Source organism: Denitrificimonas caeni (genome assembly GCF_905120345.1).
Classification (GTDB): domain Bacteria; phylum Pseudomonadota; class Gammaproteobacteria; order Pseudomonadales; family Pseudomonadaceae; genus Denitrificimonas; species Denitrificimonas caeni_A.
In genome coordinates this window covers 1-55601 of the sequence record NZ_CAJHOA010000011.1, presented here as the reverse complement: position 1 = coordinate 55601, position 55601 = coordinate 1, and the positions used below count along the sequence as shown (strand labels likewise).

At 47.7% G+C, this 55601-nt stretch carries 47 protein-coding genes; 5 read left to right on the top strand and 42 right to left on the bottom strand.

All coding sequences use genetic code 11. From position 1 onward, the window contains the following. Positions 1–211 precede the first annotated feature (211 nt). From JYJ62_RS15415 to cysM, 21 genes are all read right to left on the bottom strand, one after another. Entirely contained in the window at positions 212–901 is a 690-nt protein-coding gene (locus JYJ62_RS15415) for an MgtC/SapB family protein (protein WP_205343131.1), read from the bottom strand. A 296-nt stretch (positions 902–1197) separates the two neighbouring features. Then, positions 1198–2817 carry a mechanosensitive ion channel family protein gene (locus JYJ62_RS15410; protein WP_205343130.1) on the bottom strand — a complete coding sequence of 540 codons (1620 nt, stop codon included), beginning with the start codon at positions 2815–2817 and terminating at the stop codon, positions 1198–1200. 617 nt (positions 2818–3434) lie between these two features. After that, a complete protein-coding gene (locus JYJ62_RS15405) occupies positions 3435–3983 on the bottom strand; it encodes a hypothetical protein (protein ID WP_205343129.1) in 549 nt (182 codons plus the stop codon). A 99-nt stretch (positions 3984–4082) separates the two neighbouring features. Further along, on the bottom strand, positions 4083–4469 hold the full coding sequence (locus JYJ62_RS15400) for a hypothetical protein (protein ID WP_205343128.1): 387 nt from the start codon (positions 4467–4469) through the stop codon (positions 4083–4085). A 75-nt stretch (positions 4470–4544) separates the two neighbouring features. Then, a complete protein-coding gene (locus tag JYJ62_RS15395; RefSeq protein WP_205343127.1) occupies positions 4545–5357 on the bottom strand; it encodes a hypothetical protein in 813 nt (270 codons plus the stop codon). Between the two features lie 105 nt (positions 5358–5462). Further along, positions 5463–5753, bottom strand: a complete 291-nt coding sequence (locus tag JYJ62_RS15390; RefSeq protein ID WP_205343126.1) for a type II toxin-antitoxin system RelE/ParE family toxin — start codon at positions 5751–5753, stop codon at positions 5463–5465. Further along, positions 5750–6013, bottom strand: coding sequence for a ribbon-helix-helix protein, CopG family (locus JYJ62_RS15385; protein ID WP_205343125.1), 264 nt, complete (start codon positions 6011–6013; stop codon positions 5750–5752). Before JYJ62_RS15385 ends, JYJ62_RS15390 begins: the two co-directional genes overlap by 4 nt. A gap of 123 nt (positions 6014–6136) precedes the next feature. Further along, a complete protein-coding gene (locus JYJ62_RS15380) occupies positions 6137–7342 on the bottom strand; it encodes an IS91 family transposase (protein ID WP_205343124.1) in 1206 nt (401 codons plus the stop codon). A 142-nt stretch (positions 7343–7484) separates the two neighbouring features. Beyond that, positions 7485–9317: a DUF4209 domain-containing protein gene (locus JYJ62_RS15375; protein ID WP_205343123.1), complete on the bottom strand. Its 1833-nt coding sequence runs from the start codon at positions 9315–9317 to the stop codon at positions 7485–7487. 112 nt (positions 9318–9429) lie between these two features. Beyond that, a complete protein-coding gene (locus tag JYJ62_RS15370) occupies positions 9430–10188 on the bottom strand; it encodes a DUF2971 domain-containing protein (protein WP_205343122.1) in 759 nt (252 codons plus the stop codon). A gap of 133 nt (positions 10189–10321) precedes the next feature. After that, on the bottom strand, positions 10322–10894 hold the full coding sequence (locus JYJ62_RS15365) for a DUF6037 family protein (protein WP_205343121.1): 573 nt from the start codon (positions 10892–10894) through the stop codon (positions 10322–10324). 85 nt (positions 10895–10979) lie between these two features. Continuing rightward, complete coding sequence (locus JYJ62_RS15360; protein ID WP_332461641.1) at positions 10980–12113, bottom strand: DUF6575 domain-containing protein; 1134 nt, start codon at positions 12111–12113, stop codon at positions 10980–10982. Further along, entirely contained in the window at positions 12110–12481 is a 372-nt protein-coding gene (locus JYJ62_RS15355) for a hypothetical protein (RefSeq protein ID WP_205343119.1), read from the bottom strand. Before JYJ62_RS15355 ends, JYJ62_RS15360 begins: the two co-directional genes overlap by 4 nt. 63 nt (positions 12482–12544) lie before the next feature. Then, the gene (locus JYJ62_RS15350; protein ID WP_205343118.1) at positions 12545–13525 is read right to left on the bottom strand and encodes a hypothetical protein; all 981 of its coding nucleotides are present in this window, start codon (positions 13523–13525) and stop codon (positions 12545–12547) included. Between the two features lie 121 nt (positions 13526–13646). After that, positions 13647–14414 (bottom strand): DUF6650 family protein, encoded by a 768-nt coding sequence (locus JYJ62_RS15345; RefSeq protein WP_205343117.1) that lies wholly within the window; start codon positions 14412–14414, stop codon positions 13647–13649. 105 nt (positions 14415–14519) lie between these two features. After that, positions 14520–15074, bottom strand: coding sequence for a hypothetical protein (locus tag JYJ62_RS15340; RefSeq protein ID WP_205343116.1), 555 nt, complete (start codon positions 15072–15074; stop codon positions 14520–14522). Positions 15075–15436: 362 nt separating this feature from the next. Beyond that, the gene (locus JYJ62_RS15335; protein WP_205343115.1) at positions 15437–16654 is read right to left on the bottom strand and encodes an argininosuccinate synthase; all 1218 of its coding nucleotides are present in this window, start codon (positions 16652–16654) and stop codon (positions 15437–15439) included. 197 nt (positions 16655–16851) lie between these two features. Then, positions 16852–17193, bottom strand: a complete 342-nt coding sequence (locus JYJ62_RS15330; protein ID WP_205343114.1) for a zinc ribbon domain-containing protein YjdM — start codon at positions 17191–17193, stop codon at positions 16852–16854. Positions 17194–17343: 150 nt separating this feature from the next. After that, entirely contained in the window at positions 17344–19584 is a 2241-nt protein-coding gene (relA, locus tag JYJ62_RS15325) for a GTP diphosphokinase (RefSeq protein ID WP_205343113.1), read from the bottom strand. A 57-nt stretch (positions 19585–19641) separates the two neighbouring features. Continuing rightward, the gene (gene rlmD / locus JYJ62_RS15320) at positions 19642–20994 is read right to left on the bottom strand and encodes a 23S rRNA (uracil(1939)-C(5))-methyltransferase RlmD (protein ID WP_205343112.1); all 1353 of its coding nucleotides are present in this window, start codon (positions 20992–20994) and stop codon (positions 19642–19644) included. Further along, positions 20991–21887, bottom strand: a complete 897-nt coding sequence (gene cysM, locus JYJ62_RS15315) for a cysteine synthase CysM (RefSeq protein WP_205343111.1) — start codon at positions 21885–21887, stop codon at positions 20991–20993. The genes rlmD and cysM overlap by 4 nt, the downstream gene beginning before the upstream one ends. 150 nt (positions 21888–22037) lie before the next feature. On the opposite strand from cysM, the gene JYJ62_RS15310 reads away from it, so the two are divergent. Continuing rightward, positions 22038–24815: a response regulator gene (locus JYJ62_RS15310; protein WP_205343110.1), complete on the top strand. Its 2778-nt coding sequence runs from the start codon at positions 22038–22040 to the stop codon at positions 24813–24815. 11 nt (positions 24816–24826) lie between these two features. Here JYJ62_RS15310 and ung read toward each other — a convergent pair whose 3' ends face one another. From ung to JYJ62_RS15205, 21 genes are all read right to left on the bottom strand, one after another. Further along, positions 24827–25546: a uracil-DNA glycosylase gene (gene ung / locus JYJ62_RS15305; protein ID WP_205343109.1), complete on the bottom strand. Its 720-nt coding sequence runs from the start codon at positions 25544–25546 to the stop codon at positions 24827–24829. A 62-nt stretch (positions 25547–25608) separates the two neighbouring features. Beyond that, on the bottom strand, positions 25609–26439 hold the full coding sequence (gene queF, locus JYJ62_RS15300) for an NADPH-dependent 7-cyano-7-deazaguanine reductase QueF (protein ID WP_205343108.1): 831 nt from the start codon (positions 26437–26439) through the stop codon (positions 25609–25611). 83 nt (positions 26440–26522) lie between these two features. After that, positions 26523–27974: a sigma-54 dependent transcriptional regulator gene (locus tag JYJ62_RS15295; protein WP_205343107.1), complete on the bottom strand. Its 1452-nt coding sequence runs from the start codon at positions 27972–27974 to the stop codon at positions 26523–26525. 221 nt (positions 27975–28195) lie between these two features. Continuing rightward, positions 28196–28495, bottom strand: coding sequence for a flagellar protein FliT (locus JYJ62_RS15290; protein WP_205343106.1), 300 nt, complete (start codon positions 28493–28495; stop codon positions 28196–28198). Between the two features lie 25 nt (positions 28496–28520). Further along, positions 28521–28901, bottom strand: a complete 381-nt coding sequence (gene fliS / locus JYJ62_RS15285) for a flagellar export chaperone FliS (protein ID WP_205343105.1) — start codon at positions 28899–28901, stop codon at positions 28521–28523. A 70-nt stretch (positions 28902–28971) separates the two neighbouring features. Continuing rightward, positions 28972–29361: a flagellar export chaperone FliS gene (gene fliS / locus JYJ62_RS15280; protein ID WP_205343104.1), complete on the bottom strand. Its 390-nt coding sequence runs from the start codon at positions 29359–29361 to the stop codon at positions 28972–28974. A 46-nt stretch (positions 29362–29407) separates the two neighbouring features. Further along, a complete protein-coding gene (locus JYJ62_RS15275) occupies positions 29408–29758 on the bottom strand; it encodes a flagellar protein FlaG (RefSeq protein ID WP_205343132.1) in 351 nt (116 codons plus the stop codon). A gap of 145 nt (positions 29759–29903) precedes the next feature. Next, complete coding sequence (gene flgL, locus JYJ62_RS15270; RefSeq protein WP_205343103.1) at positions 29904–31202, bottom strand: flagellar hook-associated protein FlgL; 1299 nt, start codon at positions 31200–31202, stop codon at positions 29904–29906. Positions 31203–31247: 45 nt separating this feature from the next. Then, complete coding sequence (gene flgK / locus JYJ62_RS15265; protein WP_205343102.1) at positions 31248–33326, bottom strand: flagellar hook-associated protein FlgK; 2079 nt, start codon at positions 33324–33326, stop codon at positions 31248–31250. An 8-nt stretch (positions 33327–33334) separates the two neighbouring features. Further along, positions 33335–34507, bottom strand: a complete 1173-nt coding sequence (gene flgJ / locus JYJ62_RS15260; protein ID WP_205343101.1) for a flagellar assembly peptidoglycan hydrolase FlgJ — start codon at positions 34505–34507, stop codon at positions 33335–33337. Positions 34508–34517: 10 nt separating this feature from the next. Next, a complete protein-coding gene (locus JYJ62_RS15255; protein ID WP_205343100.1) occupies positions 34518–35618 on the bottom strand; it encodes a flagellar basal body P-ring protein FlgI in 1101 nt (366 codons plus the stop codon). A gap of 14 nt (positions 35619–35632) precedes the next feature. Further along, positions 35633–36352 (bottom strand): flagellar basal body L-ring protein FlgH, encoded by a 720-nt coding sequence (gene flgH, locus JYJ62_RS15250; protein WP_205343099.1) that lies wholly within the window; start codon positions 36350–36352, stop codon positions 35633–35635. A gap of 12 nt (positions 36353–36364) precedes the next feature. Beyond that, positions 36365–37150 (bottom strand): flagellar basal-body rod protein FlgG, encoded by a 786-nt coding sequence (gene flgG, locus JYJ62_RS15245; protein ID WP_205343098.1) that lies wholly within the window; start codon positions 37148–37150, stop codon positions 36365–36367. Positions 37151–37206: 56 nt separating this feature from the next. Beyond that, entirely contained in the window at positions 37207–37947 is a 741-nt protein-coding gene (locus JYJ62_RS15240) for a flagellar basal body rod protein FlgF (protein WP_205343097.1), read from the bottom strand. A 183-nt stretch (positions 37948–38130) separates the two neighbouring features. Continuing rightward, positions 38131–38445 carry a DMT family transporter gene (locus tag JYJ62_RS15235; protein WP_205343096.1) on the bottom strand — a complete coding sequence of 105 codons (315 nt, stop codon included), beginning with the start codon at positions 38443–38445 and terminating at the stop codon, positions 38131–38133. After that, positions 38442–38882, bottom strand: a complete 441-nt coding sequence (locus tag JYJ62_RS15230; RefSeq protein ID WP_205343095.1) for an SMR family transporter — start codon at positions 38880–38882, stop codon at positions 38442–38444. The genes JYJ62_RS15235 and JYJ62_RS15230 overlap by 4 nt, the downstream gene beginning before the upstream one ends. A gap of 378 nt (positions 38883–39260) precedes the next feature. Further along, entirely contained in the window at positions 39261–42941 is a 3681-nt protein-coding gene (locus tag JYJ62_RS15225) for a translocation/assembly module TamB domain-containing protein (protein WP_205343094.1), read from the bottom strand. Further along, the gene (locus JYJ62_RS15220) at positions 42938–44677 is read right to left on the bottom strand and encodes an autotransporter assembly complex protein TamA (protein WP_205343093.1); all 1740 of its coding nucleotides are present in this window, start codon (positions 44675–44677) and stop codon (positions 42938–42940) included. Before JYJ62_RS15220 ends, JYJ62_RS15225 begins: the two co-directional genes overlap by 4 nt. A gap of 59 nt (positions 44678–44736) precedes the next feature. Further along, positions 44737–46302, bottom strand: a complete 1566-nt coding sequence (locus tag JYJ62_RS15215) for a sensor domain-containing diguanylate cyclase (protein ID WP_205343092.1) — start codon at positions 46300–46302, stop codon at positions 44737–44739. Positions 46303–46555: 253 nt separating this feature from the next. Beyond that, on the bottom strand, positions 46556–48139 hold the full coding sequence (locus tag JYJ62_RS15210) for a sensor domain-containing diguanylate cyclase (protein ID WP_205343091.1): 1584 nt from the start codon (positions 48137–48139) through the stop codon (positions 46556–46558). Between the two features lie 377 nt (positions 48140–48516). Continuing rightward, complete coding sequence (locus tag JYJ62_RS15205; RefSeq protein ID WP_205343090.1) at positions 48517–49482, bottom strand: hypothetical protein; 966 nt, start codon at positions 49480–49482, stop codon at positions 48517–48519. 463 nt (positions 49483–49945) lie between these two features. Between JYJ62_RS15205 and JYJ62_RS15200 the strand changes: the two genes are divergently transcribed. From JYJ62_RS15200 to xthA, 4 genes are all read left to right on the top strand, one after another. Next, positions 49946–52519, top strand: coding sequence for a flagellin hook IN motif-containing protein (locus JYJ62_RS15200; protein WP_205343089.1), 2574 nt, complete (start codon positions 49946–49948; stop codon positions 52517–52519). 72 nt (positions 52520–52591) lie between these two features. Beyond that, the gene (locus JYJ62_RS15195; protein WP_205343088.1) at positions 52592–52954 is read left to right on the top strand and encodes a flagellar protein FlaG; all 363 of its coding nucleotides are present in this window, start codon (positions 52592–52594) and stop codon (positions 52952–52954) included. 150 nt (positions 52955–53104) lie between these two features. Next, on the top strand, positions 53105–54559 hold the full coding sequence (gene fliD, locus JYJ62_RS15190; protein ID WP_205343087.1) for a flagellar filament capping protein FliD: 1455 nt from the start codon (positions 53105–53107) through the stop codon (positions 54557–54559). 162 nt (positions 54560–54721) lie between these two features. Further along, positions 54722–55546 carry an exodeoxyribonuclease III gene (xthA, locus tag JYJ62_RS15185; RefSeq protein ID WP_205343086.1) on the top strand — a complete coding sequence of 275 codons (825 nt, stop codon included), beginning with the start codon at positions 54722–54724 and terminating at the stop codon, positions 55544–55546. Positions 55547–55601: the final 55 nt, after the last annotated feature.

Here is a 55601-nt window from a genome sequence, read left to right as displayed (position 1 = left end):
TTTTTTGTTCATCGTCTGTCTATCCTTCCCGTTAGGGGTCAATGATAAACAGTTACACAGATTTAATTACAGTCTCCCATGCTATCCGAGAAAACTCCGGCCAAATTAAAATGTTTGATGTTCCGCTACTCATATATTATTCATTTAAAACAGACTCTCAATATGACGAGACTATATTGCTTCTACATAAACGTCACTCTTTTTTCAACTGCTAAACTTTCGTAATTTCCACTTGATTAACGCCAGTAATTTTTCTAATTTTATCATATCGGGAATAAATGTTTCCCTTCTCATCATCAATAAAACAAAGCATATCAAGCCGGTGACCATTATCTATACCTTTTATTTTCACATTTTCAATACTGATCACGAGGGCTTCAATCTCTTTAACGACTGTATCAATCAGAACAGTAGAATCAAGGGAGGCGCTCAATGAAACCTTCTGCTCCTTTAACGAACTTGGACCTATTTTACGCATAACAAAAGGAAGAAAACTGACCGTAAGACTAATTAATGTAACACTAACCGCGACTTCGAGATAATAACCTAAACCAATCCCAATTCCAGATCCAGAGGCTGCCCAAACAATTGCAGCCGTTGTCAGTCCAGAAATAACGTTACTATCTCTGCGTAAAATAACACCCGCTCCAAGAAAACCAACACCAGTCACAATTTGTGATGCCAAGCGCATCGGATCCGCCCCAGTAAAAATAGTTCCTTCATATAAATTTAGTGTAAACTCAATTGAAACAATAGTAAGTAAACAGCTTGCAATCGCAATTACGACGCATGTTTTTAACCCTAATGCCTTATGCTTCGTCTCTCTCTCTAATCCCAAAATCAAACCTGCTACTGCCGCTAAAGATAGCTTTAAAATCAAAACTCCAATCTCAACTATCATAATTATCTCCCCTCTATTCCCTATGTGTCAGCGTAGTTATCGCCTAATTATTTCAACTATAAATAGACAGTCTGTATAACACTACCCAGTGAGTTACTTCTAAATATATTTCTAGCCATATATTTAGAAAGTTACGGCCAAATTGGGTTTTACCCTCTCCGGTATATACAGACTGCATAATGGCAATAAATAATAACCAATGTCATAAAAATAGTTAATCTGCGCTAACCCTTTTTAATTGACGTTTAATCATCTGACTTTGTATCTAAATGGGGCTTCACCGCCGTCAGCTGCGGCTAAATATGCGGGCCATCAAATCGCTCATAAGGCCACCAATCAGGATGATGGCTGCGTACATGATCCAGCATGGCTTCGCGCAGGCGCATCGCCGTTGCCCACGCGGTAGAAGGATCGGGAGACATGGCATAAAAAGATAACTCTTGGCCAGCACGAGAATGCTGGGTGACACTGGCGGCCAGCGTATGATAATCGATAACCCCCTCATCATTTTTTGCCAGCTCAATGAATACCTCACGCAGTTGGCGAATATCGGCACTGTGATCCAAAAACAGCACAATTGTATTCATGATCCGAGCATCTTTTACTGACCAGTTTTCAAAGGGCTGCGAAACGAAATACTTAACCGGCACGATAATGCGCCGCTCGTCCCATGTACGCAGGCGAATAAAAGTATAAAAAATACTCTCTACATAAGCCCAGTTACCTTCAAATAATACACTGTCGCCAATGCGCACCGGTTTAGCTAAGGCGATTTGCAAAGAGGCCATGATATTACCCAGCACCGCCTGCCCAGCTATCCCCAGTAACACCGTCACCACCCCAGCCGAAGCCAGCAATGACATGCCTAAGGATTCAAACAAGTTTAGCTGGATCAATAGCACTATTGCCGATATCGCCACCATCACCAGTACCACCACCCGGCGCAGTGCATAGATAGAAGTGTAAAGTTCGCGCTTTTTAATACTGCGCGTATCGTCGATATCACCTATCACCCGTAGCGTCACTCGATCAAGGATGACATCAATAATTTTAAGAGCCGCCATGCCTAACCCTGAGACGACGATAATAATTAAAAACGGTCGCACGATATTGGTGGCGGGGCCAGAAAATGACACCCCCATCTTAAAAAAGAGCTGTGCCGCAATAGCCATTGCCACCAAAGCCAGCGGCAGCCGTGTCTTCTCTGCAGCTTGGCGCAAGAGAGGACTGTTAGCCTTATAGCCTAGCCATCGCATCATGCGGTTAATCAGCCAGCCCAAGCCAAGCAGTGCACACAGCAGCAATGGCAGCGCTATCCATTCCCAAAGCCGTAAGCCACCCACTCGTTGTTTAAGGCTGCTAGGAATATAAGCCTCAAATATATGAGGCCCGTATGCTTCATACAAAATGGGAATATTTTCTACGGTCTGCGGTGTGAATAGCCACACCGGCTCTCTGCCTTTGTTCTTATAGCGAGCTAAGCGAATTTCATAGGTTTGGCTGTTGAGCTTCACCATTTTTAAGCCAATATCGCGCCGCGCTTTACCGGTAAGCGGATGATTAGCAGGACCTTGATCCTGCATAGCATCGGGCCGAGCCGACAAGCTGGACCAATCAATCCACAGCTGCCGGTCAATCACCAAACCTAATTGTCGGGCCAGCTCGGCGCCGTGTTTGGCGCGATCAGCTTGGGGCAAATCTCCTAAGTTTAAAAACTCAGCGGCCTTTTGGTATTCTTTCGTTTCGGTGAGAGTCACAAAATTGCGCACCGTCTCTCTGGGAGTGCGACGATTCAGCCCTTCAGCGTTTTCTTGTGCACCAATCGCCGCTAAGTCTGCTTCATACCATGAAGCGCTGCCTTCACTGGTGGCGGCAAATGCCATCGACGGCACTAGACTCACTATTGCGAGAGTCAAGAAAGCGCAGACCAAGGTTAACCAAGTGGCTTTTGGGGTAAGAGCAAGCGAGTGGATAATGGACTCCATCAATGTCAATTAAGCAATAAAACACCTTTCATTTGGCAAAGCCGTTTTAATAATCAGTACTGAGCATAAACGGGATAGCCGGCAATGTCTGCTGCTGTGCCATGTCATCATGCCTGTGCTTGTTTATAGCAGCATTTGCTGCTCATCATTCAGGTTATAAAAAACGGCGAAGGCTTAATAAACAACGTTGTTATGCCACTTCAATCTCTATGACAAAACGGCTATAACGCCCGTATTTGCGGCTGGTTTGAAGCGCAGCGGAAAATCAGTCCGACAACATGCGCTTGTTAGGCTTTGGTTGCGCTGCTGTTGTAGCAACACTAATATTTTCAGCTAGGTATTATAAACCATTGATAGTGCCTGATTTTCTTGGCTGACAAATTTTTGATAGTAGTCAGCGGAACGCGTAATTCACCCTTTCTTTACTGAGGTTTTCTAATAGATAATAACTAGCCCACTATAAATAAAAAGCATATCGACTCCATTTGTTAGAAAGTGCCTAAAACAAGAGTGAAACAGTAATTTCCTGATTACTCATACTGGCCTTTTTAGACATTTTTGGTACCCTGCCACCAGATGACTGCACCTATTAGCAATACAAAAGATGCTACGGGGTATAGCACATAATTAATCCAAGCTTGCTCAAATTGAGGCAACCAATAACCAATAAAAGCTACTGGGATTGAAACTACAGCCACACCAGCTGCTGCTTCACCCCCCGTCTTTTTTTTAAAAAGTAGAAGTAACATCATTAGTAATAACCACGGAAGCAATGCTGCCAATGTCTGTGTGACAGGAGGAGAAAGCACTATAGCGGCACTCTCAGAATTTAAAGCATTAAGGTTCTTATTGAGCCCCCTATATATACTCTGCAGTTCTTGGTTATCGATTATGGCTTTATTCGAGTTGAGGTTAACCAGTTTTTCTAAGAGCTCGACTTGTTTCTCCATTCTTTTAAGCTGGAACGAGTCTGTATATGATTCATACATCCACGCGAAAGAAGCCATGAGCGACAGAATGACTACGAGCAAAAGTAAGCGCCGCCATGAAAAATCATCAATTAACTTTTCAAAGAATCCTATTATCGGATCTAACACAATGAACCCCTAACGCCTCCAGTATGCTCACACTTAAAACAGTACTGAAGACGTAATATAATGAGCTTTTTCATACTTTGATTTGTTAATGTTTTATTACTAATTCGCATGCATGTGCGTTTTCCCAAGAATATACATTTCTGTTTTGTTTGCAGGCATATTATTGATCTCTTCGCACTCGTCCTTACCACCCTTAAAGACATAACCTTGACGGCCAAATTGGTTTAGAACTTTGATTTCGGAAATTTCATCGAGACTACTCGGGCTGAGAATCGTGCCCATGCATAGGCCATTGACGATCATCGCTCGATAAACCTGATCTGTAATTCTTCCCTCCTTGGAGATTATAGTGAGTGATTCACCATCTACTCGAATTTCAACCGGATCCCACATAAGAAGACTCTGTTTAGCGTAACCTTCAATTGGGTTCGCGGTTACCACTTGCGCCCAAAAGCTCAAAACAATGACAATACTAATTTTTTTCATAATTCTTCCTTAAAATGTATTGAAGTCGGAGCTGCATAGCAGTGAAGGTACAAGCTCATTTATCAGCGAATTAAATTAATTATTAGACGCTTTTTCATATGTAACCCCTAGCGCAAAGGCATTTACTCCGCTGCATTCTGGACATTTCCAATGCCTACCAACCTCTAGCTCATGTTGCCATACAACAATTTCATGATGGCATCCTGTACCGCCGCATTTGACCTTGAGCTGATGAGGTGCCTGTTTAAAATTTCCTGCTCCGTCATCTGTGACAATATAAGTAGCCATACAGTTATAGCACTTAGCTTCGAAAATTTTCTCTCCAACAGGAATTCGTTTACGGATTGAGTTCCCGCATTCAATACATTTAATGCTCATAAAGCGACCTAATGTGCAATTGAATACTGAGGAAGACAAAACTTTATTAATGAACTCAGTAATGTCCCCACAACGATTTCTGAATCGTTTGAAATCCAGTCCTTCTCCAGTCTTACTATGTTTTAAAGATTGAATATGTAGATAGCTACCTAAGGCATCATAGTGTTTCTTGAGCACCTTCATACTGAGCACTACTTCTGAGCCTAGCGATTTCATTTCTGGCGCGGGTTTCCCATACTCCTTCTCAACACCCACAGCCAATGAACTGTCTTTATCCGCAAAGGGATCAATTTCGAGGAGAACTAGCAAGACCTTCCGTGGCTGCCAAGTCTCATACTCTCGGGGAGGAAATTCATCTTTATATGCTAAAGCCCTATCGTATGTAAGAGCTTCCATAGCCATTCTTAGCTCCAAAGCAGCATGACGAAGGCGTTGATCTTTTTTTGAATCAAGTTCTTCTTTAGCATAACTTAGGTGTTCTCGAGCCAAATTACGGTAGTTTATGTCCATGCTGAATAATTCGCCTAACGCCCAGCTCACAGGCGGAGAAAATTGGCGCGTGTTTTTGCGTAAGCAAAAGGCGCGACAGTTTGCAGAGTCCAGTGCAGCTGCTTGTTATAAATTTTTCTCGTTTTCTTTGTTGTGCCAAACTCGCAAAATATAAACAGTGCCTTCAGTAATTAAATACCGCACGGTGTAATCACCAACATATAAATCTCGGATTCTTTCTGGATCAGGAGCTTTAAATACGGGTAAGCCAATTTCCGGAAATTGCTTTAATCTGGAAACACCCTCTTGAAGATCAATTACGATTCTTCGAGCGGCATATGGATTTTTAACTTCAATAAACTCGACAACTCGTTGAAGGTCTTCGAGCGATTCCGGGGAATACTTAACCTCAATCATTTAGGTGGCTCTTTACGCTCACCAGTGCCCCAGCTGTTTAACCAAGCATTCACATCCGCTTCAGCAACGGATTTGCCAGACTTAATAGACTCTAAGGCCTCAAGTGTGTCTGACCACCTAGAGTCCTCGAGAGATTGCCTTGCCAAAAACTCTTTAATTGCTTGATTTATAAGATAGTTTTTACTTCTATCTAGCTTGCTAGCTAAAGATTCAAGTGGCTTCTCTATATCATCGGCTAACCGGATACTTGTAATACTCATCGAAACACACCTCTGTATTCGTTTGTAATACATCTTAGTACATACTTACACTCAGGGCTAGCGTGATTTATAACGCTTAGATAACCGTCCTTGCCTAACCAAAAAAAAGACCCATTCGGAGCTTTAGGACGTATTGTAAAAAACACCCGCAAGGGGCGGTTCATCGACTTGTTGTACAGAACCGCTGACACCAATGCTCAGCGCTTCTTTATTAATGGAAATTCCTTTTGACCGACGTGCCCACCAGCGACGACTTAACTGCGCTGGCCCGCCACAGGTTTTGCAATAAACTACCATCGATAGCCGATCAACACTACTTGCATGCGGCATAGACTCGACCGTTCCGCATTGTTGCCGGCATTGCTCATACCGTAACGTACTCGCAGAAGCATACAGCCCGTAATAACGAATGGTGTGCAAACCCTTGGGTGGCACATGCTGAAGTAGCCGACTTATAAAATCCATCGGTTTGAGTCGTTGCTGTTTAATACGTTTATCACGATGATCCAAATAGCTCATTGTCACAACGTCAGCGGTCATCTGCTTTAATTGTCGCGGATCAACAGGGCCGCCTTTGCAATAACGCGCAAGATAAAGCACCACGCCTTTGCCATGCGCATAGCGCTCTTCAATACGCACACACCAATGCTTTTTGTACAGACTCCGATACATCGACCAAAACTGCGTGGCCGACATTGTTGGTGGCAAAATCAACTCTCCCGCATCAAACGCGGCTTTAATAAAAGACTGCAGCTTGCCACGATAGACCGAGCGAATCACCGCGCTGGGTACGAGGTAACTCCCTAGCGCCTTCCAGTCATTGTTTGAGTCAAGACCGCCCGCAGTCACCAAGCAATGTGTATGCGGGTGAAGTGTTAGTTGCCGTCCCCACGTATGCAGCGCTATTAGAATCCCAGGTGTGACACCGCCATGTCGCTGCTGCACGAGTAATTGCAGTAATGTTTCTTGGCTGGCTTTAAACAGAATCCGAGCAAATAGCGCTTCGTTATAACGCCACAGCGGTAAATACTCATGAGGCAAGGTGAAAATCACATGAAAGTGCGGCACGTCGAGCAAGCGCGCTTTTTGCTTTTCAATCCAGTCAAGGCGTTGCTTATGAGCGCAGACATAACAGCTGCGATGGCGACACGAGTGCAGTTGCTCTATCTCGGCATGGTTTAACTTGCAGCGGTAATAACTGGCACCCAATGCACGTGTACGGCAATGGGTTAGCGCATCAATTGCCTTGAGGTTTTTAAGCGGTTGCTTGGTATTCTTAAGTTGTTCAGAGTAACAAGCAAACAGATTTTGTATGGCTCGATTGGACATATCCTTTGTCCTCAGCTGTTATATACATAACTCCAACGTTAATACTCTGCCGCGTAGCGGCTATGTGCAACGCCCGCGTAATGGGCTGGTTTGGAGCGTAAGCGGAAAACCAGTCCCGATTCACGCGTTTGTTAGTGCTGATTTAATTATCAGCCTCATTGCTTTCTTCTGAAGATACTATTATTGAATGAATAACCGTCCTAAGAAGCATCCACCAAGCGTAAATAGGAGAAGCAGAGTAAGCCGCATTATCAGTTAAAAGGCCATGTGCCACTTCATTTCGTAAATTTGGACCTATGGAATTAGCAAATAAAGCTTTTAGTTCAAAAAGTTTATCTTGACCAAAAACTGCTACAGCTTCTTGCATATCCAGAAGAGTACTTAAGCCATTTTCATGCTCAATACCATTTTTGTCGATGTGAGTTGTATGGGCACCGTGTTTCTTTAATTGTTCTCTCACAATTTTTTCTATTTGGGGAGCTATTAAATGGATGGCTGTAGAGAAATCTAGCTCGAAACCCAACCAAATTGCATTCGCCACCAGATTTACATTGGATTTTGGAACCAGCGGGCTGAAATCACACATTTCAAAGACAAAATTCTTACTAAAAGTATGCTCACTCAAAATCTGTTGCAGTGCAGGAATAATAGATAATTGAACGTTCAACCCTACTTCGTGACTAAAAGCCCTAACCATTTTATCGCCTAGTGCAACATCAAATGAGTCTTGATCATCACTGAACCCTACCGATGGTGTTTTAGCGACGACCCGCCCATCAATTGAGTATTGAGTTGAGCCAAATAAAGAACTAAGAAAATACTGACTCATATTCTCTTTTTCTCTTTGTTTTAATGAAGCGTAATCTGGAATATTGCATACTCCAGAAAAATAGACGAGCGCCTCATATTCAGAGCTTTTACCTGACACATGACTCTTAGATGCAGCTACTACCTCATCAGCGCCTTCTAAGGGTGTACGAAAAGCCGCCATCTCATCTAGAGTATGTCTACCTGCTTCGTTTAGTTTATGCCGAAGCATTGAAATCTTTTGATCAATTGAATACTCCTCACGGAAATTCTTTGGGACTTTTCTGTAAGTATGAATAGCACTTTCAAAAAGACCACTTGATATTAGTTTCGCCCCTTTTCCTGAGTTGAAATTCTTCTCAGCATCTTGAGCATAACAATCCGCCACCTTGACTAAGTTATAAATGTATTTGGATTCATTTGACATCTTCTTGTACATTCTAGAACTAAGCTGAAAATGACGAGTTGCATTCTGAAAACTCTCAGAAGACATAAACTTAAGCCCCAAGGCTTCTAACCGTTCTGCTATATCTAAGGTAAAATCTTTTAAGGCACCAACCTCGACGACAAGGTCAGCTATTGAATGTGCAATATCAATAAATTCATCTGTATCAGTATTGAATGCATCAACTAGATATTTTTCAATTTTTTCCAAGCGCTCTGAATCTCTAAGCAACTTTATTAGTCGATAGGCTCGTTCGAATTCTTTTTTTCCATTATGCAACCATGTTGTAGGATTAATACCCGCCGAGATGTAACAATCTATAGCAGTTTTTGCATGCGCAGGACTTTTTGGTTTATTACAAACCCATAATAAATCACCTATTCTTGCTCTCAATGGCTTATGGTGAAGCATATCAATTATTTTTGACAAGGTACTAAGATCATCTAAAGAGAAGTCACAGGGTAATGCTGAACGTCTGCCATCTGCCATCTGTATGAGAGCTTTAAAAGGTTCATTATTGCTTCTTGGTGTTAACATCATAGATGTAACATCCTTAAGGAGACGCAATAATTTCCTGATTTCTTCTGGAAAATTATCTTTCTCACTCTCAGCTTCTCGACCGAATGCGCTTGAAAGGTGATTTAAACTTTTATCTCCCACCTCATTAATTATATTTCCTATAATTTCAATGTCATTGAATTCCATAGGTTTTTTATTTGTCATTATTTGGAACCCTTTCGATAGTTCGCAGCATAAAGAGCACTAACGCCCGCATTTTCGGCTAGTTTGAAGCATCGGAAAACTAGTCCGACAACATGCGCTTGTTATGTGCCGACTAAACATCCATTCCTAAGTTATAAACTATATTAACGTCGCTATTCGCGTCGTATGACTGAAATTTTAGCTTATAGCATGAGGGATGTGGCTTCGCATCTATAAGTTCGATATCATAGCTAGCAATCTTTTTATGGATATATTGTTTGTGCTCACTCTTCATTCTGCAACCCATGATAATTTTTTTAATATTTACAGGATCAATTTTATAGCCCCAAATAGTTTCAGGTTCTAGCGCTATTTCTGTAGCATTACCCATGGGCAATAATATTCTATGCTCTTTTTCATAAGACCAATCTATAGATTTTTTAAACCAATCATTTGTGTTGTTTACCAAATCACTCGGTAGAATAAATTGTGGCCTTTCTTCTGTGTATACTACTGGCTTTAGCTCACCAACATTCATTGAGTAGTTACAGCCATACATAGAGTTAAAAAAATCACACTCAGCGTCATATCCTATACACAGCCCAGTATGATTATCAGCATAATGAGACCACATTAGAATATTCTCGAATATCTCGCTAAAACAAAGAATTGCTAAAGATGCACGAGCACCTGCCTCAATATCTAAGTAAGTTTCAGAGTAGTAATCAAGTGTTTTGTAGTATTCCGGCATCATGTCGTAGAATTCTTCAGCCTCGCTCTCTGGCAAAGACATGCCGTACTCTCCAAGTACCAAATCAAACGGATCGTTAAACTCACCATATCTTGATATTTTAAGCATGAAATTATTAAAGTAGCTTTCACGAAATGGCATGTACTTATATATTAACATTGAAAATTATCTGCATAGTTTGATTACCTATAAAACACATAACGCCGCGCTCTGCGGTGAATTTGGAGCGCAGCGGAAAATTTATCCGACAGCAGCGCCTTGTTATGAGTAAACTTCACGGTAAAACAAAACCCTTCGCAGCTTTTTTATTATCAGTCCAGCAACTGCTAATATTCTTTTGTTTACACCTCTCAAAGGCTTTCTCCCCTAACAGCCTTCTCGTTTTCTCAAGGTTTAAGATGCCTACTTTTTCTCCACGCTTGGTATTGTCTCGCCAACCGAGAAAGTAAATCTTGTCAGCCTCTTCAGCAACTGAGCGATAATCTGCAACTTCGTGTGGTGCCGCTTTTTGTGCTGCAAGCGCATGATTTGGGATATTCGCATTGAATTCTTTAAAGAAGTTCCGAGGACTGAAAGGCCTATCTGGATCGTATTCTAGCCCCAGGACCCGGCAGAGCTCTTTGTAGGTGTTACGATCAAACTTCGGATCAACCTCGAAACCTCTCTCCACCACTATCTCGAAGCTAAAATTTTCGGATTTCACTCCAAAGAGAAGAACAAAGGGGCTTCCATCAACAAAAAAGAAAACATCAAACAGTGCTTTCCCTGACTTGTAGGAGAAACGATATCGGTCAATATCTTGAGATGTCATGCTGCGGTACAGATCGACTAATCCTTCTAGTTTCATTAACTGACTCCATACTTACTCGTAACACCTGAAGTTGCGGCAGAGACAGAGCGAAGCTGAGTGCCTGTCCTACAACCTGCAATTGTTATGTTGTTTTTTCAAGGCTAGTGAGCAATAATTTTTTTACTTCTTTCGACGTCCCTAAAACAACTTCGATTCTCTCTTCGCAAGTCAGCATATACTTCTGTTTCCGTATTATTATTCCATCCATAGTTATACTAGACTCAGGGTGGATAGCTCCGGAGTTATGTTCACCCTCATCATCGATAATTTTCCAAGTATTTGCATCGCTATTTGCAATGGTAAAGTAGCCTTTCAATACAACCTGTTCTGAAAACAAATCATCTCTCTGTCTGCATAATTTTACTAATTCACTAACATGACCAAGACTAGCACTTGCTGAATGCGACCCACCCATATATGGATTCGCCCAGCGATGTGATATTGGGCACGAGTTATCCACCATAAATTCAAGTAGTTTTATCAAAGACGACGCTGTATGGCCTTTTAAGCTCTGGAGATAATTGATAGCCGAATCAGGGTCGTTAGTGAGGGCTAGCAATTTATTTAATTTCTCAAACGCTCCAGCTAACAGCGCGTTATCTCCAAGTAAATCGCTCTCGTAAGAGCTTCTCATTTGGATAGTAAACGAGCCATATGAAAACCCAAACACATCAGTGCTGTATGGTGTTTCTCCCTTTGCTACAGTTTTATTTACTTCTTTTGCTGTCAACTTAGTCAGGTGTTTAATTGCATTTTGATAAATAATCAAAAACTCTGACAGTTTCGTTGTTCGGATTCGGGGTATGTCTTCAGACTCAGCAACTGAAAGAGATGCGTACGAAACTATAGAGTTAAGCTCTAGTGCTTTGCTAGAAACCTCATCGTACCCATCAAAATACAACCCCTCATCTGGTAGATATTCTTTTGGACATACGCCTTCGACGGGCGAAATCATTAGCTCGTTATTGTCATTCGAGGCTGTGCACTCGTAAAAACTAGATAACTCTGGATCAGAAAAAACTTCGCGCAGATCAATTTTTGCAGTGCAGAGTTTATCAATGCGGTTTCCTGAAGTTGGGGTGCAAAAATATATTGGTCCTTCTGCATTTTCAGATACAGCCATACACACATACCGAAGATCCACCGAATCTTTTCCGATAAAGACCTGGGGGAAGTCGTAATAGAGCAATATTATTGTCGGGATTATTTTTCTCATGACGTGATCACAGTACTTTGTGCTTGTGGCATAAAGGAATTGCTTCGCCACCAAGAATAATGGGTTTTGTCACGCCCAGTCTGCTTTGCAATGCCTGCATTGATATCTAGCGTAATTTCAGCGATTTCTTTGTACTTGTGCATTGAGAGTTTTCTGAGTTTGTCGCAATCCTCATAACACTCGTATATAGATAAAGATCTAGCACGGCATTCGTCGACATTAAAAGACTTATTAGGCCATATTTTTCTATGAGACCAAAAGTCCTCGCAGCCAGCAACAGCACCCGTCACAAGCCTATAAAAAGTCCCTTTAACTGGCTTCGCGCCAAAAGGCGGACACTGTTCTGGTAACGGCTCAAACCACATCATTTACACCAATCCTTTTGTTGGCCACTCAAAAAATAACGTTCCAATCAGCTGACTGCTAAAGCGTCAACTGATTGGAACGTTATGTGGAGTTTCATGTGGCAAAGATATAAGAACAGAAAGCCCCGTCCCCTCATTTATCCATTCGTTACATGAAACCGTTATTTCAATATCCGAAGACTGATCCACATGGAATTTAGCACCATGAATGAATGTATGGTGCGCTTTTATGATGAGACCGTCCTCACAACGGAGCATATGTCGAAATTTATCGGTTGGAATAAGTGCAGCAAAAGACAGCATCATCCAATGATCTGACCCGCATTCTTTCATGTCTATTTCAATGTCTAAGTGCGCGCAATTTTTTGCGTATTTAGATAAATCAATTGTCGCAAGCCTTGCTTTGCCAGCATCGATGGTGATCTCTTCATACTTGAGACCTTTGAACTCTTCTCTTACTCCATGCTGCGTGCTCACCACGACCCTGTTACATATGGAATTTTCTTCTCCAACCAAGAAGCCTACTTTAATATCACTGTATCCATCTTTTGTAGGATAAAGTCTATAGGATATTCTTGAGTCAACGTAGACCTTATGATTTTCAATATAAGCTCTGGCATTAATTGAGTAGTTGCTCCTTACGCACTTATTTGTAACATCCATTGTTTGAGTTATGTAAGTGTTAAGATATCCCTCTATATTAGAATACAAAAGCTTCTCTTCGGACGACGGTTTAATTAACGAGTTTAATGCCTCTCTTTTGCTGACTGAGTCAATGTTACCCAAGAAGTTTCTATTAATTACGATATCTTGTAAGAGGTTTTTTATTTTATCTATAAACTCTGATGTTCCGCTTGCATATGTGAAAATTGAAGCAACAAGGACGGCTACCCCCACAGCTTCTAAAAGCCGCATAAGAACTGATGCCCAAAACGGAAGATCTTGAAAATTTATATTAACAATTATAGATAAAAGAATAAATACAATGCCCAACCAAAAATAATTGGAAAATAACCTAAACAACCCGTACCCTTCTGTATTTTTCATTGTAATTCCTATTTACATAACGCCCAAATAACAGGCTAAAAATAGTGGGCTAAAATGGAGCAAAGCGAACAGCCCGCTGTTTTTAGTCCTTGTTGATTTGCTTGTTAGGCATTTGTTAATACTACCAATTTAAGTCGTAACTAGAGTCATCTGATAATACTTTCAAAATTATAACCATTGCTTTTCTAAACTTTAATAATTCATCACTAAATTTTAGCCATTTAGGGTCATTAGAATCACATCTCAATACTCTTAGATCTGTATCACTACCAATACTCGATAGAAATCCATTGATAGCTTCTTGAATTTGATTCAACACTATAGAAACTCTGTCGTTACCAAAAACTTGTGATCTAAGCTGTATCACTCTACTTCTCATCATTTCAATTGACTCAAGAACTCGAGGGGGGAACTCCATGTCTAATCCTTCGTACAAAACGCGGCGATCTTCCATAAATGACAAGAACTCTCTTACATCTTGATGATGGCGTTTTTCATTTCGTAACTCTAATAATGCAGCCTCGATATCTTTACCAACTAATCTTCGAAGTAACTCCAAATGATTTTTTTTCCAGTCCTTCAACATAGATTCAGGATAGTCAGTAGGATCATCATCAATTTTTTTATGACAAATGCTACATAGCCAAATTCCGTTTTCAGCCGAACGGAGAAAAGTACTAGGGTTTTTAGCATCAGCACGAGGGCCTTTTTTACCAGCCGCTAAAATATGTGCAGCTTGAGCAATAGAACGAACTTTACCCTCTTTAGTGTTATAGCTTGTAAAGCGGTAACAATAAGGACTTGAGCACACATACATTGCTTCCCTAGCAATCTCTGCCTTGGTTCCCTGTGAGAATTCTTCTCTTTCTTGTTCTTTATTTTTTTCCATTTATAGAATATCCCTGCTGAAATTTAATACTGATGCCTAACGATTAAGCTAAAGGGCAGGCTTTAGCAGGTCCCAGTGAGCGAAGCGAACGATTTCAGCACATTGTTATATGGCGCTAACGCCGCTTATTTTTGCGATGAACGATAGCAGTTTTCCATAGAGCGCTTTGTGTTCTATGAGCATTTCTTCATATGCTGTGGTTGTATCCAAATATTCGTAATTTACTTGGCTGGATATTTTTCTGCTCACCTGCTTATGGTGATTAATAGATGATAATAGCTCAGAGCTTACGAGTGAGCCGTATACGTTGAGCATGTAGTTGATTTTTTCATTAAGCTCGCTCCAAACATGATGCTTTGTCGCGACTTGCTCATCGTCGTAACTATAGCGATTTTGTATTTCGATTTCAGTAGCTTCCATCGCCTCAGATAGTGAATACGTTAGGTCAAGAAGTATGCTTTTGTTTATATCCCAGATTCGATCGATTCTTTGTTTTCTTTGCGAGTCAAAATGAATAGCTGTGGCGATCACTGTTGCCGCGGCAATAATGATATTAGTGATAACTGACATATCAATATTCACATCAAAAACTGTCAGTGTTGAAAAAATCATCATGGAGGAAAATAATCCAGTAATTGCTCCTAATAGAAATTTAAACACGCACTCTCCATTCTGTGTGACATATAACATTATATTAGTAAGCATGCCCACTTTGCAGCTCGGCTGCCACTTACTTTAATTAATATAAGCGCCTGTATATACAAGCTTTTTTCTTTAAAAAAGAAACACAAGCTAGCAACAATTCTTGCATGCCGCCTATCTTGCTTTGGCTATGCTCACTATCGCCCTTGTTCACTTCCCAAGCCACTGTTTTTAAATAATTTTATCTTAACCACAGCAGAGAAGCGTGCATAAATATAAAAGTTATAATTCAAATATTAAGTTTGTCTTATGCATGGCATAAAAAAAGCCACCCGAAGGTGGCCTTTTTAACAAGAAAGATAGAATTAACTATACCCTTCTTACAGCAGTTTGCGGCCTTTAGTGGCGGCGATGCGTAAGCGCAGTGCGTTGAGCTTGATGAAGCCTGCAGCGTCGGCCTGATCGTAGGCACCGGCATCGTCTTCAAAAGTTGCAATCGCGGCATCAAACAATGAATCGTCTGATTTACGGCCGATAACCACAACGTTACCTTTGTACAGTTTTAAGCGAACTACGCCGTTGACGTTCGCTTGTGATGCATCAATCATCTGTTGCAGCATCACGCGCTCTGGGCTCCACCAGTAGCCGTTGTAGATCATTGATGCGTACTTCGGCATCAACTCATCTTTCAGGTGAGCGACTTCACGGTCTAAGGTGATGGACTCAATCGCACGGTGTGCGCGCAGCATGATGGTGCCGCCTGGGGTTTCGTAGCAGCCACGGGCTTTCATACCCACGTAGCGGTTTTCGACGATATCGACACGGCCGATACCGTGCTCACCACCAATGCGGTTGAGCTCAGCCAAGACGGTAGCTGGCGTCATATCAACGCCATCAATCGCGGTGATGTCACCTTTGCGGTAGGTCAGTTCGATGTACTGAGGAGTTGCAGACGCTTCTTCAAGCGACTTGGTCCAACGCCACATGTCTTCTTCGTGCTCAGCCCAAGTATCTTCCAACACACCGCCTTCGTAGGAGATGTGCAGCAAGTTAGCATCCATTGAATAGGGCGATTTTTTGTTACCGTGACGCTCAATCTGGATATTGTGCTTAGCAGCGTAGTCCATCAGCTTTTCGCGCGACAATAAGTCCCACTCACGCCAAGGCGCAATCACTTTTACCCCAGGTTTCAGCGCATAAGCACCCAGTTCAAAACGAACTTGGTCATTACCTTTACCGGTCGCACCGTGTGAAATGGCATCTGCACCGGTTTCGTTAGCAATTTCAATCAAGCGCTTAGCAATCAAAGGACGCGCGATTGAAGTGCCGAGTAAGTACTCACCTTCGTAGATGGTGTTCGCACGGAACATCGGGAAGACAAAATCACGAACAAACTCTTCGCGCAGGTCGTCAATGTAGATTTCTTTAACACCTAGGGCTTGTGCTTTTGCACGTGCAGGCTCGACTTCTTCACCTTGACCGAGGTCGGCGGTAAAAGTAACAACTTCACAGTTGTACGTATCTTGCAGCCACTTAAGAATGACCGAAGTGTCCAAGCCACCGGAATAGGCGAGAACCACCTTCTTGACGTCTGACATGCCTTCAACTCCACGAAAATTATGCGATAAAGGATCTATTCTACTGCCGACTGCCAATAATTTATAGTGTCAACATGGGCCACAGGAGAATATTCGCCATGAAAATAACGCAGATCGACAGAAACTTAAAAACTCGTGTCATTGTAGATCTGCGCTGCATGCTTCAGCCATGACACAAGCGGCTGAATGCAGGTGTTTTAGGCTTTTTTCATAAACTCAGATTTGAGCATGATTTTTTGCCCATCAACACGACAGTCAAGGTCATGATCGCCATCAACAATTTTGATATTGGTGACACGAGTGCCCATTTTAATAACCGTTGAACTGCCTTTAACTTTTAAATCTTTAATTAAAACAACGGTATCGCCATCAGCTAAAGGTGTGCCATGCGCATCGCGGACAACTTTCTCATTACTCTCTTCCGTAACGTCTGAACCATCCATCGGCCACTCGTGGCCACAGGTCGCGCAGACATAGTTTTCACGGTCTGGGTAGGTGATTTCTTCGTTACAGGCTGGGCAAGGTGGAAACTCTGACATGCATTGGCATCCTTCTAAACAGTTACGGGGTGCTAAGAATAACCAACCCAGCCCATTAAGGCCAATCAGCCCTCTGTGACGCACCACACAAAAAACAATGTCGAGCCTCGATCAAACGCCGGTACAGCAGCTGATCGAGAGCATGAGCGATTAATGACGCTGGCGACGCACTTCGATAATGTTAGGCAACTGAGAAATACGCCCTAACAGACGGCCCAGCTCATCTAAGCCTGGCACTTCTACGGTTAAATTAATCACTGCCACATTATCTTCTTTAACTGCGCTGGTATTGAGTGCGACGATATTCATCTTCTCATTGAGCAGCACTTGTGAGATATCACTGAGTAAGCCTGGACGATCATAAGCACGCACCAAGACATCAACAGGATAAGTTTTCACCGGCTCAGTGCCCCAACCCACTTGAATCATGCGTTCTGGCTCGTTGCTACTCAAATGCAAGGCCGTTGAGCAATCTTGACGGTGAATGGTCACGCCACGTCCTACGGTGATATAGCCCACAATCGGCTCGCCGGGCACCGGCTGGCAGCAACCGGCCATTTGCGTCAGTAAATTACCGACACCATGAATACGTATTTCATCGCGGCTGGGTAAATGCTGACTGGGTTTGCGCGGAATTAAATCCAGCTGCTGTACGCCACGTTCATGCGGGTCAAGCAACTGCTGCGCCAGCCCGACCGCATGCGCTAGACGCACATCACCGGCACCTAAGGCGGCAAACAAATCTTCACTGGTTTTTAAATTACACTTTTCTGCCAGCCGCTCATAGTTGACCGGCCCGATAGCTAAGCGCGCCATTTCACGCTCGAGCATCTGCTTACCGGCGGCGACGTTTTGATCACGCGCTTGCAGCTTAAACCAATGCACTACTTTGGCACGGGCACGAGTGGTAGTGATATAGCCAAGATTAGTATTGAGCCAATCACGACTAGGCGAGCCGTTTTTCCCGGTAATCACCTCAACTTGCTCACCCGTTTTCAGGCTGTAATTGAGCGGCACAATACGGCCATTGATCTTTGCGCCGCGGCAGTTATGACCAATTTCGGTGTGCACACGGTAAGCAAAGTCCAGCGGCGTTGAGCCTTGTGGCAAATCAATGGCATGGCCATCTGGGGTAAACACATAGACTCGGTCCGGCTCAATATCAACCCGGATCTGATCCGCTAAGCCGCCAATATCACCCAGTTCTTCATGCCACTCCAGTACTTGTCTGAGCCAAGCAATTTTCTCTTCGTAGTGATCGGACTGCCCGTCAACATCGGTGCCTTTATAGCGCCAGTGCGCACAAACGCCCAACTCAGCTTCTTCATGCATGGCTTGGGTACGAATCTGGACTTCCAAGACCTTGCCTTGCGGGCCAATCACCGCGGTATGCAGCGAGCGGTAGCCGTTTTCTTTAGGGTTAGCAATATAGTCGTCAAATTCTTGAGCAATATGCCGCCACAGCGTATGTACAATGCCCAGCGCGGTATAACAATCACGCACTTCTGGCACCAAGATACGTACCGCACGCACATCGTAAATCTCGCTAAACTGCAGGCCTTTTTTCTGCATTTTGCGCCAGATCGAGTAGATATGCTTCACTCGGCCACTGACATCGGCCTCAATGTGCGCATCTTTCAGCTCTTCACGCAACTGTTGCTCGACCTGACGGATAAAGCGTTCACGATCAATCCGCCGCTCATGTAACAAGTCAGCGATATGCATGTACTGGTCTGGTTCAAGGTAGCGAAAAGATAAATCTTCCAACTCCCACTTGATATGACCAATGCCTAAGCGGTGCGCCAGCGGTGCATAAATATCAAACACTTCACGGGCGACGCGGTAGCGCTTGTGCTCTGGTGCGTTTTTGACCGCACGAATAGCGCAGGTGCGTTCTGCTAACTTAATCAGCGCGACACGCACATCATCGACCATCGCCACCAACATGCGCCGCAGATTTTCCACCTGTGCTTGTGCATTAAGCACCACGCTTTGCCGTGGATTGATACTGGCACTGATCGCGGCCATTCTCAGCACACCATCGATCAGCTTGCTGACAACCGGACCAAACAAGCGCTCAATATCACTTAAGGGCGCTTTACCTTCACGCACCGTACGGTACAAAATCGCCGCGACTAAGGTTTCTTGATCCAGTTTTAAATCGACTAAAATTTGTGCAATCTCTAAACCGATTTGCAAACTTGAGGCGCCTTCTGCCCAAATATTATCGGCAGCTTTCGCCTTTTGCTCAGCATCGCGAGCAAACTCACACGCACGCAGTAATCCCTCTGCATCCAGCAATGGATCAACCGCGATAATTTGTTCAACCCAACTGGGCAAATCAATACTGCCATCTTGGCTAACCGGCTGTTCTGTTCTGACCTGTACCATTACCAATCCTTCGAGCCAACGACTCAACTCACCACATCAACTAGTTAAATAACCCGCTTACTTTTTTACAAACAAGGCCATGGCTTCGGTGTGCCCTGTTTGTGCAAACATATCCAATATGCCGGCTTTCTGTAAACGGTAACCGCGCGCTGTCAGTAGCGCAGCGTCACGCGCTAAGGTGGCGGGATTACACGACACATACAAAATACGTGGTACTTTTAACTTCGCCAAACGCTCAACCACAACTTGTGCGCCTTCGCGGGGTGGATCCAATAACGCTGCAGCAAAAGCGCTTTTCGCCCACTCTTTATCGTGCAAAGGTTGGGTCAAATCACTGTGGTAAAACTGCACATTGTTCAGTTGATGGGCTGCGGCATTGGCGCGCGCGCGCACTAACATCGAGTCCACACCTTCCACTGCGATCACTTGATCAACATACTTAGCCAGTGGCAGCGCAAAGTTACCTAGACCACAAAACAGATCCAGTACGCGCTGATCAGCTTGCGGCGCCAGCCACTCCAGCGCTTGGGCAATCATCGCTTCATTCATTTGCGCATTGACTTGCACAAAGTCACCCGGCTGATAGGTAATATCTAAAGCAAATTGCGTCAAACTATAACTCAACGTCTGTCCAGCTTGATCAGCTTGTGGCTGGCCTTTACCTTGCAACCACAGTTGTACCTGATGCTCCGCACAGTAGGCGCGTAACTGCTGCAGATCATCCTCATGCAATGCTTGCGTGTAGCGCAGCAATAATGCATTACTGCGACCGCTAAACAGCTCAACCTCGCCCAACCCTTGTGGCTGCTTAAAGCCATTAAACAAGGCCGATAAACCAGCAAACACCGGCTGCAAATCAGCCACTAAAATCACACAGTTTTTAACTTCAACAATGGCATTACTGGCTAAGCCACGAAAGCCCACCTCAACATGCTTTTGTCTAACGTCATAACGCAGCGCAATCCGAGCCCGGCGGCGGTAAGCAAAAGCGGGCCCCACTAAAGGCTCCGCCCACGCGACTGGCGTCACGCCTTCACGGCTTAATTGTTCAGCCAAATTGGCCTGTTTCATGCTGATTTGTTGCGCATGACTGATGTGCTGCAAGGTGCAACCACCACACTGCCCTGCCCACTGACATTCTGGAGTGATACGCTCAGGACTGCTGGTTTGAATAGCAACCGTTTGCGCTTCAACCACTTTGCTGCGCGCAGCTAAGACCTGTGCTTGCACTTGCTCGCCAGGTAAAGCGCCACTGACAAACCAGGTACGCCCATCAAGGAAAGCGATACCGCGACCATCGTGCGCTAAACGCTCAATGCTTAAGACTTGTTTCTTGCCCACTGGTAACGATTTACTCTCACCACCTGCAGGCTGAAAGCGTAAGGTTTTTGGGGCTTTAGGGCGACTCATACGAACTCCGGTGCATAAATACCGCTGGATAAATAACGATCACCGCGGTCGCAAATAATGGCGACCAATACGGCGTTTTCAACGGTTTTTGAAACCTGCAACATGGCAGCCACTGCGCCACCCGAGGAAACACCACAGAAGATGCCCTCTTCACGGGCTAAACGGCGCATGCAGTCTTCGGCTTCGTGCTGACCCATATCGATCACCTGATCAACACGACTGGCATCAAAAATACTGGGCAAATACGCCTGCGGCCAACGACGAATCCCTGGAATCGTCGCGCCTTCGATCGGTTGCAAACCAATAATCTGTACCGCTGGGTTCTGCTCTTTAAGATGACGCGAGACCCCCATAATAGTACCGGTGGTGCCCATGGAGCTGACGAAGTGGGTAATCTGCCCCTGCGTTTGCTGCCAAATCTCTGGACCGGTACTGGTATAATGTGCCGTTGGATTATCTTGATTAGAGAACTGATCCAGTACTATACCCTGTCCTTGCGCTTGCATGGCTAACGCCAAGTCACGCGCCGCTTCCATCGACTCAACTAAAATCAACTCAGCACCGTAAGCGCTCATCGCCGCTTTACGCTCAGCCGTGGAGTTATCTGGCATAATCAACAGCATCCGATAGCCCTTGATCGCCGCGACCATGGCCAACGCAATGCCGGTATTGCCTGACGTTGCTTCAATTAAAGCATCGCCCGGTTTAATTCGTCCACTGCGCTCAGCACGCTCAATCATGGCCAGTGCCGGTCGATCTTTGACAGAGCCGGCAGGATTGGTTCCTTCCAGCTTCACTAAAAGGGTATTGGACGTTTCTGCGCCCAGACGTTGTAAACGAATTAATGGTGTACTGCCGATGCAGTCAGCCAGAGTAGGATAGTTAACGGTCATAATAAGCAGCAGCATCGAAATAAAAAGAAGTCTATGATAGCGCCAAATGCGAAGAGTCCATAACCCACAAAAGCATCAACTTATAACCATGGACTATAAGGTGCGATAATTTTATGAGTTATTTGTTTCTGTTGTGAGGAGAATCACTGCGTGTTAAATAACCTTGGAATTAGAGGCCGCGTCCTCCTACTGACCTTAATGCCTTGCGGTATTTTTGCCGTTATTCTGGGGGGCTGGTTCAGTTACTCACAACTCGATGACTTGCAGCAGCAATTACAGCGCCGCGGTGAGCTGATCCTGACCCAGCTGTCACGGATGAGTTATGAACCACTGCAAGTACAAAATATCGCAGAATTGAGCCGTATCGCCCAAGAGGCTCTCGATCTCGGTGATGTGCGCTCCGTGCGTTTTACTAGCGCGGCGGGTGGTGTTCTCGTGCACTCTGGGCCTTCGATCACAGAATCATCCCCGGCCCTGACGCCAAAACCGACGATTCACACCTCCGACGCCAGCTCACACATGATTTTACCGGTGTATCCAAAGTCTGACGCCATCGATGCAAGCGACGCACTCAAGCAAACCAATCAGCAACCGCTGGGCTGGATTCAACTAGAGCTGTCGCGTCACGCCACGGTGTTGGAAGGCTACCGCAGTATCTTTTTCAGCACGATATTAATTTTATTTGGTTTACTGATCACCGCCTTACTGGCTCTACGCCTCAGCCGCACCATTAATATTCCGCTGGAAAATATTAAAAAAGGTGTTGCCAGTATTCGCGAAGGCCATCTGGATACCCGTTTGAGCTCTCCCGGAAGTCACGAACTGGACGAGCTGGTCAACGGCATTAATCTAATGGCGCAATCCATGCAGCAGGCGCAAGAAGAGTTACAAAGCAATATTGATCAAGCGCTGGATGATGCTCGGCACAATATGGAAACCATTGAGATCCAGAATATCGAACTGGATTTAGCCCGCAAAGAAGCCATCGAAGCCAGCCGTATTAAGTCAGAATTTCTGGCCAATATGAGCCATGAAATCCGCACACCGCTGAACGGTATTATTGGTTTTACCCAGTTATTGAAAAAAAGTGATCTAACCATTCGCCAGGAAGATTACCTCAACACCATCATTAACTCGTCAGACAGCTTACTCAATATTATTAATGAAATTTTAGACTTTTCAAAAATCGAGGCGGGTAAATTAACCCTTGATCATGCGCCCTTCTACTTGCGCGATTTAATTCAAGACACCCTCACCCTACTGGCGCCTGCCGCTCATCAGAAGCAACTGGAGCTGATCAGTTTAGTCTATCGCGACACCCCACAAACCTTGATGGGCGATGCACAGCGCATTAAGCAAATCCTGACCAATCTCATTGGTAATGCGATCAAATTTACTCACGCTGGCAGTGTCGTGGTGCGCGCTATGCTCGATGATGAAACAGACGACTATGTGCAACTGCGCATCACCGTGCAAGATACCGGCATTGGTATGCATCTCGCCGAACAAAGCAGCTTATTTCAACCATTTAGCCAAGCAGACCACTCCTTGACCCGACAAGCCAGCGGCACCGGGTTAGGTCTAACCATCTCCAAACGTTTAGTTGAGCATATGGGCGGCGAGATCGGCGTTAATAGTACGCTCGGTGAAGGCTCAGAATTCTGGTTTAACCTACGTCTCGAAAAACCCCACGACAGCGATTCCAGAATAGAGCAAACCAAACCCTTAACTCATCGTGCGGTGTTGTACGATCCTCACCCACTGGCACAGCAGGCCATTTCCCATTTATTAGAAGACTGTGGTGTACAGGTTAATGGCGTCAATGACTTAGACGAGGTCTTGCAACAAGTCAGCGCTGCCGCGTCGACAGCCTTACCTTATCACCTAGCCGTACTTGGGATTAATACCCAGCAGCACCCATTGCACGTCCTGAAAATTATCCTTAACCAGCTGCAGCAACTGCACTGTGAAGTCTTGCTGTTATGCAGCACCAGCGACTTTGCTATTTTCCAAGGCAGTCTAGGACGACCTTTTTGCGAACAAATGCTTAGCAAACCTGCCTGTCATCACCGCTTACAGCATGCCATTAACGATGTGCTGCACATTAAAGACGCGCCTGTGTTACAGCCTCCATCGACCCTCAAGGATTATGCGTTACATGCCTTATGTGTGGATGATAATCCAGCCAATTTATTATTGATTAAGACCTTACTCGACGATATGAATGTGCGCGTCAGCAGCACCGATAACGGTCAGACTGCTTTAGCGCTATTCCAGCAAAAGCGTTTTGACATTGTCTTTATGGACATTCAAATGCCCATTATGAGCGGCCAGCAATGCACTGAAGCCATGCGTCTGTGGGAGCGCAATCAACAGCTTAAAGCAACGCCGATCATTGCCGTCACCGCGCATGCCCTGCCTTACGAAACCCATCAATTCATACAGTCTGGTCTCAATGACTGCATCAGCAAACCGATCAGCGAGCAATCCTTAGCCCAGTCGATCTCGCAGTGGACGGGAATTTTCCTTGTCACTGACAGTCAACCTGAGCAGCCTAGAGAGCATCTGATCCAGCACCAACAGTTGCCGGTTATCGACTTACAGGAAGGCCGCGCCTTATCCAACGGTAAAGAATCATTGGCCAACGAGCTATTAAGACTACTGGGCGAGTCATTACCCAGTGATCGGATTTATCTACAAAAAGCGCGCGCGCAAGGCGATCGCAACGCGTTACTGGAGCGCATTCACCGCCTGCATGGTGCAACTCAATATTGCGGCGTACCGCAGTTGCGTTCGATCTGTAAAACCTGCGAAACATTAATTAAAAACAATGCAGCGCAGCTTGATCCATCCCTAGATGAACTGGATGCGGCGATTGAGCGGGTACTGATGTATTTAGCTCAGCAAGCGGGCGAACAACCCGCCTAGCGAGCAATGGCTTAGAGCGTTAACTCAGCCTGTTCAGCACTCAGCTCCGGCAGCCGCCACTCAATGGGCGTTTGTCCAGTGCGCTGTAAAAACTTATTGCACTGACTGAAGTGGCCATTGCCTAAAAAGCCGCGATAGGCCGACAAAGGTGATGGATGCACAGATTCCAGCAACAGGTGCTTACTGGCATCAATACGTTCGCCTTTGCTGCGGGCATGCGCGCCCCACAGCATAAACACCACGTGTGCTTGCTGCTCGCTCACACAATCAATAATACGATCAGTAAAGCGCTGCCAGCCCGCTTTAGCGTGCGCGCCTGCTTGCCCCTGCTCAACGGTCAAGGTGGTATTGAGCAATAACACCCCTTGTTCTGCCCAACGTTGCAAACAGCCATGCTTGGCGATTGGGATATTTAAATCACGCTGCAGTTCTTTATACATATTGAGCAATGATGGCGGAACAGCGATACCCTCTGGCACGGAAAAGCTCAAACCATGCGCTTGGCCGGGCCCGTGGTAAGGATCTTGGCCTAAAATAACCACTTTCACCTGAGACAATGGCGTCAAATTCAACGCATTAAAAATCAGCGCGCCCGGCGGATAAATGATCTTACCTTGCTGTTTTTCTTGACGCAAAAAATCCGCCAACTGTTGCATATATGGCTGTTTAAACTCAGCCGACAAGGCCTTTTTCCAACTCTGCTCAAGCTTAACATGGTCATATTGCGTCATAATTTGAACCTACAAAAAAGCAGCACCCTAGAAACGCTAGAGCACGCTATCACTCAAAATATTTACTGGCGAGCGAGACGTGAATTATCTACCGACCTCAGCTCAGTGCTGCGATAGGGATTGATATCTAAACCACCACGGCGCACATAGCGGGCCGATACCGCTAAAAACTCTGGCTTCAAGCAAGCCTGCAAATCAAGAAAGATGCGCTCAACGCACTGCTCATGAAAATCTTGATGTTGACGAAAGCTGACCAGATAGGTCAATAAGCTGGCGTGATCCAGCGCAGCACCACGGTACTCTATCTGCACAGTGCCCCAGTCCGGTTGCCCAGTAACCGGACAATTGGATTTCAGCAAGTGGCTGTAGAGCTGCTCTTCAACCTGCTCGGTAGCGCACGTCAACAGCTCTAACGAAGGATGCTCATAGCGGTTGATGCTAATATCCAGATCATCGATGCACACGCCACGTGGCTGCTGCAGGCCTTCAGCCGTGACGGCGTCTAGGGTTTTCAACTGAACCTGCACCGGCGCTTGTGCCACTGCGGATAAATCTGCACTCAACACGGCTTCAACTTCAGCAAAGCTGGCATACACGCTTTGATTAAAAGAGTTGAGATACAGCTTAAAGGATTTTGATTCAATGATATTTACTGAGTCAGCCGGTACCGAAAACTGCCCTATCGCCACCACGGGCTTGCCCGAAGGCAACAGCCACGACAATTCATAGCAATTCCAAATATCCACGCCAACATAGGGCAAGTTCTCAGCGCTAAAACCCAACTCAGCCCACTTAGTGGCGCGCGCAATAGCAAATAACAAGCTGGCATCGTAGTGACTGATGTAGGCACTGCTTTTGCCTAACGGTGAATATTGCGCGGGATGATGCGGCATCGCGGTGGCTCCAAAACGTAACAAAGGCCAGCATTGTAAAGAAACTTAGCAATAGCGCCAGCCTTGCACTGGCGCGGCGACAACTATCGTGACGCGCTCATGCCATATTTGCGCATTTTTTCCACCAGCGTGGTGCGTCGAATACTTAAACGCTCGGCGGCACGCGCCACCACACCGTCTTCTTCACTCAATGCTTGTTGAATTAAATCCTGCTCTAACTCGGCTAAATATTCACGTAAATCTAAGCCAGTGCTGGGCAATTGCGTAGAAGCCGTTGGCATCTCAACCGCTGGTGCTAACAAGGCGGCACGCTCAGTTAACTCTTCACGTAAAGCCTGAATGCCATCATCTTCTTCGATATAGCGGAATTTTTTCGGCAACTCACTGATGCCAATCACACCATGCGGGTACATAATCGCCATACGCTCCACCAAGTTGGCTAACTCACGGACATTACCCGGCCAGTTGTGTTGGCATAACGACAATATTGACGCTTCATTAAAACGCACCGAACCACGTTTTTCATGTTCCATGCGCGAGACCAGTTCATTGATCAATAGCGGGATATCATCTGTGCGCTCACGCAGGGCTGGCATTTCAATGGGGAAGACATTAAGTCGATAATATAAGTCTTCACGAAACTCACCTGTTTCGATCATATCTTCAAGATTTTTATGGGTTGCTGCCACAATCCGCACATCGGCTGTTAACGAATGGTTACCGCCAATGCGCTGAAAAATACGCTCTTGCAACACTCTGAGCAGTTTGACCTGCATCGTCAGCGGCATATCGCCGACTTCATCTAAAAATAACGTACCGCCTTTAGCCAGCTCAAAACGTCCGACGCGGGCACTGATGGCTCCAGTAAAAGCACCTTTTTCATGACCAAATAACTCGCTCTCCAGCAATTCAGCCGGAATAGCGCCACAGTTAATCGGCACAAAAGGTCCATCACGGCGTTTGGAGTTGTAATGCAAATTACGCGCGACCACTTCTTTACCAGTGCCTGACTCACCCAGAATCAACACACTGGCTTCAGTATCGGCCACTTGTTGCATCATCTGCCGCACACCTTGCACGCAGCGACTGGCACCAACTAAGCTGCGAAACAAATGAGGCTCGCGCTGGGTACGGCGCTCCGCAGCTTGGTCATAAATCTCACGATAGACTTGCGCACGATGCAAAATGCCTAATAACTTAGTATAGCTGGGTGGCATTTCGAGACAGGTCAATACCGACTGACGGACATCCTCAGACAGCTCACAGCGACTGCTGTCATCAAGAATCACAATAGGCAAAAACTCATCCCACTGTGCCAACTCTTTGATGAGCGTGGTTAAGCGCTGTGACGTACTGATGCCGCCAAGTAGCACGCAGAGGACATCGCGACTGGAGTCCAATTCTGCCACAGCCTCATGCCAAACAGTGCTGTCACACGCGAGGTAGTTTTCATCTAAAAAAGTGAGGATATTAGCAAACTCTTTACGCTGCTCCAGCTGATCATGGATCAGCAAAATTTTCGTTTCTCGCCACATAAAGATTACTTAGACTCTAAAAACCAAGGGTACTAATCAGAAAGAGCCATTAGCGCTATTAATAATTAGTAATTATTGACTAGTAGAGTCAAAATATCATGTATTGTCAAATTTATGACGCATTTTTATTAAGTCGCGCCAGCAAACACGCTCTCAATCAAACAGGCATAAAAAAACCCCAAGCACATTTCTGCACCTGAGGCTTTTCATTACGCCAAGTATCAACCGAACATTTGGTAGACCTTGGCGCTTTGTTTGGACTGCTGAATCTGGCGCAATTCATTGGCAATGCGTTGTTGCTCGATCTGGCAAACACTGACCAATTCACGGTACAAGTCGAGTAGCTCTTGCATCCGCTCACGTAACCGATCATTTTGCTGATGAGGGTCAGCCATCGCACAGTCAACCGCTTGCCGGCACTGTAAATCTAACTCACCGATCGCCTGCCAGTCTTGCTGCGCGAGAGCATCACGCAATGCCGTACTGGTATGTTGCAACTGATCAACAGTGCTTGTGCTCATCGTACTTGCCTCTTACTCACGCAGCTTATACCGAAATTGCATCCCAGCCGTTTTTCACTTCACGTAAAAGCTCAGACACTTCTTCTAAAATAACGGGGTCATTTTTAAGATTAGCTTCCATCAAACGCGTCGTCATATATCCGTATAAACGATCCAGATTCTCTGCTAACTCACCGCCCTGCTCAACGTTTAAGCCTTGACGTAAGCCACCAACGATAGCAATAGCTTTACCGACTAACTCACCTTTCAGAGCGGTTTGATTACGCTCCATGGCACCACGTGCTTGCGCTAAACGGGTTAAACCACCTTCGATCAACATCTGAATAAGACGGTGTGGACTCGCCTCAATTGCTTGCGCCTGAGTATTGACTGATTGGTACTGTCGCATAGCGGTCATTGCATTCATAACATCGTGCTCCATAAGCGTGTCTACTAATACTTATATCGTCAACGACCGTTGTTTCTTTAGCTTTATTTTATTTTAATTCGCGTGGTTCGTTCGCCGGATCAATCTGCGACCAGCCTTCGCGTAATTGTAAAATAATACCTTGCACTTCTTCTAAGCTGTGTGCGCTTTTATCCACTGCAACGCTGGCTAAACGGCGCGTCATATAGTCATACAAAGCGTCGAGATTTTCAGCCAATTGACCGCCCAAACTTTTGTCTAGGCTATCTTGCAGCAAACCAATGATAGTCAGTGTCGTATCGACCGCTTCACCACGTTGTGCGCTGTTATCTTCTTGCTGAGCAATGAGCGCCGCTGAGATGCACTCTAAAGCGCCATCGAGTAACAACTCTACAGCTTGATAAGGGCTTAAATCTTGACCGGCAACCACAGAATTATAGGTTTGAATTGATTTACTCATTTGTTTTCTATCCTTATGAACGAGTCGTGGTAAACACTGCTATTGCTTACGCCTGTGCTTGAAATAATAAGCTGCGCATCTCATCTAAACTTTCGGCTAAACGCAGCGCTTCTTCACTTGGCATCTGCCGAATTACCTCGCCAGATGATGAATCCGTCACTTTAACCATGAGACGCCCAGTGGAATCATCCAGTGAAAAATTTAAATGACGTTGCAAAGTTTGCGTAGCGTCTTGCATATGAGCCAGCGCCTCTTCCAGCGCCTGCTTATCAGCAGGCACTCTATCTTCAGGCTGAGGCTGAGCTTGACTAACAACATCATCATGGCGTCGTGCCGAACGATTGGCTAACGCCGACTCAACCGATGTTGTGTCATACCTCAGTTCTTGCGCGGTCATGACACTGTTACTTGTAATACGATTCAATAGCTCACCTCAGAACGGCTGTAAGACTGGGCGGCGCCAAAATTGCAATTTTAACCTGCTGTCTAATACACATCTCTAGCGCTAATAATGACCAACTCCCAGCATCCTACCACTAAGATCAACGTATCTTGTCAAACAAATTCAACTGACTGATTTTGACAAAACTCTGTTGCGCCGCTTCAAGCACAATACTTTGGAAGGCCAGCTTAGATAAGGCTTCTGGATAATCTATTTCGCGCAGCTCAGCCTGTACGCTTTTATTGACCAAGGCCACATCTTCGTTATTGCTCAGCGTGGTTTCGATCACATTCATCCGCGTACCGATGCTGCCACGGGTGCTGTCAATATTAATCATGGCATGATCAATATTGGTCAAGGCGGCAGCGACGGCCGAACGCGTGTCGCGCTTACCTTCAGGGCTGTCAGTGTTATTTTCTAGAGCCATACGCAATTGGTGAATGGTATCCAGTACGCCTTGCTTTTCACTGTTGGGGATTGACTCGATGGTGACGCTCTCCCCCCCCACGGGTACGCCTTCAAACTGCAGAGTCATGCCGCGAAAGGTAAAAGAATCTGGGCGCGCATCGTCACTGTCTAAACGGCCGCTGTGCAGCGCCGGGTCACCTGCCGTGTAAGGGCTGGCGTAGACTTTATAGTCTTTTGGATCGCCTAGCGGCGTTGCTGTCAGATCGCCAAACTCGACGACCACTCCACCGGCAGGAAATGCCGGGTTACCAGAGTAGGTGATTTCATCTTGTATCAAAGGCGCGGAAAAAGCTAAGCTTGAGCCTGCCAGTGGTTGTAATGGATTTGCTGGATCTGCTTCAGTCCAACCGCTACTCAGTCGCGAGGCATTGGTAATATTTTCAAAAACTTTTTTACCGTTATCGCCCACCGCGATATTAAGAGAGCTACCAACTTGCAAGCTACGCTGGCCTTCATCACCGTGATAGGCATAACTGCCGTCAGCTTGGCGTTCAAAGGGTTGAGTTTTACCTTGGAAACCAGCAAATAAGTACTCGCCGCGGGCATTACGGGTATTCATCAAACCGAGCAACTCATCTTCACGCTCTTGCAATTCGACGGCAATGGCTTGCCGCTCATTTTGGCTGAGCGCACCATTACCTGCCTCACCCGCTAATTCGCGGACACGCAGCATAATATTATTGACTGAGTTAAGAACTGACTCTTCTTGCATCAGACTGCTATTGGCGGCAGAGAGATTGTCTTTATATTGACCGAGCATATTTTGTTGCTGCTCAAGCTGCATTAAACGCACTGCGGCAACCGGATCATCAGCGGGCGTCAAAATACGATTGCTCGAGTTGATTTGCTGCAGGGTACGGATCGCCTCAGCATAATTACGCTGCAATCCCTGCACGCCATTGTTAAATGCTTGTAGGCTGGAAATACGCATGGCCTGCTCCTAATCTCTCTGGCAACTCAACTGTGCCGCCAAAGCTTATCTAAGTGTGTTAATCAATGTATCGAACAATGAGCGTGCAACTTGAATAATCTGTGCTGACGCATTGTAGTATTGTTCGAACTGAATCAAATTTTCCGCTTCTTCATCTAAGTTAACCGCAGACAGCGAATCACGGTTATCAGTGGACTGTTTCAGGATCGCGCCGGTTGCCACATCATCACGTCGAGCTTGAGCCGTTAAAGTCCCCACTCGCTCAACCATCTCGCCATAACCCTCATTAAAGCTCACACCGGTACTGATACCGGTGACATTGGCATCGACACCGACCACCTGTTTATTTTGTAAATCAACCAACTTTAAAGCGTTGCGGTTATCGGATACGCCGTTTTTGTTAAAGCCAACTGTGAATGTATCACCGTCTTGTGGTCGGCCACTGATGGTTTGACTGACAGTAAAACTTTGCTGCACGCCACCTACGTCGACACTGATGGTGTATTTCAGTTGATTGTTTTGCCCAGGAGTAACGCCACCCGCAACAGTTTGGCCATCGGCCACTAACGGCGTCACGGTAACGCCCGCGGGCAACGGTGTGGCAAACACCATAGCACTAGAGGCTTCGTCGTAACGCATGCTCAGGCTACCAATCGCTTCCAGGTTTGCCAGATTTAGATCAGCGCCGCTGGCACCTGCCGGACCCATCACAGTATCCAGCGAAGGCTGACTAATCGCGCCATTACCTTTATTTTGCAGGGCAGCGTCACTTTTAAAAGGTGCCGCAAAAGCCAATTGATCGGCCTGTTTCAGCTCTGCCGAAATATCAGCCGCGCCACGGCGAGTGGGCTCTAAAACAAAGCGATCACCGGCCACAGGAGTACCGGTTATTTTGACGCTAAAACCTTGGTCGCGGCCGGCACTATCAGCAAAGCTGTATTCACCGCTGCTAGGGTCCTGAGTAACCACCATCGCCGCGCCATCACTTAAGCGGCGCGCAGTCGGCGCGCCAGCACTGTCAAAGTCCAGACGATAATCACTGGTAGTAAAGAGTTTGCTATTGGTAATGTCCATTGAGCCGCTGGCATTGCTAGCATTATTGGCCATCGGACGCACACGCAGAGCGGCCATTTTAGGATCATTAATATCCTTAAACAGATCAGCCCCCACCTGCCCTTTAAGGTCTAAACCTTGGCCGAGCTGACTGTTCACTTCATCAGCTACGCTAATCGCTAAACGACCGATCGCGTTGATCGTCGGATCTAAAACATCGGTGCGGTAGCGCAATAAGCCACCGACTTCACCACCACTGATACTGTCAGTGATATTTTGTCGTGAACCGCCGCTAACAAAATCAATATCAAACGTATTGGGATCGCCGCGGCCCTGTACCGCTTGTATTTGATTCACCACACTGCCGACCACCAGCGGCTGGCCGCTGCCAATCGACAGGTTAAAACTGTTGTCGTCTTGCACCACCACAGTCACACCAATATAGGTGGACAGTTGGCGGACCGCTTCATCACGAGCATCTAATAAATCATTGGGCTGCTGGCCATTGGTGCCGGCGCTGGCAATCGCGGCATTTAAGCTACCAACGGTTTGTGCCAGTTGGTTGATCTGGTCGGTAGAGGCCACCAATTGCTTATTGATAAAGCTGTTTTGCGAGCTGATATTGTCGTAAATATTATTAAAACGCCGAGCTAAACCTTCGGCCTCAGCAATCACTAATTGGCGTGCCGGAATATTAGAAGGGTCTTCAGCGGCCGTTTGCGTGGCAGAGAAAAACGCTTGTAAGGACGGGTTGATACCCGTGGTGCTACCGGCCAACAAAGCATCCAATTGCTCAATTTGACTTTTATAGGCCTGTACATCACTACTCAGCGCAGTACTGGAACGTAACTGCGTGGTTAAAAATTCATTATAGCTGCGGCGCACATCAACCAAACTGGTGCCCGAGCCAATATAGCCTGCGCCAGTGTACTGCGGAATACGCGTCGCCTGCACCGTATCTTGACGCGTGTAACCTGGAGTATTGATGTTGGTGATATTGTGCCCGGTCACCGATAAATTGGTTTTTGCCGCGTGTAAACCGGACATCCCAATATTTAATAAGTCAGACATAATTCACCTCAAGCCCGCACGCTAGTACGTGGCACTGCAGCGCTAGCCACCTGCTGATAGCTTTGCATTTTCTGCGCAATTTGCGAAATCTTACGCGCGTATTGTGGATCAGTGGCATAGCCTGCTTGCTGCAATTCACTGACAAAACGCTCAGGATTGGCTGTGGCTTGCAACGCTTTGCCATAACGGCCATTGCTCTGCAAAAAATCCACATAATCATTAAAGCTCTGCTCAAAGGAACCATAGCTGCGAAAATCTGCTTGTTCTTTTACTTTAACGCCCTGCACAAACTCTGACGTGGTGACATTGGCCGAAGCGCCGCCCCAGCCGTGCGACTTAATACCAAACAAGTTATGACTGCTCTCGCCACCCTGATTACGAATAATTGACTTCCCCCAACCGGTTTCTAACGCTGCTTGCGCAACTAAGTAACGCGGATCGACACCGAGTTTTTTCGCCGCTTGCTCAGCCATTGGCATCATCGTTGCGACAAACTCTTCCGGCGAGGAAAACTGCTTACGGTTTAAATCAGCAGCACTGGCGATGGCGCTGCTGCCTGCGACCTCAATCGAGCGCTCACGCGGCGCAGGATAACTGCGCGCAGCCTGCCAATCCTGCGACACGGGGTTCGATTGCTGCGCCAACCCCGTGCGTAAGGTTTCTTCTGCGATAGCACCAATTCCAGCTAATGAGCGGCCAGCCGCAGTCGCCGGTAGCGCTAAACGACGCAGATTGAGTAAAGCCGTGTCATCACGCTGACCGTCCATCGACAGTTTGACCTTAGGCGGTATGCCCAGCACGGTTGGCGCAGCGGCCGGAATCACAGCTTCTTGGCTAAAAGGATTGGCGCTACTGGGCTTCGGCGCTTGCGACAACTGGCGAGTTAACACATCGGCCATACCCATGCCTTTCCCTTGCGATAAGGTCACCGACAGCTGCTGGTCGTACATATCACGATAGGTTTTGCTTTCGTTGCTGTTCATAAAATTGTCATCCGCCAACACATCACCGGCCGCGCGCATCGACTTCATCATTTCAGCAACAAACAATGATTCGAACTCTTGCGCGACTTTACGGATATTGGCTTCACTGTCACGGCCTTCACCGACTTTCAGTTGGTGCAGACGGTTTAAGTCAGTATAAGCGCCACTATCGGCTACGCTGGTGTTGTGTAGGTTCATAACGTTATCCTCAAATCACAATCAGGTCGGCTTGTAACGCACCGGCTTGTTTTAGCGCTTCAAGAATCGCCATCAAGTCAGAAGGAGACGCACCCACCTGATTCACTGCGCGCACAATTTCATCCAAGGTGGTACCAGGTCCAAACTTAAACATCGGCTTGGCTTCTTGCGCGGCGCTGACTCTCGAGCGAGGGACAACAGCTGTTTGTCCTTGTGAAAACGCTTCAGGCTGGCTAACAATTGGATCTTCAGTAATCACTACGGTTAAGCTGCCATGGGTAACCGCGGCAGGCTGCACGCGTACGTTCTGCCCAATCACAATAGTCCCGGTGCGGGCGTTAATGATGACTTTCGCCACCGCTTGCCCTGCTTCAATGTCTAAGTTTTCAATAATCGATAAATAATCGACGCGTTGTGTTGGATCGGACGGTGCCAAAACTCGCACTGATCCGGCATCCATAGCTTGAGCAACTTTTGGACCAAGCATGTTATTTAAGGTATCAACAATATTTTTTGCGGTGGTAAAGTCAGGTCGATTGAGGTTTAAGGTCAGATACTCATCCTGATTAAAACCACTCGGCACTGCGCGCTCAACGATTGCACCGGAAGGAATCCGTCCCGCTGACGGAACATTGACGGTAATCCGTGAACCATCGGCGCCACTGGCGTCAAAACCACCCACCACTAAGTTACCTTGAGCAATCGCATAGACGTTGCCATCAATCCCTTTCAGCGGCGTCATTAACAAGCTGCCGCCACGTAGGCTTTTCGCGTTACCAATTGACGACACCGTGATATCAATGGTTTGTCCAGGACGGGCAAACGGTGGCAGGTCGGCATGAATCGATACCGCGGCAACGTTTTTCAGCTGCACGTTGCCGCCGGGCGGCACTTTAATGCCAAACTGCGCTAACATATTATTAAAGGTTTGTACGGTAAAGGGTGTTTGCGTGGTCTGGTCACCGCTGCCATTTAGCCCCACCACCAAGCCATAACCAATCAACTGGTTGGAGCGCACACCTTGAATACTGGCTAAATCTTTTAAGCGTTCGGCGTGAGCAAAACCACTGATCAGTAGCGTAGCAAGGCAGGCCAGCAAATACTTAGGCATAGTTTGTCCTACCTTTAAAAAGGCCACATAGGGCTAAGAAAGAAGCGATCCAACCAACCGGGCTGGCTCGCGTTGGCAAAAGCGCCGGTGCCGGAGTAGGTGATGCGCGCATCAGCAATCCGAGTCGACGACACCACGTTATCGGTGCTGATATCATCGGCGCGGACAATTCCAGAAATACGCACCAGCTCATCACCGGTATTCAGCGTCAGCCATTTTTCACCGCGTACCGCCAACACGCCATTAGGGAAAACCTCAGCAATAGTCACGGTAATTGAGCCGGACAAGCTGTTGCTTTGTCCCGTTTGTCCTGATCCTTTGGTGGCGCGTTTGGCGTTATAGCCCGTCTCTAAACTCAAATTATCCTCGGTCATGCCCAGTGCGCTCAAACCGGACAAAGGATTTTTCGGAGTAATGCTCATACCAAGAATATTGGGCATACCGATACTGGTATTACTGTCTTTTTGAATTTGTGAGTTGGCATTTTTACTGGCCTGGGTACGCTCGTTCAAGCTGATGGTAATAATGTCACCGACGCGAAATGCCTTACGATCGGTAAAGTAATTGGTGTCAAAGTCCGCTTGATAAATCGCGCCACTGTTTTGGGTGGCCGGCAGCGGTGTGCGCGGCAAGACCGGCGCATAATAGGGATCATTGGGCTTCGGCGGCACTTGCACACAGCCGACCAAGACTGCGGCGCTAACGAGGCTGATCACCTTCAATATATGCTTCATCGCACGACCCTATTAAAGCTGCTGAGTAATAAAGGACAGCATTTGATCCGCGGTGGAAATGACTTTTGAGTTCATTTCATACGCGCGCTGGGTGGTGATCATATTCACCAATTCCTCCACCACACTGACGTTGGAATTTTCCAAGGTGTTTTGCAGCACCGTACCCAAACCATTCAGTCCGGGCGTACCGACTTGCGGTGCACCACTGGCAGCGGTTTCTAAAAACAGGTTATTGCCGATGGCTTCTAGACCCGCCGCGTTAACGAAGTCGGTGATCTGAATATTGCCGACAATTTGTGCTTGCGGGTTGCCAGCGGTGGTGACTGTTGCGGTACCGTCTTCACCGACAGTAAAAGTGCGCACTTCCGGCGGCAGCATAATGGCGGGCTCTAAAGGAAAACCATTAGAGGTCACGACTTGGCCATCAGAACTGAGGTGAAAGCTACCATCACGGCTATAGGACACGGTGCCATCGGGCATTAAGACCTGGAAAAAACCACGGCCATTAATCGCCATATCCAAGGGTTGCTCAGTGGTTTGCAAACTACCGGCGGTAAATATTTTTTGTGTACCGACAATGCGTACACCCGTACCCAATTGTAAGCCGCTGGGTAACTCGCTATCTTGACTGGATTGCCCACCAGGTTGACGGCGGATTTGGTAGAGCAAGTCTTCAAACTCGGCGCGATCACGCTTAAAGCCCGTGGTCGACACGTTGGCTAAGTTATTCGAAATCGTTGTTAGGTTCATATCCTGTGCGGATAAACCCGTTTTAGCGACCCAAAGTGCTGGTAGCATGATCATTCTCCTCGAGCGTCGATTTTATGACGCTGCAATACCAAACTGGCTAATTACTAACTTAACTGCATAACGCGTGCCACTGCCGACGAATTGTCTTCCGCAGTGCGCATCATTTTCACATGCAGTTCAAATTGACGTGATAAAGACAGCATCGCCGTCATTTCTGCAACCGCATTAACGTTACTGGCTTCGGTGAAACCTGAGATCACTCGCGCATTGGCGTCCGCTTCAAAAGGCTGCCCATCACGGGCGCGTACTAAACCATCGGCACTTTTTTCAAGTTGTCTTGAATCAGGCAAGACCAGTTTTAAACGATCGACTTCCGCCATCACGCTCGGCGCTTCCCCCAACGCACGGATGCTGATGGTACCGTCTTGACCGATTTCAACTTTCTGCTCAGGCGGCACGGCAATTGGTCCAGCATTGCCTAAAACAGGCAAACCGGAAGCGGTACGCAACATGCCTAACGCATCAATTTGTAGGCTGCCGGTGCGCACATAAGCTTCGCTACCATCAGCGGCTTGCACGGCTAACCAAGCATCGCCAACTGCGGCAACATCAAGATCACGGCCGGTTTCTTGCAAAGAGCCTGAGGTGAAATCGGTGCCGGGACGCTCACTCATGGCATAGGCGCGCGCGGGCAAACCCTCACCAAATACCGACATGGAACGGGCTTGTTCAAAATCACGTTTAAAGCCACTGGTCGAGACGTTAGCCAAGTTGTTGGCATGCGCTTGTAGGGCTTTTGTATTTTGGCTTGCGCCAGTCATGGAGATATAGAGCATCTTGTCCATGGTAAATCCTCCGCGGTGGGCAATTGACGCCCGTAGCTATACATGAGGATTAATGCAAGGTCTATGCCAACTAAATAGCGACTTGCACTGGACGCAGAAGGTGCAGATGCAAAAAAGCGGCAAGAGCTTGCCGCTTTATCGAAATCAAATAATACTGTTCTGCTTATTCAGCAGGCGTACCGTTTAGAGTTGCATGGCAACAATACCCGCAACAATACAGGCCACACCAATCATGCCTTGCTTACCTAAACGTGAGTTAAACAGCAGTCGGTCCAGTAATACCGTGCCCAACACGCCTAAACCACCCCACACCGAATAAGCAACACCTAAAGGAATATGACGCACCACAAAACTGAGTAGAACAAAGGCACTGATAATGGCTAACAAACCGGCTAAGCCCCAAACGACTTTCTGAAAGCCTCTTGAACGTTTAACGCAATAACAGGCTAATAAATCCAGTGACACCGAACCAATCAATAAAGAGACAGGGACTATCATAACGCCACCTCGCCTAAGGTACCGACACGAACAGGCTTAACCTGAATACGCACAGCTTGCACAGGCTTAATTGCAACCTTGCTTGCTAGCTGTTCATCGTGCTCGTCTTCAGCATGCTTACCTTTATCAAAGGTAACCAGCAGTAGACCGACTAGCATTAAGGCAATGGCGAACATCTCACCGACGCTTAAATACTCACCAAACAACACCACGCCCGCCACACCAATCAGGAACAAACCCATGCCTTCCCAAATGGCATACGACACCGCAAGCGGGATATGCACGACAGCGCGTGAGAACGCATAAAATGACAGCGAAATCATCAGCGCCATTAACAGATATCCTGCGATGGGCGAACTGGTTGAGGCATATTTCATACCCACCGTACTGACCACTTCAGCAATCACGGCTAACACCAACATACACCAGTAATACATTTTGAAACCCCTTAGGGATTCTCTGAAAAAGCACTTAAGCCGTTGTTCCATTTGGCTTATTAGCAGCAGCTCTTTTAGAGCGTCCATAACGTCTAGATACAGTTGTTCGCTTAAGCGGTTTAAACACTTAAGTGACTCTTTTATTAAAATTTAATAAAACATCGTGCGATGTGAGAAATAAACCAGCTACAGGCCGCCGCGCCAGCATTTCTCAAAGAGATGGAGCATCAAGAAGGGGGTAAAACTAGAACGCAGACTACACATTGAACCACTTTTGGGTGACTTCGATGCACATAGTGTAGCACAAAAGCCCTGCCTCTCCTAATTTAAAGCGTGACACGCTGCGTTTAACCAGCCCCAAACAGTGGTTCAATTCGTTTAAAAGTTACGTTTATAGAACAAATCCAATGAGTTAGCTAAACCGCTCGCCGCTTCTAAATAAAGCCGTTTACTCAGCTCATAGCGCAGTGCCAAAGTACTGGCGGGTTCAAAGACACCGACACCGTAACGCAAACTGATACGTTCACTGATGCGCCCACTGGCTACCACGCTTGAGGTGACACCACTGCCCTCACTTTCCAATAAGAAGTCCTGCACACCAAAAACATCAGCCAGTTTATTGGTGATCGGTGCAGTGCCCATTAAACCTAAAGCCAAAGCAGCTTGCGCCATCACGTTGCCGTCATCACCGCCACCTTGTAGTGGTCGACCCAACAGCAGCCAAGATAACGCTTGCTCTTGGCTCATCGCCGGCGTAGAGAATATCTCACTGCGTGGCTGCATCGCTGACCCGGTTAAACGCAAACCCGCAGTGACATCGCCAGTGACTCGTACAGCTTCAATATCCAGAAATGGTTGACTTAAAGGGCCGGCAAACAGCAAGCGCGCGCGGCGTAATTCTAAACGTTGGCCGTAGGCGCGATAACGACCTTTAAGCAATTCGAGTGTGCCGCGCCCAGCGAGGTTATCGCCCACTCGTAAATTGCCACGTAACTCAGCCGTTAAACCAAAGCCTTCGAAACGCAAACGCTCGGCCCCCACATTCAAGGTGATATCCATCCCGACTTGCAGACCCGCCTCAGGCTCTGCTTGCCCCAGCACTCGCGCATCTGAGGAGACGCGCACCGCTTGTTCAGGCAACTGCGGAATAGTAATTAATCCTTTCGGTACCGCCACTTCACCGCTAATAAACAGACGCTGTTGTTTTAGACTGATATGCAAATCAGGCGCAATCTCGATATTGGCATATGGCTCAACCTGCAGTGGTAATTGCTGACCTTTAATATCGATATCAACCAACAGTTGCTGCGCCCACTGCACACTGCCCTTAATACTGCCGGTGCCGTCATCACCACTGCGCCAGCCACCGTTCAGTTGCAACTGTTCGCCGTTAATATCAGCGCGCAGTTGCAGTTGCTCAAAAGACACCGGTAATTCACCACCACTTAAGTGGCCATCACGCACTTGCACAAAGCCTGTCACGTGCGGCGCGAATAGATTCCCGGCCAAGGTTCCGCGGCCTTCGAGCACCCCTTTGACAGTCTCCACCTGAGCAATAAAGGGTCGTAATGCCGACAAATCAACGTCTTTAATGAGGAAATTGCCACGCAAGTCTTTGTTGGTTGATTGCGGATCAATCTCAGCCACCAGCTCTAACTGGCCACTGTCGACACCCTGTAATTTTAGGGTCGATAGAATGGTTTTCTCAGTCAAGTCGCTATTAAGCTTGAGCGTCTGCCACGCAAAGGTTTGCCACTCTTCGTTATTTTTAACCCGCAGCTGTCCCTGTCCAGCATCCAAATAAATCTTGCCTTGTGGCCCCTTGGCCAACAGCTCCACTTTAAAATCACCATTGATCTGCCCGCTAATCTGCGCATCGTCTGGCAGCCAAGGTTGTAATGTTGCCAAGGGGAAATTCAATAAGTGATAATCAATTTTCGTCTGCGGCAGTAAACGCTGCTCGCCGGCACAGAGGCTGGAAGGCCCACTTTTTAAACAGTGCGCGGCAACGGTTAATTCACCGGTTTTGCGATAGTGAACCGCGGTAGCTTTCTGCAACGCCCAGTTTTGCTCATGACTGCTTAATAGCAGGGTCTGCACTTGCCCTAACCAATCACCGTCTTGCAGTGCGCCACTGAGTTTGACTTGTGTGTCCAGTAAGGGCCCTGTGAGTGACAGCTGAGCACTGTGCGCCGCGACTGAACCTTGAGCATCAAGGTGCAAGGCACCCAACTCAGTCTCACCGCTCCAAAGACGTTCAGCAGCAAAGCTGAGCTGCGCTTGCTGCGCGGCTAATAATTCACCATGCAAGGTCAGTTGGCCCACCCGATGACCTTGATAGGCAATACCACTGCCCTGCAACTGCAGCAGCGCCAACGGCTCAGTCAGGCTACCTGAGAGCTTAAGCTCAGCACTGGCTTTACCGGCTAAGCCCGGCCAGAGCTGCACCAGACGCGGCAAGTCAATCTGTAGCTGCGCCGCCAAGGCTTGATCCAGCTGCGCCGTGCCATAAATACGGTTATCACCTAAACGGACATCCGCTGTTTTTAATTGCCAAACAGGCTCACTGTTCGGTTGCTGTGTACCTTGTAGATCCACCTGCAACTGCGTTAACGATCCGCGTAATTTGCCCTTTAAGTCAGCGGTCGCCGCCACTTGTAGCTGTCCTTCACGCAACTGGCCTTGACTGTGAATCGTACCGGCCAATTCACCAGGCATCTCTTGCAACCAATACGCTGGATTAAGCTGGCTGACTTGAATATCCGCTAACCAATCAACCCCCTCAGCAAAACCGACGCTGGCCGTCCCGAATAAACGCCCTTGCCCAGCCTCAATCACTAACTCACTTAACTCGACCTGCTGATGATTACCAGAAAATACAGTCGCCAAGCTAAAGTCACCGGCCGGCCCACTTAAGTCGCCATTGAGCAGGCCTTGATAGTCACCTGCGACATAACTGACCTGCCCATTCGCCGTCTGCAATTGCACCGGGATATCGTCTTGCGCGAGTAAGCTGTGCCACGGAAAATGTTGCCATTGCAACTCTGCGTCAGCTTTTAACTTATCTTGCCAATCGACTGCGCCCTGCACCGCAACAAACACCTCGTCACTGGCACTTAAGCGTAAAGCATTTAATTTGACGCCCGTGGTTTTCAGCAAGGCCGCCAGTTTTAGCTGCATCTGTTCAGGGGTATTGGGCAATACACCACGTCCAGTCACTTGATAGCCGCTATCCATATCGCCCTGCAGCTCAATGGCTAGATCAGCCAGCGTTAAGCTGTCTGGCAGATCAGGTGTTGCTTTAAAGTGAGCAATCTTGACTGAGAGCTTGGCCGGTAGATTAGCCTGCAACGCCTGCAACTGCCCCTTTAGCGTTGCACCAAGATAGCCTTCGGTTACCGCATCGATATTAAGCGACTGCAAGCTGCCGCTCAGTTGTGCTTGCACCTTGAGCACTGGCGCATCAGGCATGGGAACCTGCGCACTCAACTCTAACTGTACGGGCCAGTCGTCTTGCGGGGTAATCTTGCCCTTAAGCTGTAGCTGGTAGTCTTGGTAGTGAAGGCCCAGTCCCGAGATATACAGACCATCGCCCAACCAGCGCGCACTTAAGCCGGCATTGGTCAGTAATGATTCACCATTCAGAATAAACTCATCAACCTGCAACCGCTCAATTTCGATGTTCAAAGGTAGCTGTAAGCTTGGCAGTTCTATTCTTGGCTGTGGCTCAGTGGGCGTCGTTGTTTCTGGCAGATTCAGCTCAATGCGAGCCGCCTCTAGTTGATCTAAACAAAGCGTACTGCGCAGCAAGCAACTGGGGCGCAATTGCATCTGTACATCAGTCAGCTGCACGGATACATCATCTTGCTGCCAGTGCAGTTGCTCAGCTCGCCAATCGGTCAACAACGCGCCCTGTAAACCCTCAACCGTTAAACCTGGGACCTGATTAAGCAACCAACGACTGCCGGTCTGCGTGGCCAGTACACTCAGGGTGATACCCAGCAATAATAGGATAAGAAACAGAACACTCAGGACAATGCCGAGACTGATGCGCTTCATAGCTCTGGCCCCATCGAGAAGTGAATACGCCAGCCTTTGTCTTCATCAAAAGCACGCGCTAAATCAAGCCGCAACGGCCCCACCGGCGAGACCCAGCGCAGACCAAAACCGGCACCCGTTTTCATTTTATCGCTGAGCGAGTTAAAGGCATTACCCTGATCGACAAAGGCCGCGACGCGCCAACGCTCAGCCACGCTGTATTGATATTCGACACTGCCGGCAAACATATAGCGGCCACCGACGCGATTGCCTTGGCGATCACGCGGTGACAAGGTTTGATAATCATAGCCACGCACGCTTTGGTCACCACCCGCAAAGAAACGCAGCGATGGCGGCACTTGCGCATACTCATTGGTGCCAATCGCTCCGATTTGCGCGCGACCTAAAAAGCGGTGTTTATGCGCCAAGGTCAGCAGCCCACGGCTTAACGCGGTGACATGCAGCACATCCGCATCCGCCAGCAAATCCTGTTTAGCGCCACGCACAGCCCACTGCAAACGGTAGCCCTGACTCGGGTCGAGCGGCGAGTCGCTGCGCAGCACCGAATAATCAATACCCGGCATTAAAAAACTGCTACGGCCATCTTTAGCGCCACGACCAAAATTATAGGTTTCTTGCTCCCAGCGTAGCGACACCACGCGCAGCCATTCGCTCGGCAGACGCGCATGCCATTGCACCGCTAAATTAATCAAGCGACTGTCAGCATCAACCAATTCTTCACGCTGATAACCGCTGCTAAAGCGCACATAATCAGTCAGCGGTGCCGACAAAGGTACTTGGTACCACGCCGAGACGTTTTGTCGTGGCTGGGATATTTCACTGTCAAAACCCAACTTGTGACCATGACTGTTAACCCGGTGCCGCTCCCAACCAAAACGCCCACGCGGACCAACGTCAGTCGAAAAGCCCAAACCGAGGCTCAGCGTGCGCGGCTTAATCGCCACTAAACTAACCTCAACAGGAATATCAAGAGGGCCATCAGCGCTACCGACCGCATCCACCCGCACTTCATCAAAATAACCGCTGGACTGTAGATTCTGGCTGAGCTTCGCCACTAGCGCAGAGTTATAGGGCGTGCCTGGGGTAAAAGGCAGTAAACGCTGCAGGAGTTTCTGATCAATTTTGGCATCTTCAGAAAACTGTACCGCACCCAAGCGATAACGCGGGCCACTGTCAAACAGCAAGGTGATATCCGCCGTACCGATTTGTGGATCAATCAGTAACTCATGCTGGGTAAACTCTGCAGCAAAAAAACCAAAGCGTAATGCTTGATTTTGCAGCATGCTTTTCACATCGTCATAGGCGCTATGATCTAAACGAGCACCGACTTTTAAGCGTTTGTCTTCAGGAATAGCAAAAGCCGGCAACTGCGCCGCTTCACCCTGCACCTGAATAGTAACCGTGCGCAAACGTACCGCATCACCACGTTCCACCAGCACTTGCATGACCGGCTCAGCATCCTCAGTAATGCGCACCACAATCTGCGTCTGGTAATACCCCAACGCTTCACTGGCCAAACGTGCGCGCTGCAATACCGTACGTTTAACTGCCGCAAGAGACGTCGCATCGCCTTCGGCCAGTTGATCTATATAGGCTTCGATGTTTTTTTTCAGCGCCGTATGCTTGGGCGTAACCTGAACATCGAGGCGCCCTTTGGCATACACCGAGCAAGGTATTAAGATCAACAGCAGGGCAACACAATAGATTGATGCGATACGTTTTATCTCAATACTCATAACAACTCAGTCAATACTTGGGGTTAAATTCTGCCACTGATAAGGGCTGTTCTTCATTCTTACTCGCATAGGATGTCACTGTTACGGACTTGATTACGTCCGGCACCTTTCGCCGCATACAGTGCCAAATCAGCATTTTTCATCACATCAGCAATACTGGCCTGACCACAAGGCCAACTGGCCACCCCGAACGACAAGGTAATTGGCTCACCAATGTGCGGACAAATATCGCCTTCAATACGTTGACGCAAACGCTCGGCAATTTTATACGCCACATCTTTGTCGATATTAGGCAGTAACATCAAAAACTCTTCACCGCCGACACGACATACTAAGTCATCGGGACGAGAAAACTCATGCATTTCTGCGGAAAAAAACTTTAACACCTCATCGCCGACATCATGACCGAATTTATCATTAATCAATTTAAAGTGATCAATATCACCCATAATCACTGAAAAAGGCTGGCGCGCCTTCTCCCATGCATCCAAGGTGAGCTGCATGCCTCGGCGATTAATCAAGCCCGTTAGCGGGTCGGTAATATTTTCTAAATTCAGCTTACCCATCTTTTTGTTTAAGCCAACCAAGCCTCTTAACATCGCGCGCTTGAGTTGTGATGCTTCAAAATACCAAACAGAAATTTTAGAAATCTGTGCATTGGCATCGTCCCCATCTAAAGACTCAGCACTGCGTGCCAACTGCCAGAGCGGTTTTGAAATCCAGCGTGAGACCACCCAGACCATCAGTACAATCAGCAGAAAAAACGGAAAACTGTACTGAGCCACTGCCAACATTTGCTGATCCATGCCAGCCAAGGTCGCTTTTAACGAGCGCTGAGTGACCACCCCCCATCCCGCACTCGGCACCGGCGCATAACCGGCCAGCATTTCAACCCCCTTAGAGTTAATCAACTGCTGACTGCCGGCCTGCTGTGCAACCACCTGTTTGATCACAGGATTACCAGCCACCACTTCACCCACCCGTGATGAATCTTGGTGATAAATCAAATGTGAGTCTTGATCAACCACGTAGATATAGGATTCATCGGCATGGTAATGCTGGCCTAGCAATGCATATAAAATACTTTTTTCATGCAAATAAATAGTTCCACCAATAAATCCTAAATAGGTGCCTTGCGCGTCAATGATCGGCTGTGTAATAAAAACCAAAAGACGATTAGTCGCCGAAATATAAGGTTTACTGATCAACGGCACTCGCTCTTTTAAAGCTTGCACAGCGCCTAAACTTTGCATTGCCATCCCCATCAAAGAAGAGTTGTTTGGGGTGATGGTTAAAACAATACCCACTTCATCAGTAATCAGCACTGAGTTAAAACTATTGGTTTGCTGCTTTAAGCGCTCAACAATACGATCAAGGTGATCATAGTTGTCTTTATCGATTAACACATCTTGTGCAGCAAAGGCCAATTGCTGCTGTGCAGCCAATAAAAAACTATTCACACTGTCAGCCATTTTCGAGGCATAAGCACTATTGGCCTCGAGTGTCTGCACAATTAATAAGGCCCGCTGAGTTTTATGGCTGGTATAAAAGGTATTGGCTAAAACCAACACAGCCGTCGACACGCTGAGCAGCAAAATCAATTGCCGTAAATTCAATTTACGCATTTAAAGTTATCTTCCGTAATCCATGTCCAACGCTCCACTCAAAAGTTTGCAACTCAATCGCTCATTTCAAATAAGGTGCACAAGCAAAACAATGTGCTGAATCATTTGCTAGTTGAGTAGTGGATGCCTATCGGCCTATAAGAGTTCAAACTCGATCAGGTACAACTTAATCACACTGATGATACGTGATTTGTGCTCTAAGGTTGATTTATCTAGACAAAAAGCGACTAGCAAGTCACGGCGATCTAGCAGTCTAGATGACTGGCAACACTGACGCAGCAGCGCCAGCACTGATCCGAACTTGATTACGCCCGGCATTTTTCGCCGCATACAGGGCTAAATCGACATGCTTCATCACCTCAGCAATACGCTCTGGCCCGCCGGACCAACTCGCGACGCCAAAAGACAAAGTAACAGGCTCGCCCACACTGGCGCAGATATCGTCAGCGATACGCTTGCGCAACCGCTCAGCAATCTTATAGGCCAGATTCTGCTCGATATTGGGCAACAACATCATAAATTCTTCGCCACCCACACGGCAGACGAGATCGCTAGGTCGTGAAGACGCCTGCAGATGTTTCGCAAAAAACTGTAAAACCTGATCGCCAATAGCATGGCCATATTTATCATTGATCCGTTTAAAGTGATCAATATCACCCATAACCACAGAAAAAGGCTGCCGTGCTGCCTCCCACTCATCCAGAGTCATCTGCATACCACGGCGATTAATCAATCCCGTTAGCGGATCGGTAATGTTTTCTACGTTAAGTTTACCTATCTTTTTATTCAGGCCAGCCAAGCCTCTGAGCATGGCTCGCTTGAGCTGCGCGGCCTCAAAATACCAATCTGCGACATTGGCAACTTGTGCACTGACATCAGGTGCATCTAGCGATTCAGCACTGCGCGCCAGCTGCCAGAGTGGTTTTGAAATCCAGCGCGATAGCAGCCAAACCGCCAAGACAATCAGTAAAAAAAACGGGAAACTATGCTTGGCAACCGCCCACATCTGCGCATCCATGCCTGCCAAGCTGGCGTTTAAGCTACGCTGCGTAACAACGCCCCATCCGGCACGGGTCACCGGCGCATAACCGGCCAACATTGCAACTCCGTCACTGCTCGTCACTGGCTGATGGCCTGCATGCTGGGCAACAACCCTCTCAACCACCGGATTCCCGACAAGCACCTCGCCGACCCGAGACAGCTCTTGGTGATAGATGACGCGTGCGTCTTGATCAACAGCGTAGATATAGGAATCATCCAGATGGTAATGCTGACTTAACAGCGCATAGAGAATACTTTCTTCTTCTAGATAAATAGATCCGCCGACAAAGCCTAAATAGGCGCCCTGCGCATCAAACACAGGATGACTTAATAACACCACTAAACGATCAGTCACGGAAATATAGGGTTTACTAATTAACGGCGTCTGCTCTTTGAGTGCTTGCGCAGCACCTGGATTGTGCAATTTCTTACCCAAGAAATGCTGTGCAGGCCGCGTAATTGCCAAGGCAGTGCTGTCTGCAGCTAAAATCAACACTGAACTAAAACTGTTGGTTTGCTGTTTTAAACGCTCGACAATGTGCTGCAGCTGCTGCGGGTTGCCCTGGGCTAACAACACATCCTCTGCGGCAAAAGCCAACTGTTGCTGTGCCGCTATTAGAAAATCGTCGACACTTCCAGCAATTTTCGCGGCATAGGCATGATTCGCCTCAAGCGTCTGCTCAATTAATAAGGCCCGCTGCGTTTTATGGCTGGTATAAAAAGTATTGGCCAAAACCAACACAGCCGTCGACACACTGAGCAGCAAAATTAATTGTTGTAAATTTAATGTACGCATTTAAAGTCGACTTCCGTAGATCATGTGCTGCTCTATACTAATAACTCTTCATATACAGCCGAACAGCGGCGTCCTTAGTCGCTTAGTACCTAACGTTGACAACCCAGCTCATCACTAAAATATCAAAAGGCCACTATAGTGTGACACTTTTTCCATATTTACCAGCATGGCCGATTAATAAAACAGTTGCGAAATAATAAAGATGAAAAATACGCTAAGCGTATCTTTAATATGGAATGTATTTATCAGGCGAAAACTCGCGCGTGGCTAGCGGTTGTGTGGTTATGTCATTATTTTTATAGGTAACAGATATCATCAAGCCTGCTTGTCCAGCCACAAGACAAGCAGTGCTTTTTGAATGCGCTGGAAAAATCCTGCTATGGCTCAAACACGGCCTCAAGAGTGTCGGCGAACAGAACGCGCTCGGTCCATAAGTCCAGCTCAGCTTGATTGCCTTGGTTTAGGCGAGCTTGATAGTCATCGCTCAGGTCACCAAACTTAAGCTGCAACTGTTTACATAACGTGGCGGCACGCCCTCGGTTAATGCCCTGCTCTATTCCTTGCTCAAGGCCCAGTTTGATCCCTTTGCGTTCAATCAGTGAGATATATGGCATTTGGGTATCCTCCTCAACTTGCTCAATGAGTTCATTGTAGTATGTGCTGATGTCTTCGGGTAAATAAACCATCCACTCGAGAAAAACGATCAACCGGCGGATTAATTCACGGTCGAGGTCCTTTTTGATCACTAGGCGATAAAAACCAACAAGGTTATCAGCGCGGGTCTTACTGTCTTTGACCAGTTTGGCGGTCAGTTGTGCGGCGATCAATAAGCCAAAGGGATTTTTATCGTGCAGCAGTTCGTCCATTCGCTCACGCCAATCGAGTAACTTCACCATGGCAAAATCAAAACGGACGCTGCAACTCGCCATTGCATCGGCGTAATGATCGGGACGAAAACTGGCTCGTGTATCAGTGAGCACCGCCAAGCTGATCACCGGTTTTTGATAGCGGTCGCGAATACGGTAATAGTAGATAAACATTCGTTCTGCAAACCCTGCTTCTGGCTCGCCTTGCACCTCGACATGGATCAAAATCCATTTTTCCACCCCCGTTAAAAACTGTACCTTGACCAGCTTGTCAGCATAGCGCCGCGAGTTTTTCGCTTTGCGGGTGATTTTCTGCAATTCTTTATCAAGAAACTCAACCGGCTGCTGCCAATCAATCTGCGCAGCGATTTCAGTATATAAAAAACCCATAAAAGGTCGAAAAAACACTTCCAGTGCGTCTTTCCAAGGGCTGTCATGGTCTTCTTGGTTTTGACTCGGCACATCCGTGTGAGACATAGCAACCTCCGTGTTGCCGTATTGTTACGGTTTGTCGCGTGTTCTTGACTCAGTGTAGACGCTGAAATAAAAAATGCTCGATTGCCGAGTCGTTATATTAAAGCTGGCACATGGGGTTTTATATCCAGCAGACCATTATAAATGAGCGAGCCCGATAGCTTCAGCGCTGAAGCCGCTTCACTGCTCGGTTTGTTGCATCGCCGGCATTCATAAACAGCAAGCAGCCACGATAATCATTTCACGCTAAAGATTTGCAAAGTCCGACCGATAACCTTTGTAACAGCGGCAGGCGTTTTCTTACCTGTCAAGGCGCAGGGAAAAGTTTTTGAAAAAAGATTAAAGCTCTTCGCAACAGCGCCGATATAAGGATTGAATGCAAACATTGTGGATGTTTGAGTGGTTAGGCACACAAGTTGCTTGCAAACTCGGGCAAACATTATTTTAGAAAATTGGAGAACTACCCATGGCTTTAACAGTAAATACTAACGTTGCTTCCCTGAACGCACAGCGCACCTTGGGTGGTTCTACCAATGCACTGTCGACCTCGCTTGAGCGTTTAGCTTCAGGTTCAAAAATCAACAGCGCCAAAGATGACGCGGCTGGCCTGCAGATCTCTAACCGCTTAACCAACCAGATCAATGGTTTGACTGTTGCAGTGAAAAACGCTAACAACGGTGTGTCGATTGCACAGACCGCTGAAGGCGCAATGCAAGAATCCACCAACATCATGCAACGTATGCGTGACTTGGCGCTGACAGCATCCAACGGCTCGAACAGTGCCTCTGAGCGCACAGCGCTGCAAGAAGAATTTACTGCCCTGTCCGGTGAACTGACGCGTATCGCTGATACCACGTCGTTTGGTGGTCAGAAATTACTGAACGGCAGCATGAGCAACACCAGCTTCCAGGTTGGTTCGAATGCCAATGAGACGGTATCTTTTGGTTTGAGCAATGTGAGTGCATCGGCACTCAAAGGCAGCTTCAGCTCGGCCAAAGCCAGTGGCGTAGAAAGCACAATGACCGCGTCGGTGACTAGTGCGGCCATCGGCTCTTCTACTGGCGGCACCTCGGGCGAGCCGGTGAGTGTTACAGGGGCAGTCTTCAGTGATATTACTGTACCAGCCGGCGGCCAATCGCTGAATATCAATGGTGTTGATATTGACTTCACAGCAGCAGCTACCGTCACTTTGGCCGATGCCGTTACTGAAATTAACAAAGCTACTGCTGACACCGGCGTCACAGCAAGCGAAGACAACGGCAAGCTAAAACTAACCTCCGCTGAAAACTTCCAAGTGAGCGGTGGTAAAGACTTTGGAATCAGTGGCGATAAAGCCGGTAACTATGTGGCAGTTACTGGTCGAGCCAGTGTGACGGCAGCGGAGCAATTTACAGGTGGGATTACTGCAACGTCAGCAGACAAGCTGATAATCAACGCTGAAGGTTACACCGCAACTACTGTGACATTGCAGGCCGGTGATGACCTCGATGCGGTGGTGACTCGCATAAATGATAAAAGCACTGATTCTGGTGTCACCGCTAGTAACGTTGATGGCAAGCTGAAGTTGGAAGCCAAGGGCGACATTACCATCGCTGCAGCTACAACTAGTAATGCAAATACCGTGCTGGGCCTCCCTGCGGCGGCTTCCACTATTGAAGCAAGCGTACTTGGCCAGGCAAAAGTGACTGGCTCGGCTACCACCTTCACCTCGCCTGCATCGAATAGCTCAATCAGCCTGAACGGCACCAACATCTCAGTTTTAACAGGCGACACAGCTGCCGATATTGCCGCTCGTATTAAAAGCGCTGACATTGGCATAACTGCTGATGCCTCTAGCGGGGCGCTGGTACTCACATCCAACTCGAAAATCACCATCGGCGGCGAGACCGCTGGTTTAACCGCTCTTGGCCTAGACAAAGGCACGACTCAAGTTGCGACGGGCAATGCTGAAACTGTAGTTATTGCAGCTGTGGCTACCGGCAAATTTTCGATCAACGGCAAGGAAATCAGTACTGTTGCTGGCGAGTCGAATCAGTCGTTGGTTGACAAGATCAACGCTTCTGGATCAGGTGTAACTGCAGAGTTGCTTAACGACACCGCTAAGACCATCAAACTCTCCTCTGCCAATGGCTTCAGCGTTGAAGGTGACAATACTGGTCTTGCAGTGATCGGCATGGCCGACACCGGTGGCGCTGTGAGTGTCAAAGGGACTACGACAGAAAATAGTGGTCAGATTAGCGCTAACGCGTCCATCCGCTTGAATGGCCAAACCATAGACTTGCAAGCCGACTCAGACTTGGACGATATTGCCGCGAAGATCAACCAGAGCAGTGAAGACACCAAGGTTACTGCAGAAGTCAAAAATGGCCGTTTACAGCTGAGCTCAACTGATGGTGCGGCAATCAAACTGGAAAACGAAACCGCAGGATCGCTGAAAATGCTGGGCCTGACGGCTGGTAACACCGCAGCCAAGCTGCAAGAGTCTACCTCGATCAACCTGAACGGCACCGACATCAAACTGGCTGCCGGCAGCAATATGGATGCAGTTGCAACTGCGATCAACACTGCCAGCACCGGCGTCAGCGCCAGTGTCAACAGCCAAGGCACGCTAGAGTTATTCTCCGGCAATGAGTCCTTCACGGTGGCGGACGGCGCTGCTGGTACAGGTCTAGCATCTCTGGGTCTGACCAATGCGGCTGGCACACACAGCGGTGTGGTAGTTGAATCCTCAGTCAGCAACCTCGACATCACCACTGCTGAAGGCGCACAACAAGCGATTTCTGTACTGGACGGTGCCATGCAACAGGTTGACAGCGAGCGCTCCAAGCTCGGTGCGGTGCAAAATCGCTTTGAGTCGACCATCAGCAACTTGCAAAACGTAGCGGAGAACGCTTCTGCTTCACGCGGTCGTATCATGGATACTGACTACGCCGCTGAGTCTGCTAACCTGGCGAAAAACCAGATCATGCAGCAAGCCGGTACAGCGATGTTGGCGCAAGCCAATCAGTTGCCACAAGCGGTTCTTAGCCTGCTCGGCTAAGTTTAGTGGGTGCTTGAACAGCGGGGGAAGGGATTGCCCTTCCCCCGTTTTCGTCTATATGGAGGACACGCCATGGACATAAGCAGTCTCAACAGCCGCCTAGAGCCTAACAGCACGGCAGCCAGCCCTAACACTAATGAGCCCGTTACGGCTAAAGATCCCAATCTGAGCCGCGCCGCGCACAATCAAGACAGCGCCGATAGCGCCACAGAGCGTGAACAGCTGCAGGTGGCGGTCGCTGATCTACAAGAGTATGCACAAAGCGCACAGCGCAACCTCGAATTCAAATTGGATGATGACAGTCAACGTATGATAGTCACCGTCACAGAAGCCAGCAGTGGCAAGCTGATTCGGCAAATGCCGTCAGCAGAAGCATTACGTTTATCAGAAAACCTAGAAGAGATTCGCAGTGTCTTGTTTAGTGGTAAAGTATAAGCCTGCGCAGACCGCGCGCAGCAGTACACTAGCGACGAGTAAGATAGCGGGACAGGATGACTAGAGGTTGGCATGTAATCTGCTTAAATCACCTCACATCTTCATTTTCGACTAGCGACGCGTCAATAAACGGTCGCAGAGGGTAAGGTTATGGCAATTAGTGGGATCGGTTCCGGTATGGATATCAACGGCATGGTCAAGGCGCTGGTCGGTGCAGAAAGCGCACCGAAAACCGCGCAACTTGATCGCCTCGAAAAAGCCTCCACCAGCAAGGTCTCGGCGCTTGGCCAGTTCCGTAGTGCGCTCTCGACCTTCCAAACCGCGCTGGGCAAACTGAATGACCCTGCCCTCTTTGAAAAACGCAGCGCCACCAGCAGCGCAGCCGACACTGTCAGCATCAGCGCCGACGCCAAGGCCGCCGCCGGCAATTATAGCGTGCAAGTGTTCAATCTCGCCCAGACTAGCAAAGTGGCGTTAGCGGGTTATGACAACAGCAGCGATGCGCTGGGCAGCGGCACACTCAGCATCAAGGTCGGCGACGAAGCGCTGGACATTGAGCTGAGCAATGCCAGCCTGACCGATGTGCGCGATGCGATTAACGCCGCCGGCAAAGACAGCGGCCTCAGCGCCACTATCGTCAGCGACCCCAATGGTGAGGGCGGTGCGCGCTTGGTGCTGAGTTCAAGCCAGTCGGGCAGCGATCATGACATCAGCGTCGCGCTGTCGGGTGACAACCTTGGCGAGTTGGATCGCTTGGCGTTTACCCCGCCGTCGGCAGCGGATGCTAATTTTGAGCCGACACCTGCTGGTACAGATCCGCGTGAGGCGCGGGTGATCAGCTATTCACGCGATGCCAATCTGGCCATTGATGGCATTCGTCTGAGCAGCGCCAGCAATACCATCGAGGATGCGATTGAAGGGGTGACCCTCACCTTGAAAAGCGCGCAGTCGGCGGAAGCCTTGGACAAAGCGGAAACCATCAAGCTCGGCGTCAACGAAGACAAAGGTGGCGTGCGCAAATCCATCACTGAGTTTGTCGATGCCTATAACGCCATGCTCGAAAGTGTCAATAAGCTGACTAGCGTGACGCCGGTGGGTGGCGACAACTCAGAACCCCTAGCCGCCGCGTTAGTCGGTGACTCCTCGGTGCGCGCGTTTATGAGTGCGATACGCGGTGAGATGAGTTCATCCAGCAGCAACGAAGGCGTTCGTATGCTCTCCGATCTGGGCATCAGCACCCAACGCGACGGCACCTTGGCGGTCGACAACACTAAGTTAAATAAAGCTTTGGACAACAACTTTGACCAAGTCAATAGCCTGTTCACTGGCAAAGACGGTTTGATGGCGCGCATGGACAGCAAAGTCAGCCCTTACACCGATAAAGGCGGGGTACTCGACAGTCGCACCAAAGCCCTGCAAAACACCATCACCACGGTCGATGAGCAGCGCGAAAGCCATGCCGCGCGGATCAGTAAATTAGAATCGCGCTTATTCGCGCAATTTAACGCAATGGATATGCTGGTCTCGAACATGAACAGCACCAGCTCCTTCCTCACCGCCCAGCTCGACAGCCTACCGGGCGTGGTCAAGCAAAATAAGCGCTAATACAGGCGCACAACAGCGAGGCGCGCCAATGACTGGCGTGCCGGCATGCGCTACCTCACGCGTATGCCGCGTAATAGCGGCATACATTCTCGCCGCTTGAGGGCTTACGGTTAGCGCCTGAGTGTTTTAGACTGGTGCTATCCAGTTTAAACGAAGGTTCTTATGAAACTCATTTCTTTTAATATCAACGGCCTACGCGCCCGTCCCCACCAACTCTCGGCGCTGATTAACAGCCATCAGCCGGATGTGATTGGCTTGCAAGAAATCAAAGTGCATGACTCAGAGTTCCCTGAGCAAATGGTCCGTGACTTAGGCTACGAGGTCTATTACCACGGACAGAAAGGCCACTACGGTGTCGCCCTGCTCTCGCGTTTACCGGCTTTAGAGATTCAGAAAGGTTTTCCTGAAGATGAGGAAGACGCTCAACGCCGTTTTATCTACGGAGTCTTTGCTGACCGCAATGGCACGCCGATCACGGTGATGAATGGCTACTTCCCGCAAGGAGAGAACATCAATCACCCCACCAAGTTTCCCGGCAAAGAGAAGTTCTATGCTGATTTACAGAACCTGCTGGAAACACGCTTTAGCCCCGAAGAGGCCTTGGTGGTGATGGGTGATATTAATATTTCCCCAGAAGACAGTGATATCGGCATTGGTGAGGCGAATGCCAAGCGCTGGTTAAAATCAGGCAAGTGCAGCTTCCAACCGCAAGAGCGGGCGTGGTTGCAGACGCTCAAAGACTGGGGGTTGGAGGACAGTTTCCGTGTCTTGCACCCAAACGTAAATGACCGTTTTAGCTGGTTTGATTACCGCAGCCGCGGCTTTGAAGACACGCCAAAACGTGGTCTGCGCATTGATGTGATTATGACCACAGCGGTACTGCGCTCGCGCTTGCTCAATGCCGGGATTGATTACGAATTACGCAGTATGGAAAAACCCTCCGACCATGCGCCGATCTGGCTAGAGATGAACTACCCACCACTTTAGAAGTGGGGGTTTCCTAGGTAATGCACTGACTTGATGGGGTGCGCTGCACCCCATC

What these genes read in the sequence shown, in the direction of transcription:
- JYJ62_RS15295 (WP_205343107.1), bottom strand. Translation starts at nt 27,974, where the DNA reads ATGTGGCGAGAAACGAAAATTTTGCTGATCCATGATCAGCTGGAGCAG.
- flgJ (WP_205343101.1), bottom strand. Translation starts at nt 34,507, where the DNA reads ATGAACCTACACAACACCAGCGTAGCCGATAGTGGCGCTTATACTGAC.
- JYJ62_RS15290 (WP_205343106.1), bottom strand. Translation starts at nt 28,495, where the DNA reads ATGAGCACAAGCACTGTTGATCAGTTGCAACATACCAGTACGGCATTG.
- JYJ62_RS15375 (WP_205343123.1), bottom strand. Translation starts at nt 9,317, where the DNA reads ATGACAAATAAAAAACCTATGGAATTCAATGACATTGAAATTATAGGA.
- JYJ62_RS15350 (WP_205343118.1), bottom strand. Translation starts at nt 13,525, where the DNA reads ATGAAAAATACAGAAGGGTACGGGTTGTTTAGGTTATTTTCCAATTAT.
- JYJ62_RS15240 (WP_205343097.1), bottom strand. Translation starts at nt 37,947, where the DNA reads ATGGACAAGATGCTCTATATCTCCATGACTGGCGCAAGCCAAAATACA.
- JYJ62_RS15215 (WP_205343092.1), bottom strand. Translation starts at nt 46,302, where the DNA reads ATGCGTAAATTGAATTTACGGCAATTGATTTTGCTGCTCAGCGTGTCG.
- JYJ62_RS15385 (WP_205343125.1), bottom strand. Translation starts at nt 6,013, where the DNA reads ATGAGTATTACAAGTATCCGGTTAGCCGATGATATAGAGAAGCCACTT.
- fliS (WP_205343105.1), bottom strand. Translation starts at nt 28,901, where the DNA reads ATGAATGCAATGACCGCTATGCGACAGTACCAATCAGTCAATACTCAG.
- JYJ62_RS15335 (WP_205343115.1), bottom strand. Translation starts at nt 16,654, where the DNA reads ATGTCAGACGTCAAGAAGGTGGTTCTCGCCTATTCCGGTGGCTTGGAC.
- JYJ62_RS15400 (WP_205343128.1), bottom strand. Translation starts at nt 4,469, where the DNA reads ATGAAAAAAATTAGTATTGTCATTGTTTTGAGCTTTTGGGCGCAAGTG.
- JYJ62_RS15210 (WP_205343091.1), bottom strand. Translation starts at nt 48,139, where the DNA reads ATGCGTACATTAAATTTACAACAATTAATTTTGCTGCTCAGTGTGTCG.
- JYJ62_RS15370 (WP_205343122.1), bottom strand. Translation starts at nt 10,188, where the DNA reads ATGCCATTTCGTGAAAGCTACTTTAATAATTTCATGCTTAAAATATCA.
- JYJ62_RS15225 (WP_205343094.1), bottom strand. Translation starts at nt 42,941, where the DNA reads ATGAAGCGCATCAGTCTCGGCATTGTCCTGAGTGTTCTGTTTCTTATC.
- JYJ62_RS15390 (WP_205343126.1), bottom strand. Translation starts at nt 5,753, where the DNA reads ATGATTGAGGTTAAGTATTCCCCGGAATCGCTCGAAGACCTTCAACGA.
- rlmD (WP_205343112.1), bottom strand. Translation starts at nt 20,994, where the DNA reads ATGAGTCGCCCTAAAGCCCCAAAAACCTTACGCTTTCAGCCTGCAGGT.
- JYJ62_RS15255 (WP_205343100.1), bottom strand. Translation starts at nt 35,618, where the DNA reads ATGCCTAAGTATTTGCTGGCCTGCCTTGCTACGCTACTGATCAGTGGT.
- JYJ62_RS15360 (WP_332461641.1), bottom strand. Translation starts at nt 12,113, where the DNA reads ATGAGAAAAATAATCCCGACAATAATATTGCTCTATTACGACTTCCCC.
- JYJ62_RS15220 (WP_205343093.1), bottom strand. Translation starts at nt 44,677, where the DNA reads ATGAGTATTGAGATAAAACGTATCGCATCAATCTATTGTGTTGCCCTG.
- JYJ62_RS15235 (WP_205343096.1), bottom strand. Translation starts at nt 38,445, where the DNA reads ATGATAGTCCCTGTCTCTTTATTGATTGGTTCGGTGTCACTGGATTTA.
- ung (WP_205343109.1), bottom strand. Translation starts at nt 25,546, where the DNA reads ATGACGCAATATGACCATGTTAAGCTTGAGCAGAGTTGGAAAAAGGCC.
- fliS (WP_205343104.1), bottom strand. Translation starts at nt 29,361, where the DNA reads ATGAGTAAATCAATTCAAACCTATAATTCTGTGGTTGCCGGTCAAGAT.
- flgG (WP_205343098.1), bottom strand. Translation starts at nt 37,150, where the DNA reads ATGCTACCAGCACTTTGGGTCGCTAAAACGGGTTTATCCGCACAGGAT.
- JYJ62_RS15415 (WP_205343131.1), bottom strand. Translation starts at nt 901, where the DNA reads ATGATAGTTGAGATTGGAGTTTTGATTTTAAAGCTATCTTTAGCGGCA.
- flgL (WP_205343103.1), bottom strand. Translation starts at nt 31,202, where the DNA reads ATGCGTATTTCCAGCCTACAAGCATTTAACAATGGCGTGCAGGGATTG.
- cysM (WP_205343111.1), bottom strand. Translation starts at nt 21,887, where the DNA reads ATGACCGTTAACTATCCTACTCTGGCTGACTGCATCGGCAGTACACCA.
- xthA (WP_205343086.1), top strand. Translation starts at nt 54,722, where the DNA reads ATGAAACTCATTTCTTTTAATATCAACGGCCTACGCGCCCGTCCCCAC.
- flgK (WP_205343102.1), bottom strand. Translation starts at nt 33,326, where the DNA reads ATGTCTGACTTATTAAATATTGGGATGTCCGGTTTACACGCGGCAAAA.
- JYJ62_RS15195 (WP_205343088.1), top strand. Translation starts at nt 52,592, where the DNA reads ATGGACATAAGCAGTCTCAACAGCCGCCTAGAGCCTAACAGCACGGCA.
- queF (WP_205343108.1), bottom strand. Translation starts at nt 26,439, where the DNA reads ATGCCGCATCATCCCGCGCAATATTCACCGTTAGGCAAAAGCAGTGCC.
- JYJ62_RS15355 (WP_205343119.1), bottom strand. Translation starts at nt 12,481, where the DNA reads ATGATGTGGTTTGAGCCGTTACCAGAACAGTGTCCGCCTTTTGGCGCG.
- JYJ62_RS15380 (WP_205343124.1), bottom strand. Translation starts at nt 7,342, where the DNA reads ATGTCCAATCGAGCCATACAAAATCTGTTTGCTTGTTACTCTGAACAA.
- JYJ62_RS15205 (WP_205343090.1), bottom strand. Translation starts at nt 49,482, where the DNA reads ATGTCTCACACGGATGTGCCGAGTCAAAACCAAGAAGACCATGACAGC.
- JYJ62_RS15395 (WP_205343127.1), bottom strand. Translation starts at nt 5,357, where the DNA reads ATGGACATAAACTACCGTAATTTGGCTCGAGAACACCTAAGTTATGCT.
- JYJ62_RS15345 (WP_205343117.1), bottom strand. Translation starts at nt 14,414, where the DNA reads ATGGAAAAAAATAAAGAACAAGAAAGAGAAGAATTCTCACAGGGAACC.
- flgH (WP_205343099.1), bottom strand. Translation starts at nt 36,352, where the DNA reads ATGAAGCATATATTGAAGGTGATCAGCCTCGTTAGCGCCGCAGTCTTG.
- JYJ62_RS15200 (WP_205343089.1), top strand. Translation starts at nt 49,946, where the DNA reads ATGGCTTTAACAGTAAATACTAACGTTGCTTCCCTGAACGCACAGCGC.
- fliD (WP_205343087.1), top strand. Translation starts at nt 53,105, where the DNA reads ATGGCAATTAGTGGGATCGGTTCCGGTATGGATATCAACGGCATGGTC.
- JYJ62_RS15230 (WP_205343095.1), bottom strand. Translation starts at nt 38,882, where the DNA reads ATGTATTACTGGTGTATGTTGGTGTTAGCCGTGATTGCTGAAGTGGTC.
- JYJ62_RS15365 (WP_205343121.1), bottom strand. Translation starts at nt 10,894, where the DNA reads ATGAAACTAGAAGGATTAGTCGATCTGTACCGCAGCATGACATCTCAA.
- JYJ62_RS15275 (WP_205343132.1), bottom strand. Translation starts at nt 29,758, where the DNA reads ATGACCGCGCAAGAACTGAGGTATGACACAACATCGGTTGAGTCGGCG.
- relA (WP_205343113.1), bottom strand. Translation starts at nt 19,584, where the DNA reads ATGGTACAGGTCAGAACAGAACAGCCGGTTAGCCAAGATGGCAGTATT.
- JYJ62_RS15330 (WP_205343114.1), bottom strand. Translation starts at nt 17,193, where the DNA reads ATGTCAGAGTTTCCACCTTGCCCAGCCTGTAACGAAGAAATCACCTAC.